The sequence below is a fragment of the Endozoicomonas sp. ALB115 genome (assembly GCF_049310245.1).
GTDB lineage: Bacteria > Pseudomonadota > Gammaproteobacteria > Pseudomonadales > Endozoicomonadaceae > Endozoicomonas.
On record NZ_JBLYZG010000047.1, the window covers coordinates 1 to 44,429 of the forward strand.

Sequence of the window (44,429 nt, forward strand, 5' to 3'; positions counted from 1 at the left end):
GCATCTTACCGCGCCAGTTTGATTTGTCAACCGGTTGTTTTTCATTCAATCCAAACAACCCATTTTCAAACCGCACTTCCCGGTCAGCGATGATGATTCATTCTGCCGATCCGTGAATGACCGTTTGGGTCAGTCCGTGGAAGTGGGGAGCATTATACGCAATTGAATGACTGTGCCAACCCTCGGTTAGCACGTATATGACATTTCACTATTATACAGGCGTTATCGGGGTCTCTTTAAAGCGACTGAGCGTCCAAGCACTGCCAGCGTTGTACCATTATGCAGTAACGCACTAACTGCCGGACTCAGCCAGCCCATAGCCGCCGCCAGCATGATGCCGCTATTAATATACTCAGCCAGTTTGATATTACTTTGAATGGTCGACATCGCCAGCTGAGCCAGTTGCCGGGTTTCAGCAACGCCATAAAGTTTATCTTTCAACAGAACGACATCAGCAGCCTGTCTTGCCAGTTCAGTACCTTCACACATGGCTATACCAACATCAGCCATCGTCAACGCCGGTGCGTCATTGACACCATCCCCTACAAACATCACTTTTCGACCAGCTGCTTTTAACTGCTCGACAATGGCTGATTTGCTGTCGGGTGTTACCTCTGCATATACCTGGTTCAGCTGTAATTCACCACCCAGCACACCCGGGCTTTGGCAACACGATCACCGGTAATCATGATCAGCTCATGAATACCGAGGTTACGCAGTTCATTCAGTGTCGCAACCGCATCTTCCCGAAGGTGATCCTTTAACCCGATCATGCCAATCAGCTTTTTATCATGAGAAATAAAGATCAGATGCCGCCCCATTTCCTCATACTTGATGATTTCATCTTCATAGGGCGTAAAATCTACGGACTCATGCTCTTCAAGAAAGTGGCGGCTGCCCATCATAAGACAGTAATCGTCCATAGTGCTTTTGAGACCATGAGCTATAACATACTCAACTTCACCATGTTCAATATGTGGTAGATCGTGATGCTTGGCAGCATTGACAATAGCCTTGGATAACGGGTGACTGCTGTGCTCCTCAACGGAAGCTGCAATAGCCAGCAGATCACGGCCTGTGTTGTTATTGCACAGAGGAACAACGTCCGTAACTTCCATATCGCTGTAAGTCAGTGTTCCTGTTTTATCAAATACACAGGTATCCACGGTCACCAGCTTTTCAATAGCACTTCCGCCCTTCAACAAAATGCCATTTTGAGCCGCACGGTACATGATGGATTTGAACGTTACCGGCGTGCTGAGCCTGAGAGCACAGGAATAATCCACCAGGAATACCGAGGCAACCCGATTAATATCCTGAGTGAGGGCAAACACGGCGGCTCCCATGGCCAGGGTAATGTTCACCCGGCGATCGGCCATATCCTGGGTAACCTGCTGAATTTCGCTTTTTTCACTGAGTGATTCATAAATCAGTTGGGCAATCCGGGCTGTGGTCGCCTCACTCCCTACCTTCTCAACCCGGACTGAAACCGTGCCATCGTGGACAGTGGTACCCGCATAAACCAGCGCACCTTCTTCGCGGCGGACAGGCACATTCTCTCCGGTCAACGTCGATTGATTAATAAACGCAGCACCGGATATCACAATACCATCAGCCGGTATTGCTGAGCCCGGCTGCAGTTCAATCAGGTCGCCAACCTGCAATGCGCCTGACTGAACCAACTCCCGGTGACCAGCACCATTGATCCGCCATACCTCACTTTCCTGCGGACGCATCAGATCTGCCAGCAGCTGATCACTGTTACGGCTGGTTTTCTGCTCCATATATTCGCCAAGGCTGATCAGGCTCTGGGTCATCATGGCGGTTTTATAATCACCCCGCCAGAAAGAGAGCCCAATAGCAATGGCATCAAGCACCTCAACGGAAACCCTGCGCTCTGCGAGGTCTGATAAACCTTCCATCAGGGCCGGTGCAATCAGCGCAGCCGTTGACAGCCCACCCCATTTATTGGGGAGTAATGCGGCCACCAGCGTTCCAAGGATATTCAGGGCGATATCACCACGGGTAAACTCATGCTTACTTTCTTCCTGCTCAGCTTCATCCAGATCAAGCTGAGATAAGCGGGCACTGATTATCTTTGCATCCAGCAGCTGTGTATCGTAGTGAACGACGATTGAACAGGCCGCTTCATTAATACGGATATCATGCAGTCCCTGAATACTCAACAACGCTTGCCTGATCCATGCGCCGGTATCCGGGTATTCCTGCAATACGGCGATTTTGAAGCGAATGCGTCCTGGCAAGTGATGCTTAACCTGCAAAACAGTCATTTGTCGCCTTTGTGGAGATTGCGGTAATACTCAAGTTCAGCCTGAGTATCTTCCAGACGCTCTTTCAACTCTTCAACTTCTCCACGAACAGCAGACCAGGCTTTTTCTCCCGTGGTCGCCATACCCTCTCTGAATTTTTTATTCGAGAGCAGATAGGCAACAGCAGCCCCAGCCGCCAGCCCCATAACAAAGTGGGTTTTACTGTTCTGCTGACGGTAAGCTGGCTCTCGACTTACGTCACCTGACTGAGAGTGGCCGTAGGCGTTATAGCCGTAGTAAGGGTTATGACCGGTCATGCTTTTTACTATCCAACAATTGATCCATTAAATAGAGGCCAGCGGTGCCTGCGGCAACCAGAGTCAGCATTGACAGGACCGGGCGGCCTGCCATCTTTTCCGCCGCATAAGTTGTCACGCCACTGACTGCGCCCGCCTGCAGGGCGGCTTTGACCGCCCCCCTGGCCAGCTCATGGGTATCCACGTCGCCCGCCTTATAGGTATTCCAGCGACTGATCACCGATGCTCCGCCACCCACCATGGCACCGGCAATCATGGCCCGGCTGGCGGTGCTGAGTTTCTTGTTTGCATTGCTCATCAGGATCACTCCGGTTGAGCGGGTTTCTCGTTGGCAGAAGCTTCTACCTCAACGATTTCAATCACCGGTTCAACATCTGGCTGCTCTTTTGGCGATTGATGTTTTTTTACCGATGCCTGAAAGCCCTGTTTACCCGCCGCATAGGTATCACGGAAAATTTCACCACCGGTGGTTACATTTTCCCGGACGGAATCAACCGTGTGACTGGCTTTTTCCTTAACAGCAGAACCGCTATTTTTGACCATATTGCCAGCGCCAGTCACCAAATCGACCAGCTTTCCACGCACCTTGTCATTGGTCAGCAAAAATGTGGCTGCGGCACCAATCAGGGCCCCCTGCCAGAAGCGTTTATCATTCATTATCGGACTTCCTCTGAGTTATTGTTTTCAGCTGACTTCGATGCTTCAGCTTCTGCCCCTTTGAGCATACTGCCGGCACTTGCCAGCATTTCCAGCAATTTCCCACGGACATTTTCATTACCCAGCAGCAACGCTGCAGCGGCACCGATCATCGCCCCTTTCCAGAATTCCCGATCATTAATGCCCAGAGTGCCCAGTAACTCTTTAAACATCCCGGCGTCTTCTCCCAGGGCATTCTCCACCATGGCCTGAGCCTGCTCAGCCAGTGGATGAGCGGGTTGAGGCGCATTTTGTGCTGGCATATCGGGCTGGTAGCCAGGCCAGTATGGTGGTGGAGGCATCATGGCCGGATGATGGTAACCCGGGTGTCCATAATAAGATGGAGGTGACGGATAAGGCATATGCCCCATGCACGCGGCATAAGGGTTATAGCCGGGGTGTCCTTAGGCACCGTTGGGCGGCATTCCGTTGGGCGGCATATTGTCATAGTGTCCGAAGGCTGGCTCTTCTGCAGCCTTCTTTGCATCGTTACTCATGGCGACTTTTATCCAGTTCCAAACACCTGGCTATCCGATAACAGGCTTGTTCAGCATCAGCTTCAGACTCACAAAACAGTGCATCAACCCATTGTGGGTTAATAGTCTCTGCATCGTAATCAATCACTACACTATCAGTGGCACTGTTAAGTTTGTAATTCTTGAAAGCGGGGATATCAGAAAGCACCGTTTCGATATCCGCCACCTTAAAACCGACCAGTTTTGTCAAGATACCCAGCTTGTACTTAAGACGAATTCTCCCGGGAAAATGATGGCCGATTGCCACCCAGCGCCTGAGCATCAGGGCTTGTTTGATGTGTTTATGCATGGGCCGGAATATAGCACTAATACAGGGAAAACAAGTCTGAGGTCATTGCACGACTGAAAATATCTATTCTTCTTTTGATTTACATCAACTGTGATGATAGTGTCGCAAATGATAATTATTATCAGTAGCGCTAAAGCACTTATGAATACTTACATTCATCAAACAAATAAAAGAGTTAGAATTCGATCTGATTATATTCGCCAGAATCCTGAAAAGGTCAGCAGGCTTATTACCAAACTTGGCAAGATCAACGCCATACAGCGTGTGACCCATAAACGACATGCAGGCTCAGTGGCCATTCAATTTGATAACAACGAACTGGATAGTAAAAGCCTGCTGGATATTCTGGACAGTAATGGCTGGCTGCAATCGGATGGACGCCCCTCTTTTATTGAAAATGCCGTTGTTTCCGGCACCAAGACCTTTGCCAGAGGTATGGTTGGCCTGGCCTTAACGCGTCTGGTGGGTCCCTCCGTCAGCCGAGTTATTATGAGCCTGTAGCCCCAAACTTTTTAGCGGCACATTTACAGATGCCGCTGGCTTTTGCCGGACATTGTTTACAGGGTGGGCTTTTCAGGGGAATGTGCAGTATGGACTGTTCACGCCGGGGTTTTTCCACTGCCGACTGTAGAGAATCAGAAGAGACGCCGACTGAAGCGAATGGTGCCTCGTTGCCTTCCTGAAACCAGGATATCAATGGATTGCATGGCGCAGCCAGTTCTCTGGCAGCGCTGACGACAGCATCCTGAACAATGGATTTTACCTCAGGTGAGAACACCTGAACCTTTTCTGCAACACCAACACTTTGTCTTCCAGCCAGTGCCTGCAGTTGCATCCATGATCTGGTTTGCAGTTTGGCTGACTTTTTACCGAGTTTTTTTAGTTTTTTTAATGCACTACTCGAACTCATGTTTCAGTCTCCCGATACAGCAGACCGAACACTACCACAATGCAAATAAAAATGAATCTTATTTACAATACATGAAAATATAGCTACCGCTTTCTGCCAAAAGAAAACACCCGGGTCCTCAGCAGCAGCAGGATCGCCAGTAAAGCGCCATAAATGACAGGTTCCGTATAGTCACTTTTAACCAGCCAGAGAAAATGAATAACCGCAAGAACAGCAGCAACGTAGACCAGCCGATGTAATTGGCTCCACTGCCTCCCCAGCCGCTTCATCATTTTTTTTGTTGAAGTCACACCCAGCGCAACCAGAATCGATAGTGAAAAAGCACCGACAATAATATAAGAACGCTTATAAAGGTCTTCTAACAGTGTCTGCCATTCCCAGGACAGCATAAATGCCAGGTAAGCCAATAGATGCAAAGCTGCATAGAATAAGGCGAATAAACCCAGCATCCGCCGGAACCGAATCAGTTTTCCTATACCCGTCAGCCGTCGTGTTGGTGAGATAGCCAGCGATAAGAGCAAAAATATTAATGCCCACTCTCCCAGCCCGTGGGTAAGAGCGCTGGCAGGGTCTGGCCCCAGATTGTTTTCCAGAGCCTTTATGATCAGATCGGCTAATGGAAAAAGGCTGAGAGGAAATACAGCAAGCTTGATGTTGGCAACCCGATCCATAGCCCTATCCTTTTTACAACTCAGTAAAAGCGTGTTAAATCCATGCCCTTGTATAAGTCAGCCACTTCTTCGCCGTAGCCATTAAAAGGCTGAGTCTCAATCCGGTTAGGTGCCAGCAGTGTACTTGGCAACCGTCGTTCATGTTTCTGGCTCCAGCGAGGGTGATCAACCGCAGGGTTTACATTGGCATAGAACCCGTACTCCTGAGGTGCTGAGGTTTCCCAGGTGGTTTTCGGCTGCTGTTCGGTCAGACGAATTTTCACTATGGATTTGATGCTTTTGAAACCATACTTCCAGGGCACCACCAGCCGGAACGGCGCACCATTCTGATTGGGTAAGATATCGCCATATAGCCCGGTCGCCATCAGGGTTAGCGGGTTCATGGCTTCATCGATTCTCAGCCCTTCAACATAAGGCCAGTCCAGGGAGCCAAAGGATGCCTTCTGCCCCGGCATCTGCTCAGGGTCATGCAGTGTGGTGAACTCGACAAAACGGGCTTTGGACGTCGGCTCAAACTGCTTAAGGATATTGGCCAGCGGGATACCAATCCAGGGGATCACCATGGACCAGGCTTCAACACATCGCAGCCGATAGATGCGTTCTTCCATCGTGTGAGGCTTGAGAATATCTTCCAGATGGTATCGACCGGGCCTGGCAACCTCACCTTCCACCACCACTGACCATGGATCGGTTTTCAGAGAATGAGCATTCCTGACCGGATCACCTTTCCCTGTGCCAAACTCGTAAAAGTTATTGTAGGAAGTAACCACTTGATGTGGTGTCAATGCTTCAGTTGTCGTGTAAACGTCAGGATTAAATGCAAGAACCTGCTTTTTTAGCCATTCGGGACCCGGCTGAGAAGGAAGAACATCGTCTTGCGCTTTTTTACTGATGGCTTTGGCTTCGCCTTCCTGGGAGCACCCTGCCAACATCAGCCCCAGCCCGGCCAGGGCAAAACGCCCGGACTGCTGCATAAAACGTCGTCGGTCATGATAGATATGCTCGGGTGTAATTTCACTACTGCCGATATCTGAACGTTTTTTTATTTTCAGTAGCATGATATCTCCTTACCAAACACTGCATTATATTACGGTCATTCTGGCGAGGCGATCACATGAAAGGCCGCATTTCCAAATAATGCCAAGGGATATTGCCGAGCTCAAGCATCCATCTCTCGCAGGTATAAAAAAAGCCAGCAATGCCGGCTTTAAAAAGAAGCTAAGAGAAACTAAACCGTTTGATCACTCTTGTTGTCACCAAGCCGCCAGATCGCAGTAATCGGGCCAGAGCAGGCATAAGCGAGAAAGATCATCAGCAGTGTACGGGGCGGGTCCATAAACACCACGGCAAAGGCCAGAACCATCGCCAGCAGGAACACAAAGTGTACCCGACCTCTCAGATCAATCTTCTTGAAGCTCTGATAACGAATATTGCTGACCATAAGGACACCAGCTCCACCGGTAATCAGCGCACCAAGTATGGCAATGAAGGTGGACTCACCATCCAGGCCAAAGTCACTTAGTGCCCATACCATGCCAATCACTACCGCTGCCGCCGCCGGACTGGCCAGGCCGGTAAAGTAGCGACTGTCGGTGACTTCAATCTGGGCATTAAACCGGGCCAGCCGCAGGGCTGCACAAGCCGCATAGACAAACGCAATCATCCAGCCAAACTTGCCAAGGTCCTGCAACGCCCAGCTGAAAACTACCATGGCCGGGGCAACACCAAAGGTGACCATATCTGCCAGGCTGTCATACTGCTCACCAAACTTGCTCATGGTGTTGGTCATCCTGGCGACACGACCATCCAGACCATCCAGAATCATGGCGACAAATACGGCAATACAGGCCAGGGAAAAATGCCCCGCCTGCGCAGCGATAACGGCGTAAAAACCACAAAACAGGTTGCCGGTGGTGAAAAGGTTGGGTAACAGGTAGATCCCTTTGCGACGAATCGCCTGCCCTTCTTCAATCACCTCTTCTTCGTGCTCGTCTACAGGAAAAAAACCGTCGACGGCATCTTTATTACTCTCCGGCTTTTCCATTTTCTCAGTCATTGGCGCATCTGCTCATCATTACAGAATCAGCGTGAGACTGTATCACGAATACGCTTTTTGAGGGACACCGTCAGATCAAACATTAGGTCAGCAACCACCCCTGCTGACATCGTTTACCAAGTGCCGACCAGAACCGCTCAGCGCCAGCGTGCAGACGAACATCATTTCGGTAAAGCTTGATTTCAATAGAGCCCCAATACTTCTCCCGCTGATCCAGACCGGCAAAGTCCACCAGCTGGCCACTGGCCAGCTCATCAACAATGGCATAACCCGGCAGCCAGGCAATGCCCCCACCTTTGAGAGCCATCACTTTGAGCAGGTTGGTCAGGGACGATTCCATCACCGGCTGGAAACGGGGCAGGTTGTCGATCTTTCTCAGCAGGCCGTTCACCTGACGCCCCATAAAGGCCCCGGGACTGTAACCCAGCAGCGGAATCGACCCGAGCTGACCACTCAGGCGAAAGAGTGGTTGTACGCCGTCGTCCATCTGGCGCAACAGATTGCGCGCCGTGGTATGAAACAGCCGACCTTCGGGGGTCAGTGCCAGGGGTGTTGTGGTGCGGTCGATGAGTTCCACCCCCAGGGCGTGCTCAAGGCTGCGAATGCGACGGCTGAAAGCGGGCTGAGTGACATTACGATGCTGCGCCGCACGGGAAAAATTCCGCAGCTCGGCCAAAGCCAGAAAATCTTCCAGCCATTTAGTTTCCAGATTCATCCTGTTTCAACTTGCTGAATGGTCGGCGGCAAGTCTGACACAAAACAGTGAGCAAGAAATACAGACAGAAGACAGCGACTTAGGGCCTGTTGACGTTTCGTTGCGTGCTCAGCGTATCAGGGCGCTCCTATGACGAGGCGCGGCATTGCAGGAAGGCTGGTTGCCTTTCAAAATGCCGCAACGAAGTCATAGGGGTGCCCTGATACGCCCGAAGGGTGGCTCAGAAAGGCGCCATCTGCTTTGTCAGACTTGCTTGACGTAGAATAACTACGCGCTGCACAAGTCTTTCGCGCATCTGACGCCTTTCTGAGCCACTGAGCACGCAACGAAACGTCAACAGGCCCTAATAAACGCTGCCTTTTTGCTCTGCGGGTTACGCCGCCTGTTTTTCGCCCAGGTAATGATTGTCGTGACCGGAGTAATACCAATCGACACAGGCTCTGGCTAACAGCTCGGTGGCGTCAATGCACCGCTCAGGTTGCTGTTGTGCGATGTTGGCCAGCCCAATGGGAATTTCTGTGCAACCGAGGATAACGGCTTCGGCACCACCAGCAAGCAGGCCATCAAACACCATTTGCATACCCCGTGAGCCTTGTTCCGGGCGACCGGCTTTAATGTCGTAAATCGCAGTCATTAGCTGTTGCTGGGCGAGATCGTCCGGCACTTGGTACTCTCCACCCAAAGCACCGATACGCTGTTTATAAATCTCCGCTGCCACGGTGGCGTTGGTTGCCATCAGGCCCACATTGGTGATGCCGCGCCGGACAAGCTCCTGACACACAACATCGATAATGCTGATCATTTTTACCGTGCTGTGCGCTTGCAGGGCACCAAACCAGTAATGCGCAGTATTGCAGGGAATCACGATGCACGTTGCACCAGCGTTTTCCAGCCGCTTTAAGCCCTGCAACAAGGATGGCAGAGGGTCTTTGCCGCCCTGCAAAATGCAGGCACTGCGATCAGGTATTTGCGGTACGTTATGTACCAGCATCGGCAAATGCTCCTGATCGCTGTTCGCCAGACTCAGGGCAATCACTTTCTGCATAAAATCCACGGTAGCCAGCGGCCCCATTCCCCCAAGGATACCCAGCATTGCTATGCTCCCAACCATAACGGGTTATTGAGCACAGTGTTTGCCAAACCACCATGGGTTGTGAAATGCTGAAAATGGCCGGTTTATGCCGAAAAAGCATTGTGATACAAAATCGGGCCATAGTTATATTAGTGAACAGGTTGACAGGTTATGCGCTATTTTCTGGCCATTATTTTACCGCCGCTGGCTGTACTACTCTGCGGTAAGCCATTTCAAGTGATCTTGAATATTATCCTTACCTTATGTGCCTGGTTGCCGGGTGTTATCCATGCGTTGTTTGTGGTGAATAGCCATTTGGCCGACAAACGCAACAAAGAACTGATCGACGCCATTGAGAAGAATCACCGATGAAAATTGCAACACTGAAGACAGCCATCCTGTTCGTAGCGACGCTCCTGCTGGCCGGTTGCCAGAGCACTTATTACAGCGCCATGGAAAAAGTAGGCATCCATAAGCGCGATATTATGGTGGATCGCATTGAAGATACCCAAACTGCACAGGAGCAGGCACAGGTGCAATTCCAAAGTGCACTGGAGCAATTCCAGAGTGTTATCAACTTTGAGGGTGGCGACCTGGAAGCCGCCTACAATGACCTGAACTCAGAATACCAGGACAGCCTGGCCGCTGCAGAGCGAGTAAGAGACCGCATTGCCAGTGTCCAGAATGTGTCTGATGTGCTGTTTGACGAATGGGAAGACGAACTCAATCTCTACAAGAGCGATAGTCTGCGCAGAGCCAGTGCCCAGAAGCTGAAAGACACCCGACGTCAGTATCAGCGTATGATGGTCAGTCTGGAAAAATCTGAACAACGGATGCAGCCGGTGCTGGATGCCTTTCAGGATCAGGTGCTTTATCTAAAGCATAACCTGAATGCCCGGGCCATCAGTGCATTGAAAGGGGAGTTCAACACCATCAAGGCGGATATTGATCGCCTGATCAGTGATATGCAGGTTTCCATTGACCAGTCACGGCAGTTTATTCAAGCGCTCAAGCAGCCCTGATTTTCGGCTCTTTATCTTCAACGAAAAACAGGATATTTCTTGCGAAATATCCTGTTTTTTCAAACGGCAACTCTAACTACCCAGTCTTAGTTTTTCTCTTTATCAACCAGCTTGTTCGCGGTGATCCAGGGCATCATTTCCCGCAGTTGGGCACCCACTTTCTCAATCGGGTGGGCCGCATTATTGCGACGATAGGCAGTCATTGATGGATAATTCAGAGCACCTTCAGAGATAAACTTCTTGGCATACTCACCGTTCTGAATATCTTTCAGCGCTTCACGCATTGCCTTGCGGGACTCGTCGTTGATCACCCGTGGGCCGGTCACATACTCACCGTACTCCGCATTGTTGGAGATGGAGTAGTTCATATTGGCGATACCGCCTTCGTACATCAGGTCAACAATCAGCTTGAGTTCGTGGAGACACTCAAAGTAAGCCATTTCCGGTGCGTAGCCCGCTTCCGTCAGGGTTTCAAAACCGGCCTTGACCAGCTCAACAGCACCACCACAAAGCACGGCCTGTTCACCAAAAAGGTCGGTTTCCGTTTCATCTTTAAACGTCGTTTCGATGATACCGGTACGACCACCGCCGACACCTGACGCGTAGGAGAGCGCAACGTCTTTGGCCTGGCCGGAAGCGTCCTGGAAAATAGCAATCAGGTCTGGGATGCCGCCGCCTTTAACGAACTCTGAGCGCACAGTATGGCCCGGTGCCTTGGGGGCAATCATGATGACATCAAGATCAGCACGAGGTACTACCTGGTTGTAGTGGATGGCGAAACCATGGGCAAAAGCCAGGGTCGCTCCCTGCTTCAGGTTCGGTTCAATCACCTCCCGGTAAAGCTGGGACTGGAACTCGTCCGGTGTCAGAATCATAACCACATCAGCCTGAGCGACAGCCTGAGGTACTTCTGCCACCAGGAGACCCGCTGCTTCCGCCTTGGCCCAGGAAGAAGAGCCCTTACGCAGGCCAACCGTTACTTCAACACCAGAGTCTTTCAGGTTATTAGCGTGGGCATGACCCTGGGAGCCATAGCCAATGATAGAGACTTTTTTGCCACGGATAATGGAGAGGTCACAGTCTTTATCGTAATAAACTTTCATCGAATAACTCCTGAAAGAAAACACCAGTCCGGTGGATTTAGGCTTGTTATTTACACAGCGGCTTCCCACAGTCACCGCTCTCCCAACGTGGGGTACACCATAACCGATAGGTGATTCTGCGTATAGTTGCATTTAGTGATATATTTGCAACTTAAAATTGCAAAATATGAAATAACCCTGATTTCCCTATGGCTATAGACCTTCGCCCTCTGAAACAGTTCCTCGCACTGGCAGAATCCCTGCATTTCAACAGGGCCAGCCTTATTTGCCATGTCAGCCCGTCAACCCTGAGTCGCAACATCAAGCAGCTGGAAGATCAGCTGGGGGTGACACTGTTTGAAAGGAACAATCGAAGTGTCTCGCTCACACCAAAAGGCAAACGATTTCAGGCTTATGCCCGTGAAGCGCTCTCGCAATGGGACATAATTCATCATGAACTGGTGGCTGGTGCCGGGGAACTTCACGGTTCATTGAGCGTGTATTGCTCAGTCACCGCCAGTTATAGCTTTCTCTATGAGATTCTCAGCCAGTTTCGACCAAGATACCCGGGCATTGAAATCAAACTGCACACCGGTGATCCTGAGCCAGCGATTCAACGGGTATTAACCGAACAGGAAGACCTGGCCATTGCCGCCAGGCCTGACAACCTTCCTGCCGGACTGGCATTTCAGCAAATAGCCGTTTCACCGCTACGGTTTATTGCCCCTGTTGAATCCCGGCTGGCAGAAACCCTTAACGCCAAATCCCTGCTGGTTGATGACTTTGAAGGCATTCCCATGATTTTGCAGGAACAGGGAATAGCAAGGCAAAGACTGGATGCCTGGTTTCAGGCTAATGGCAGACACCCACAAATCTATGCCCAGGTGGCTGGCAATGAGGCCATTGTCAGTATGGTCAGCCTTGGTTTTGGTGTTGGTGTGGTTCCTGAGATTGTCTTGAATAACAGCCCGCTGGCTGGAAAGGTTCAGGTATTAACAGTCAGTCCGGAACTTAGGCCTTATCAAGTGGGGCTGTGTGTACTGGAAAAAAAGTTAAAGAATCCACTGATTGCCGCATTCTGGCAGCAGCTATCCGAGTAAACGGGCTTGCACGTCACTGAATGAGTTGTTTTTTATAAAGGTAGAACGGCTGTATTTGGAAAATCCAAAAACAGGGGATGTTGCTGTGCAAGGGTGACTGGATTCTGGTTGTAGACGGAAGAGTTCTTCCATGCAGACCGTCTACGTTTGATGAACATTACGAACAGGCTGAGTCTTTGCGTAAGGCGCACTGATTCCCTTGATGCTGTTCGTTAGGTGACGTGTTACTTGCTGGCAAGGTGGTTAACGATTTGAATGAGCAACTCTTCGGTTTTGTCGAAACGGCGATCAATCGCATCCAAACGGTGATCAACCGCGTCGAAACGGCGATCAACCGCATCCAAACGGCGATCAACCTCTTTGAACTTCTCACGTTGTTCATTGAGGATCAGGGATACAACTCCATGAGTTGCTTCAAGGATTTTGTTGTTTTCCTGGAACGCATAGTCGAGAGCGTTTACCTTGGCTTCCAGTGACATAGGTACTGCCTGTTTTTATTGAATGAGCCATGAACATAGCAGACTTTGAGGGATGGCACAGAGACACCTGACAATGTACTTATACGAACTCGTTTCGCATCAGCAACATATCCATTTGTGAAGCCATATTTGATTGCTACTTCTATCCTTAATGATGCCGTTCCGATGCACCAGAGCCGGGTGAGGGATCCTCCAGTTTAATCGTTATATGCAGGGAGTCATTTTGCACAATTTCAGGATTGCTCAGATCATTCAGCGCCAGGAATTTAGAAAAACCCCATCCGCTATTTACCCGCTTTTGCGGTTTTTGGAAGCCTGGCTTCTCCTCAGAGGCAAACATTCCCCCTGCACGTTTGGCAGGGTCATTTTGATCAATCAGAGACACCGAGATCATCTTATTCATTGGCCAGCGAATCTGCTCATCGTATTGACCTTTCCACACAGCAATATAGACCCCGAGATAACCTCTTGCACTGGCTTGTTCATAAGAAGAAAGTTGTCCGGACACACAGTAGCGGTCTGTTGTATAGACTGCAGGACAATAATGACTCTGATCTTTCCTTGTTGCGGCATCTGCCAGCCATGACTGGACCCCATCTATTCGCCATAAAAAAACGTCAACACATCTACCTGTATTATCAGACGACTCCATGGGAGACAAACTTCCAGCCGTTACGTAAGATCGCTGCAGGTTAGTCAGGTATCTTTGCTCGGCGGCTAAACTCTCGACAGCTGATTGCCGGGCACTTCGGAAAACAAAACTATTGAACTGTCGCTCCATGTTACCAGTGCGTTCCTCCAATCGATCAAGCCGCGTTCGCAATCTGTCGATGTTCCGATTCGCATTGCCTAAGCAGAGAACGGCTCTCGTCAATAATGGCAGCAGGTTCTCTGCATCTCGTTTCAATACCTGAAGCGTTCCTTGATCCAGTGCTTCATATTTCTGAGTCAGAGATTGTATCCTCGCACTTTGTTTTTTCTCTGAATTCATGAGTTGTGCTTGCAGCTCTTTTAGCTGCTTACCCTGCATCATTAATTTGGTGCTGTCGGGAATTCCATCACATTCATCCAGGTGAGATTTGACCTCCCGGTAAGGGCCTTTCCAGGTGCAGGCCGATTCATGGCAAGGTTCAAATGTGGTAGCAGAAGGGCATGGTATCTCTGTGTGCCCGAAACTGCGGGTTTCGGCAATGTCATCCACGACATCGGAGCCGTCAAGTGGACATTTGGGCATTTGAGTCAGGGTTCCAGGGCTGGAGGTCAACTGACAATCCCGGCACAAAAGATGCCCTTCTCCCAGACACTGCGCTATTGATGTTATCAAATGGTTTTCACCGCTGCATTGTATTTTTTTCGAAGGAAGACCCATTGAAAAACAAACGTTTCGATGAGAAAAAGTGGCCGTTTGGGATTTTTTCGGAACATCGGCAGGATCACTGGTATTAGCAGTGGCAATTGAAGCCTGGGCTGAAATCGGTGTCATTATGATTTCCTCTTTAACTGCCCTGGAATGTTTGACGACTGTTTTCAATATCACCCGATGACTTACAGCATGGGCAGTCTAGATCTTATCTGAGGTAGATCAAGTGTCTATTCAACATCCTGGCATAGCCCGATGATTGAGCTCACATATCTATTTTCAATCCTTGCAGTGGAATAATTCTTAACCTCCTATAGTATAAATTCTCGTGGTACCTATTGGGACATTCAGTTATGCAGTTATAACTATTTCAAGACTTCAAGATCTTCTTAATGCTATTCCGTTAAATAATTATCAACACAAAAGTAGTGAAATACTCGTATTAACGCTTTTTCAGCCAGTAACGGAAATTGCGTTGGAGATACATTTATGATTAGTAATAATTCTACATTTCAACCTCAATTCACCAATGAACGGCTAAAACAAGAAGAAATAATTTAACGAGAAAAAGGTACCCGGAATATTGCTGATGGCCATGCCAGCCTGGAAACCCACAATATAAAAAAATCTTTCAGAATGATATTTGTGTAAGTAGCTAACCAGGTAAATAAACCTGAAAACACCCTGGAAAAATGATTATCCTTTTCTACAGAGAAACTGAACTAATAGCTTATAGACCAATCTAACCACTCAGGCAGTTTTAAATCTGATTAATTAATTTGTCAATCATCTGTAACGTATTGAGGCTTTAGTATTTTAGTAATGAATAATGTCTATCACTGTAACCCGATACCAACTACTGCTGCCCCGTTGGTCTCTCAACCAGAAGATGTGGAAACTGAAAAATGCGCTATCTGCCTTGAAAACCCGGGTAACAGTGGTATTGTTGCGACGTTTCCCTGTACCCATATCTATCACAGTTGGTGCATTGATCAGTGGCTTACAGACTCAAAACATGCCGATTTCGGCTGTCCACTCTGTAAACGGAAAATTGCCCATTGTTTGTACTCTGAGAAGACGCCACTCCACGTGGCAGCTGCCAGAGGCCGGTCTGATTTTGTCGAGGGCTTGCTTGAACAGGGTGCAAACGCCACTGCCATCACCAAAGGCGGGATAACTGCCCTGCACTGCGCGGCTAGCAAAGGTGATGTAGCGACGATCAAGTGTCTTGTTAACCACGGTGCCGACATCAATGCCCTCACTCCCCCCAGGCACGGTGATACTCCCCTCCACCTTGCGATGTTAAATAGTCATGAAGCGGCCATAATTGCCCTTATTGACAGTGGCGCTGGCATTAATCACCTCGTCCCGGATGAAAGATGCCCACTTCACTTTGCAGCTGCAAAAGGTTTCCTTAATGTCATTAAGATTTTGCTTGACAAAGGCGCTGATATCACTGCCGGTAGCAGGACCCCCCTCCATTTTGCGGTAGAACATGGGCAACATGATTCCATTCGGCTATTGCTTGACAGGGGCGCTAATATTGATGCCCAAGCCTCATGGTTGCCAAAAGTGTTTAGGGTTGAAACGACAATACACCATTTTTTTAACATAGGAAGAATGAGGGAGAGAACCGATAAATCCACAGTAAGATACGGTGAAAGGGAATTCCACCGGAAACAGTACAAAAAAACACCACTTCACATTGCTATTGAGACCGGTCAGGTTGAGACCGTTGATCTTCTGCTGACCGCTGGCGCAGCCACCAATGTACTTATTGGCCGTGGCGAGACGCTATGGAGCTGGATAAACAGAGTAAACAAACTGACTACACCCATCATCAGGTCGTTAGCCAGTGCCCTGTGCCGCTCTGAGGCACCTTGTGACGATATGCGTGCCGGGTTGCTCAGTGAACTGATTAAAATCAATGACTGGAATTTATTCGACCAATTGCTAGCCAGAACTCCGGGGGCTGACATTAACACGCTTCATTATCCAGGCTCTTGTAAATCAGCCTTTCACGAGGTGATTATGGAGGGACAAAAAGACAAAATCCAGGCCATGATAACCCGGAGTGCTGACGTTAATACCCTTTACCATTCTGGATGGACGCCCCTGCACTGTGCAGTCTTCAGTCACCACGCACATGACGCCATTGAGGTACTGATTGCCTGTAAAGTTGACGTCAATGCCAAAAACAGCCGGGGACAAACACCTCTGCATCTTGCGGCTAAATCTGGTAAGTCAAAGGTTATTGATCAACTGATTGGCCATGGTGCTTTCGTCAATGCTACCACCAGCAGAGTGGATGTCACACCAGATGCGCTGGCAAAGGATGTTGGCATGATGACCCCCCTCCATTATGCGGCCATTGAAGGTCATTCAAATGCAGTTCAGCGCCTGATTGACCAAGGTGCCTCCACCAAAGACAGAGCCCAGAACGGAAAGACCGCCCTTGAACTTTCAGAAACTGTTCTAACGATAGCTCGAGAGAGCTTAGCGGTAGGCCGCACCCTTCATGCTATGTTCCCCTTTGGCAATCCGGGACCAGTCTTGAATAACAAAATAGCAGAAATCAAAACCTACTCAGGCATCGTCAATCTTCTGAAGGTTCAGACATCAGTAAATCTATCTGAGGACCTTTGATGTTGTTATTCAATCGGGGGCAAAATAATACCAATTCCACCTTCTAAATATGATAACGAGCAAGTCATTTTGGACCGCTGGGCAAGGCGGAATGACGAGTAATAGCAGGGCTATTGCGAGGAATTCCAACGAAGATCCAGCGGTTCAAAATGGCTGCGCAGTTCATATTTAGAAGGTGGAGTTGGTATAAGCAGCAGCAAGAGGAATAAAAGGCATGGCATCCTGACAACAACATGATGCTGGAAGTATTAGAAAGCAATCTTCCAAATAACTGAAATCCGGCTAAGCCAAAACTCCCCCATCAAGGGGCTTTGAATAATTTACCCCGAAGTCGGACTCCGGGGTAAAAGATTAACAGTCAGCGCTTAAAGAGATAACACTTTTTCCCCACGGGAAATACCGGTCACCCCACTTCGCACAACTTCCAGCACCTGTGCCTGACCAATGGCTTCAATAAAGGCATCCAGCTTTTCACCGGTTCCGGTCAGCTGGATGGTGTAGACAGAGCTGGTCACATCGACGATCTGACCACGGAAAATATCCGCTGTCCGTTTTACCTCAGCACGCAGTGGCCCACCGGCACGCACCTTGATCAGCATCATCTCCCGCTCAATATGAGCACCTTCGGTCAGGTCCACCAGTTTTACCACATCCACCAGCTTGTTCAGCTGTTTGGTAATCTGCTCAACGACCTGGGGATTGCCCTCCGTGGTCAGCGTCAGGCGGGACAGTGTCTTGTCCTCCGTTGGTGCAACATTCAATGTTTCAATGTTGTAATTACGCTGGGAGAAAAGCCCGACAATACGCGACAGTGCACCGGGTTCGTTCTCAACCAGGACAGAGATAATCCGTTTCATCAGGTCCTCTCCGTTTTGCTGAGCCACATATCGGCCATATTGCCGTCCTTGATCTGCATGGGGTAAACATGCTCACTGGTATCCACCTGGATATCCATAAAGACCAGTCGGTCTTTCAGCGAGAACGCTTCCTCCATGGCCGACGTCAGCCTGGCCGGATCGGTAATTCTCATGCCCACATGCCCGTAGGACTCCGCCAGTTTGACAAAGTCTGGCAGTGAATCCATGTAAGAATGGGAATAACGACTGTCATACTGCATATCTTGCCACTGTCGTACCATGCCCAGTGCCTGATTGTTCAGGTTGATGATTTTCACATTCAAATCATATTGCAGACAGGTAGAGAGCTCCTGAATATTCATCTGAATACTGCCCTCACCGGTGACACAGGCCACATGGCTGTCCGGGAATGACAGTTTTATTCCCATCGCGGCAGGCAGACCAAAGCCCATGGTTCCCAGGCCTCCGGAGTTAATCCAGCGGTTGGGCTTATCAAATGGATAATACTGGGCAGCAAACATCTGGTGCTGACCAACATCGGACGTGATGTAGGTGTCTTCACCCCGGGTTACTTCATACAGTGTTTCTATAACCTGCTGAGGCTTGAGAATAGTGCCGTCACCCTTGTCGTAAGGGAACAGGCCACCACGACCTTCACGCCATTCATTGATCTGACGCCACCAGCTATCGAGCGCTTCCTGACCAATACGGGTATCGGTCTCTTTTATCTGACGGATCATGGTGTCCAGTACCGCATCCACTGGCCCGACAATCGGCACATCCGCCGGTATATTCTTGGAGATACTGGCCGGATCAATATCAATATGAATGATCCTGGCATCCGGGCAGAACTTTGATGTGTTATTGGTCACCCGGTCATCAAAACGGACGCCCACTGCCAGAATCAGGTCCGCATTGTGCATCGCCTGGTTCGCGCAGTAACTGCCATGCATACCGAGCATACCGACAAACTGATGGTCCGAACCAGGGTAGGCACCCAGGCCCATCAGAGTATTCGTCACCGGTACATTCAATGTTTTCGCCAGCGCTGTGAGTTGTTCAGACGCCTTGCCCAAAATAACACCGCCACCGGCATAGATAATGGTTTTTTTAGCCTCTGCCAGCAGTTCAACCGCTTTGCGAATCTGGCCATTGTGACCTTTAACCGGTGGGTTATAGGAACGCAGCCGTACCTTTTGCGGGTAACTGTATTGGTACTTTTTGCCCGGGTCAGTAATATCCTTGGGGATATCAACCACAACAGGCCCCGGGCGACCGGTCTGTGCCAGATGGAAGGCTTTCTTGATGACCTCTGGAATATCTTCAGCCCGCTTGACCAGGAAGCTGTGTTTTACGATGGGTCTGGAAATACCCACCATATCCACTTCCTGAAACATATCACTGCCAATAAAGGCAGACGGCACCTGACCGGAAAGCACCACCATGGGGATCGAGTCCATGTAGGCAGTGGCAATACCGGTAATGGTATTCGTTGCCCCCGGACCAGAGGTTACCAGGGCCACACCCGGCTTGCCGGTTGCTCTTGCGTAACCGTCTGCCATATGGGTGGCAGCCTGTTCATGACGTACCAGGATATGGGTAATCGCCTTCTGCCGGAAAATAGCGTCATAGACGTGCAGCAGAGCCCCCCCCGGGTACCCGTATATATACTCGACTCCCTCATCTGCCAGTGATCGGACCACCATGTCCGCGCCGGATAATAGCTCCACTTGCTAACCCTCGGCTTTATTTGGAATGAATTTTTATATCGCCCCGAATTGCTGGCGCTATTAACATCTTCTGCCGCTGAATATCCCGACTCAATGCCAACAGTCCCTGAAACAGAGCGTGTTAGAAATTGGCGAACACGAAAAGGCATCTCTTAACGATCAGCCTTCACCAACAAGTGCAGCTCCGGGCTGCATGAGACTCACAATTCTGGCTTGCAGAAATGCTACATTCCTGTGCGGGTAGGAGCAGTGCACCAACAAATGATCTCAGCACAAGATCGAGAAGTCGGTACACTAAGGAACACTCTTATCTGAGCCGCAGATTAAGCGGCATCAAATTGTCGCATAATTCCCAACGCAGCTTCTTGGGCGGCTTCAGGAGGTGCCATTTTTGACTTTCAGCAGCCATCCGTCAATACAAATACGGATTTTGCCTCGATGAACACGAATTTTTTTGTCACAGAAAGACGATAAATGACTAATGCAATAATGGAGAGTACGAGGTTATCGACGATTCCCGTCGTCGGGAGGAGCTCCTGTATCCATAGTCGTGCAGGTTTTTACCTTGTTTCTGAGTCACCAGGGTTTGACCGGTAAGGCTTTAGAAAATCGCTTAATATTGATAATTTTTCATCGTTGTCACTGCTGCTGCATTCTACGATTTCAGATAGCCTGCTGAGGGTATCGCAGTGATGCCTGGCAATCCTGTCAGATATATATTTCTGAACATTGACACTTAAGTCAGCTGGCTCAAAAGGTGACCCGTGTTGTTTGGATATCAGAACATACCTGTCATCCACCAGAGTCTGTGGAACGGTGGCACCGAAGAAACCCGAAGGATGCCAGCGGTTGCCATCCGAATACTCGAATATCATGTCATCAACATCGCGATCAAGGTCAGAACTGGACATCAAGTGGTTAAGTATCCACTCATTCACTTTTGGATTTGCAACAAAATAGATCTGCCTCTGGAGCTCGCAATCGTCGTCGCGCTTGTGACAAGTATCTGAGGAATCAACCATACTGCACATCTTCACAGCACTGGACAACTCTTCTTCAGAAAACCCATCCTGACGCATAAGGTTTTGTGCATATTCAGTGAATTGAACGCTTTTTACCCCATCAGCAGCGCTTCTGCTGGCATGGTAAACAATACACTTTGCATCGTCTGATAACTGCCGTTTAACTTGCTGGCTTATGTCATCGCTCAGTTTTATGTGTGCAGGTAATGAAGCCTCCCTGGGCCATAAAGTACTGGTTGTCGGAACCGTATCTCTGATGTGATTTTGCTCACGTAATTGAGACTGCACTGCTGCAACTGGCACTTGATAGACAGCTCTTGGTCCAACGGTAGCCGGGGAAACAGGGTGAGAATTACCGTCATTAGCAGGGAAACTGACGTCCGGTGTAAAAGGCCCAGTCAGATCAGCGAGATTCATAGACGTTAAACTCTCGGGGTTGCACGGGAATTACTGACTCAGACAGCCATTTTTGATGAACGTTCCTGCCCCGGGGAAAGAGAACTGCCGATACCTGTAGTGTAAAGGTGCATCACAACGATTTGTCCATGTACGTCACAGGCTGGCCAATCAAAACAGGCCAATATATCTGCTCACCCACTGCCAAATCCTGCCGATTTTAAACAGTTAATGTGTTGGCTCACGAACATTGGTCATGGAAAAGGCTACAGGGAAATGATGGCTCATCTTCAACGGTCAGGATTGATTCGCCGTAAAACCAGGTACCTCAAAGCAATCATGGCTGGCTGGAGAGCAGCAAGAGCAGGTTGGCAGGCAGCCCGGGAAAAGTACTCGCAGCATTATCCTGAGCATGGCAGATCGACCACCGCTCGCAAGGCATCAGGAGGGACATTTTCCCGGTATCTGAAACGTCGTGATGGCCAGTCACTTATCAGGCCTCTGAACTCAACGACGATGCCACATGAGCAATTCGAAAAGTATGAGAGGGAGCTACTGGCTGCCCTCAATGTAGAAGAGCAGCCTGAAACCCGAAATATTGCCATTTCCGGAGCCATTGGTGTCGGCAAAAGCGCGTTTATTCATGCATTCACCGAGCGTAATCCACAATTCAAGTACACCCGGATTTTTTTGCCACCGCTATCCGAAATCAATCCCCCCATTACTGGGGATAGCAATGAAAATGAGAAAGAATTATTAGAGCAACTTCTGTGCAGCATCACAGGCAAATTACCCGATGACATTAAGGCGCTGCAGCATAAACCCAAAGGCTGGAAAAAAGTCATTGGCGCGCTTCTGGCCTTATCGACCAGCTATTCCATTGCAACACTGGGCTATCTCAGCGGTAGTCTGGGCATTGATCAAAGTACAACGGTCAAAGCACTCCATCTGTATTTACCTGACCCGATGCTGGCCTTTGCCAAAAAGTATGCCCCATTATTAGCTGAACTCTCCTTGTTCCTGGTGGCAACACTGGTCGTACTGTATCTATTTACGGGGTTACTGAAAACAGGCCAGAGAAAGAGGCGAACCCGGCTGGAGAACCGTGCAGACCGATCAGATGTCAGTCATTATCTCCATCAAATCAATCATGCCTTTAACCACGGCAGGTATGATGTGGTCATTGTTGAGAACCTGACAAGCCCTTCCCAGCAGACAGCATTGGAAACACTGTATTGTGTCAATGGCTACCTGAATGGCTCAGGCCATATTAAACAACCCGTCTATTTTATCTATCTCCTGGCGGACGAAATACTGACGGCTAGCGAACGTACCCGGTTTTTTGACCTGGTGGTTCCCATTATTCCCGCTCCCAATGCTGAACATACCGGCCCGGAACTGTATAAGCGGCTGAAAACCATCAATAGCCGTGGGATGGATAAAGCATTAATTTACAATGTTGCAAGCGCCATTGGCGACATGAAACTGATGACCAATATCGTTAATGAGTTTCATATTTACCTGGATCAGTTATCCACGGATTTTAAAGCGCCGAATAACAACAAGCTGTTTGCCATGGTCGTTATTAAGAATCTTTATCCCAAAGAGCATGCAGAATTAACCGATGGTATGGGGCTCTTTTGGACGGTGTTCCATGACAATAAACTACCTGGTAAAACGGTGGCCGAAACGCTACGGCAAGGCTTTATGGCGGATTCAGTGTTAAGAGCGCTGACTGAAGAACGCTTTGGCCCTTTACTTTACTTACTTATGAATGGGTATTTTGCTGAAGATTACCGGGACTATCTGTTTTATTTCTATCCAGATACTCCTTTCAATGGATATCCCATAGCTTCATGGCAACCGGCCACGCCCCTCCCACAATCCCTTGAGCATCAGGCGAGTAATTTCAGCCAGAAAAGCACTAACCAGAACAGCGGAGAGTATCTCAACGGCTACCTGCCCAATGACTTTCAAGTGGCCACACAGTGGCAAGTAAGCGAAGCTCTGGAAGTCTGGCAACATCGGGAGCTTGAGGCGAAAGAATACAGTTTACCAGACAGCAACGAAATCCACGATGCAACGTTGAACCAGCTACTCTCTGCATTCACTGACTTTTACCTTGAGCAACTGAACCTCACACATTTATCCCCAAGCCGGATTGAGATCATTATTCAGCACCCCAAGTGTCGGTTCTCATTGAAAAGCCTTGAGTGGCTGGCAAAAAGTGACAACCAGTTTAAGACAGACACCACCTATTACTACCTGCTACGTTTCTGGAACGAATATAAAGCCAATGCCGTGAGTACCGCTCAATTAACGGTTAATACCATTGTAAAATTATTATCCGGCAGCGAAATCAATATTGATGATAAGTTATGGCTCTGCAACCTGTTAAACCATGAAAATGAAATTGATAGCCGTATATTGGCTGCAATGCTTGCACCCATCACCTCACAGCCTGCCGAAAGCTTTACCATGAAAATCAGATTTGGCCGACTTGAAATGCTTATGGCAACCGCCAGAACACTACCGGAAAAGATTCGTTTACTGTCACAGCAGGTAAAATACCTATCCAGACAAGAGGTGTTAACACTGCTTTCACAGTTGGATATTGATGGTACCGGTCAACTTATGAAAGAAAATAACCACTTCTCACTATCCGGTACACAGGAGAATATTGAATTAATAAACGCGTTTAAGTGAGATTATCCTGTAGAGGCAGTTTTGGATAAAAAGATAAAAAATCTCGGGCATATATAAGATAGGGTATAAATAACCTGAAATTTAGATGAATTACCTTATCTTCCTGAATTTACATCAACAAGGAGAAACTACCGGTGAAAATATTGGTCTAAATAATGCTTTAATGACCTTTTAGAGGTAGCTATGGATTCTTCTGTTACTGGTTCAGTCCCCATCTTATATACACAACAAAGTCAATCAGTTGGTATTTCTTCTGCCGCAAGCTCAGAGCCAGAAGTTTCAAGATCACGGGAAACATTACTACCACCTCCTGATGCATTTAATTCAGAGCAGGTGCCAGATGACAAAAAAGCAGCTGACCGCACGATTCATCCACAACCGGAAGGGGAAGCCAGACCTCAACTGGCCGGTGCTGATAGTATGTCCTCCGTATTAGATTCATTTTCTAATATTGCAACAACATTACCAGCGGCAATATCAGCTCATGACCCGAATATCAGTGATTCTCAGCCAGAGGACAAACCACAAGCCCTGCAAACCTCACAGGCAGAACCTTCAACGGAAGCGTCAGAAATGGTTCCACAAGAGCATCAACCAGTCAGAGGCCGTACAGCTGCTATAGCCGACTTTTTTCGCAGCTGTTGTGGTATTCGGGATCGACATGCCAGTCATCCGCCACCAAGATCCGGCACCTGAATAACCAGCACTTGCCTGCAGATTCCATAAGCCATTGACCTGCGACAGGCAGGTCAACTCATTAATCGATCAAACTGCTCAATAATCAGCAGCAGCTTTTCACTTTCCAGCCGTTCAAGGGGCAACGCCTCCTCTGCATAGGACTTGATATTTGAACCCTTTGGCAGAGTGCCGCCCCCATCCATGATAGCCCTGACGCGGGGAACAAATATCCACTGCAACCACTGGCTGAATGCCATGGTATCCATACAAAAAGGTGTGGTGCTGTTCATGGCTTCAACCGACGGAGGCATGGGAAGCCAGACATCCTGCCTGCGCAGCTCTGACTCCATAGCGTCCAGCAAAACAATAACTTCTTCAGACATATCAGCTATTCAACGCACTTAACAAATGAGTGATTTTTCGTTCCAGCATAAAGCCCGGTCCCAGACTTAATGCCCTCTCAGCCAGTTGCCGGGACTGGGCAACATGCCCCTGATCCTGACGCAGCAGGGCCAGCTGGTAATAAACGTCCGGAGCCGTTGGGCCAATGCGCATCGCCCGTCCAAGTGCACTCTCGGCCTCATCAAACCTGCCAGCTTCCCGGGCATTCCAGGCCTGGTGCAATAATGTGCCCAGTGCATCCTGACGCTGTTCATAGGGTGATGATGCCACTCCAGGCTGTTCTTTCTGTATCAATACTGGCGTAGAGCAACCCGTCAGAACTGCGGCCAACAACAGCGCAACGAAAAGCCAGGGTGGAAAAGATACCACTTTGCCACACCACTCACAGATGGTGTCATACTTCATTCAAACCACCCTTTGATTTTGTCAAACAGAGAATCCTTCACATCAGCCTTGCAACCGGCATAGGCCTTTGGCTCAGAACCCTTGATATAGGGCAATGGTTTAGCGCCCTGACAATAGCGATGACTGCGACCATTTGCCGATGGATTTACCCAGACGCTGGTCACATTGCTGGCTCCCAGGGATTTTACCGATTGCATCGGCACATTCGACATAAAGTTACCCCAGATTTTCAAAGCACCACTGCTGCCAGTGAGTTTTGTCGGGCTGTTGTCGTCGTGGCCAATCCAGGTCACTGCCACCAGATCACCGGAGTAACCGGCAAACCAGCTATCCCGGAGATCATTGGTGGTGCCTGTTTTACCGCCCAGGGCAATACCCGGCTCAACATACTGATATACGCCGCGTCCCGTACCGTCAGCCATTACCATACCCAAAGCGGTACGCAGCAGTTCCATTGGCCCCGGCTGAAAAGCCCGCTCGACAGAAATACTGTACCGGCTGAGTGGCTTGCCCTGGCTGTCTACCACCGCATCGATCGCCCGCAACGGCATACGAAAGCCACCACTGGCGATGGTTTGGTACATCTTGGCAACCTCAATCGGTGCCATGGATGGAGAGCCAAGCAAGACCGAAGGATAAGGTGGTAACTCCTGCCCGATACCCAGCCTCTTAAGCGTATCCAGGACCGATGACAAACCAACCGCCATCCCGGTATTGGCTGCCGCCTGATTATAGGATTTCGCCAGCGCCAGATAGAGTGGCACCTGACCATGGGATTCACGGCTGTAATTCTGAGGTTCCCAGTAACCGCCACGACCATCACTGATTTTCACTGGTGTATCATGGACAGGCGTCGTTAATGTGTACTGACCGGGCCGTTCAAGCGCGGTTAGATAGATTGCCGGCTTCAACAGGGAGCCAACCGGTCTGCGTGCCTCAAGGGCACGGTTAAATCCGGCATACCCGGGGTTTCGATCGCCCACAACGGCAAGAAGATCCCCGGTCTGGGCAGAGCTAACCACCATGGCACCCTGAAGCTGATTGTCCTTACCCAGAGTCGTTAACGTGCTGGTAACACTGTTCTGGGCCTCCCGCTGAATCACCGGGTCCAGGTTGGTGAAAATTCTCAGCCCCTCAGAGGTCAAGTCCTTCTCATCATAATCCTTGCGCAGCTGCTCTTTCACCATATCGATATAGGCAGGAAAATCGTTGGTACTGACCAGTTCCCGACTGACAACGCCCAATGGCAACTTTTTAGAGCGTTCAACTTCGGCAACAGGCACGATGGATCGCTCAGCCAGGACATCCAGCACAAGGTTTCGTCTCGCCAGAGCGCGTTCAGGGTATCGCCTTGGATCGTACCAGGAGGGCCCTTTGACCATAGCCACCAGCAAGGCCGTGCGGGCCAGATTCAATTCCTTGAGAGGCTGGGCAAAGTAAAACTGGCTGGCCAGGCCAAAACCATGAATGGCCCGACGCCCGTGCTGCCCCAGGTAAACCTCATTTAAATAGGTTTCAAGAATCTCCTCTTTGCCGTAATGCAGCTCAAGCAGCAGTGCCATAATGGCTTCTTTACCTTTACGAACCAGAGTGCGCTCATTGGTCAGAAAGAAGTTTTTCACCAACTGCTGGGTAATGGTACTCCCCCCCTGAACAACCCCTCCGGCTTTCAGGTTGGCCACCATGGCCCGGGCAATGGAGGTGGGTGAGATCCCGACATGGTCGTAATAGTCCCGGTCTTCAATGGCCAGCAGGGCAGGAATCAGATACCGGGGAGTCTGGGCGGTCCGAATCAGCAGGCGGTCCTCATAACTGGCCGGATAAATACCACCAATGGGCTGTGGATCAAGCCTTAACAGTGGCAGGTTTTGACCATCCCGGTCCGCGAGGCGAATCACCTCATTGCCTTGAAAGTCAACCTGCACATAGCGCGGTGGTTCAGCACCATCGGGAAAGTGAAACCCCCGGCTATAAATAACGAACTGACTGCCATTGCGGGCAAACGTACCTGGTCGTGCCACATCACGCACCGCCTGATAGCCCTGACGCCTGAGCTGGGACTGGAGATCACCGGGGGTTATCAGCTTGCCTTTATACAATTCAACAGGACGGGCAAATACCTTGGCCGGTATCGCCCACTTTTTCCCTTCAAACTGTTTAGTGACTACGGCATCCAGATAGACAGCGTAAGCACAAACCAGAACCACCAGCGTCAAGCCCAGCTTGAGCAGGATAGATTTCCACGGTACCGGATTGTCCTGCCTTTGCTTAGAGGATGACCGGGTCTTTTTGGCGGGCCTGCCTTTTTTAGTCGTCGATTTTTTTACCATGATGGCGATTATACGCTGGAGCCTGTTGTTGATCTTGTTCGGAAAACGAAAGTGATCGGGAAATGTCTATATTGTTTCCCTTCAGGAGGTATTTTGGTATCGAAAATGACGATTGATTAGCAAAGGCGGAACCCACGTCGCTTACCGTGAATAAAAAGTTGCTTTATCAGCCATCTGGTTGCCAGTACATGGTTTCAATTTGATGGGTTCCTTCTTCCAATGACTCCCAAGCTCCGTTCGTCCTGAGCGGAGATTGTACACATCACACTCATCGAAATGATGCACTGGAAAGTCCCAACAAGGCGTCAAAACACCATTGCGTCAGTAATAACTGATAACTCTATGGGAGGACTTCAAAAGTCTGGTCTATTCTTAAGGGAAAATGACTTCTGAGTTTTTAATAATCATGCTGTCTCTGGTACGGACGCTAGAGTTGAGTTAGGGATCCAGTACATGGCAACTGATCTGATCGAATTAAAAAACCTTGGCAAAACATCCGTACAATGGTTAAACGCTGTAGGCATCAGAACGCTCGAACAACTCCATGACGTAGGCTCTGTTGCAGCCTACTGCAAGGTTCGTGACCGTGGCTTTAAAGTTTCCAAGGTATTGCTTTACGCACTTGAAGGAGCCCTTATTGGTGCGCACTGGAATGACCTGGACCCGGATTACAAGGCCCGTCTGTTAGAGGCAGTAGAAGACAGTCCTCCACCACCCTGACACCTCCCTCGCAAAAGTTTGACGCTATTCACACCCGGCTGCAGACAGGACACTCCGGATCTGCCTGCAGCCCCACGGTCTGCCATTCCATGGTCATCGCGTCAAAAATCATCAAACGACCGTTCAATGTTTTGCCAAATCCGGCAATCAGTTTGATGGCTTCCAATGCCTGCATTGTGCCTATCATTCCGACCACTGGCCCAAGAATTCCCGATTCAGAACAGCTGAGATTTTCATTGCTCTGCTCATCGTATAGACACCGGTAACAGGGTGCACCTGGCTGACGACGATCATAAACTGTCAGCTGGCCGTTAAGCCTGATGGCGGCACCACTGACCAGGGGAACAGAGGCCCTGACACAGGCAGCATTGATGGCAAACCGACTGGTAAAGTTATCGGTACAATCCAGAACCACAGTCGCTTTTCTCACCTGCTCTGACAGGCCTTCACCTGCCAGACATCCATGGATGGTCTCAATCTGAATACTGTCATTGACTGCCAACAGCCGGGCCTGTGCAGCGGAGACTTTTGCAGCCCCCAGATCATCGGCACAATAAAGGGACTGCCGCTGAAGGTTGCTGGTATCCACCGTATCCGGGTCAACCAGCATAATGTGTCCCACGCCTGCTGCGGCCAGATACTGAGCTGCCGGACAGCCCAGCCCACCCAGGCCAAGAATTAAAACGCTTGATGACAGCAACCGTTCCTGCCCTTCGATATCAACCTGGGGAAGCATAATTTGTCGGCTATAGCGGAGTAACTGCTCATCATTCATGGGTGGTTGCTGTCCTTATAAAAAATAGCTTGAAAGATAGGCTGCCTGTAACCATCAGGAAATCCGGCACTTAAGTGAAGTATAAGGAGAGCATCAATCCGATAACACACCCACTGCTGTCTCTTGGCAGCAGGTGGTTGGTAACAGGTAATGACTTCAGATGCGGGGATCAGCTTGCCCGGAAGCAATCAGGACTCTGACTCAATAAACTCACCATAGGCTTCTGCATCCATCAGATCACCGAGTTCACCATCATCATCAAGTTTCATCTTGAAGAACCAGCCATCATTATAAGGATCACTGTTGACAGTTTCCGGAGCGTCTTCAAGAATGCCATTAACGTCAATCACTTCACCCGTCAATGGCACATAGATCTCTGAGGCAGCTTTTACAGACTCTACAGCGCCGGCCTCATCACCTGCAGCGAGCAAAGCACCCTGCTCAGGCAGTTCAACAAAAACCACGTCCCCCAGGGCTTCCTGGGCATGATCTGTAATACCAATAGTGACGGTACCATCTTCCTCCAACCTGACCCATTCATGGGAACGCAGATACCGTAACTCAGAAGGTATATTGCTCATCTATTTTTCCTCGGTTGACTCTCAGTAAAGCTAACGCTGTTTATTGGCTCATGACTGTCAAAGAGCTCAGGGCTGTCTAAGAGCTCAGGGCTGTCTAAGAGCTCATCGCTGACTGGCACGAGCATTCTAACTAGTTTAGTGGGAAGTTTACATAGCACCATCCCGGTTAACGACCTGAATAGAACATACCTCTGAATTTTTTGAGCTGACTACCCTGTATACAAAACTCAACAGCCTGTGCAACACTGAAAAGTTATAAGACATGGCTAAGAAGCCCGAAGTGTGCCGTGGGCCTGATGTTGCGCCAACATGGCACGGATTAATAGTAAATCAAGTGATAAGGTTCAGAGTCCAATGTCACTATCCAATGCCTGCCGATGTAATGAACAGTTGCTGTCTGATTTGATTCAGGTTATTGAAAGACTTCCTGCAAATACTTGTCAGAAAGCTGTCGCTCCTGACAGTGCTCAAACCATAGGCGCTCATGTACGTCATATCATTGAGTTTTATCAGTGTTTTTTATCCGGTCTGGATAGTAGATACATTAACTACGACAACAGGGACAGAGACCCGGAATGTGAGAGGAATGTCGCTTCTGCAGTAGGCGCTTTGCTGAGTATCAAGAAGCGGCTGGTAAAGTTGACAAAGAATGCATCGGGTGAGATCCATCTCACACTCAATGCCTGCATTGATACCAATGGAACTGTCGTTAAGACGGAAACATCGGTCATTCGTGAGCTGTTATTTTTGCAATGTCACACCACGCACCATTTGGCCATCATCAACTTGCTGCTGCAACTGTCAGGCCACCCCCCCCAAAAAAATTTCGGCGTTGCCACCTCAACACTGATTTATCAAAAACAGCAGGAAACATCCTCTGAAAACTAAACTGCCGTTCTACGATACTTCAGACAACCGCAGCAACACTCAGTTCATTTCTGGCCAATTCTTATCCGCAGCTGTAATAAAGCCAAGAATATCCACCAGCCATTTTTCCTGCACACTGTTGTCGTAATTCAAATACAGTTTGTCAGCAAAGGCGTTGAGGCTCAATGCCATCAGCAGGACCGTAGCTATCCTTAATAATGTATTCATGAAGCATCATCCTCTTCAGTTGTTGATTTTATTTTGTTCAGGGGCTGACCAGGTTTCCCCTATTTCCATGCCTTAATAAATTCTACAGTAAATGACCCAAAAAAAGTGCCAGAAAAGCCAGCTAAGATGGGATAAAACCATCAATACTGACCAGTGCTGCCGAAATAATGGCAGCGTTTTCCAGAAGACAAATCGACAGTAACATCAAACCTGCCAATACCATTAGGTGCTTTGTGACGTCCAATATCTGATCAGCCGTCAACTATCCAAAATACTTTGAAGCCTCTATTTCCATCCACCATACTTTTTCCTTAGGTGGATTCCAAATTCCTATAAGTAACCAAATAGAATTGAATATTGCATTTGGTGAACTATTTACCCCTGAGGCAAGCATCAATGAACTCACTGCTGACAAGGATTGTTTTAGCAGCAACACTGTTGACACCAACATTTATTTCACAGGCTGAAGTAGATAATTACCGACTTTTATTACAACGCACAGATAGAGTCATTGTTCACTTTAAAGAAAAGCCTACCGAAGCCAGAGCATTGGCTTTTATTAAACAGGGTGTAACCCATGGCGGTTATGGGGTTGCGGCCGGAAAAAGGCAGGAAGTGCTGTCAATAGGAGCCACCGTTAATCTTGACGATGCAAAGACGCTGGCAGCCGGATTAGAAGACGATCCCCAGGTAAAGTTTGCTGAGCCAGACCTGGTAATGCAGGCCATGAGAGTCCCCAACGACCCCCTTTATAATCAGCAATGGCACTACTTTGAAACCGGAGCGGGTATTAATCTCCCTGCTGCCTGGGAAATATCCATTGGCAGTACTGACAATGTGATCGGTGTTATTGATACCGGGATTACTGATCACCAGGAGATTAATGGCAGACTGGTAGCAGGTTATGATTTTGTTTCTGATCCCTGGATGGCGAATGATGGTGATGGCTGGGATAGTAACCCCCGGGATCCGGGAGACGCTCTGCAGCCAGGAGCCTGCGGCTCCTCATTCGGTGACCCGGTTCCGGCTAATGCCCGAAAGAGCAGCTGGCACGGTACTCATGTTACGGGCACGATTGCGGCGAAAACCAATGACAGCGTCGGTGTTTCAGGGGTTACCTGGCTCTCCGGGGTGCAAACGCTCAGGGCGCTTGGGCGATGTGGTGGTTATACCTCCGATATCGTATCAGCCATGCGTTGGGGAGCAGGCCTGAAAGTCTATGGACTCCCGATAAACCCCAATCCGGTCAACGTACTGAATCTAAGCCTTGGTGGTGAAGCGCTCTGGTGTCCGCAAACCTATCAGGACGCCATTGATGAAGTGGTTGCTGCGGGTGTCACGGTGGTGGTTGCAGCAGGCAATGAGCAACAAAATGTGGCGATGAGCACGCCGGCAAACTGCAAAAATGTCATTGTTGTTGGTGCTATCAATCGCACAGGAAACCTCAGCTGGTACTCAAATTATGGTACCGATATCGACATTATGGCTCCCGGTGGTGAGACTCTTTTCCAGGGCAATGGCATCCTGTCATTGTACAATTCCGGGCTGAACGGTCCGACAAACGGCTCCTACGCTGAGCTGCAGGGCACCAGCATGGCAGCACCACATATCGCAGGTTTAATTGACCTTAGTTACGCTGTCAATCCAACGCTGTCACCTTCTGAGCGCGAGCGCCTGTTGAAAGAAGCAGCCAGACCCTTTGCCTCAGATAGCGATTGCTCAACCTTCAGGTGCGGTGCCGGGATTGCCGATGCCGCAGCCTTCCTGAGAGCCATCCAGAAGGCTAAGTGAGAAATAGTCAGACGAGCCCTGAAATCAGGGCTAAATTTTTAATAAGAGCTAATAAGATAAACAGGTATTGCAACGCTTCAAAGATCAAGCAATGGAGCAGTCATACCCGGGATGAACAGAGAATGATTCAGCAGCACTTCTCTCTTCAATAAATCCAATGGAGTGGAACCTTGAAACCATCAAATCATGCGCTGCTGCTGGCTGGAATTTTTTCTTCTCTCATCGCTCCCATGAGTCTTCAGGCTGATTCCGATCCGGAAATAACCGATGATGGGCTGTTGGATCTCAGCCTGGAAGAGCTGATCGCACTGGATGTCCCCGACGTCACATCGGTATCCAAAAGAAAACAGCGCCTGATGGACTCCCCTGCCGCTGTGTTTGTTATCACCAATGAGGATATTCAGCGTTCAGGTGTAACATCCATTCCAGAGGCACTGAGAATGGTCCCTGGCATGCAGGTAGCCCGGTTGAATAGCAATACCTGGTCCATCAGTACCCGGGGTTTTAATTACATTTTTGCCAATAAATTGCTGGTACTGATCGATGGTCGCACCGTTTACTCGCCTCTGTTCTCCGGTGTTAACTGGGATGTCCAGGATACCATGCTGGAAGATATTGCCCGTATTGAGGTGATTCGCGGCCCGGGGGCGGCGCTGTGGGGTGCCAATGCTGTAAATGGTGTGATCAATATTATTACCAAACATGCGGCAGATACCCAGGGTGGTCTGCTGTCTACCGGGTTTGGTTCGGAAGAGAAAGCCTTTGGGGCCTATCGCTACGGTGGGGAATTAGGGGATTCTGGCTACTACCGGGCGTTTTTCAAAACCTTCAACCGCGATGGATTAGCGAACAAAGACGGTACCGATGCCAATGACGACTGGACATTAAAACGAACAGGATTTAAAGCGAATTGGCGAACATCAAACGGGGCTGAAGCGTCACTTCAGAGTGAACTTTATGACGGCACAACCCGCCCCGACTTAAAAATCTTCAATGAAACCACACTGAGCCCGGATCGCATTAACAATCAAAGCAGAGATCAAAAGGGTGGGCATCTGATCGGCAGCTATAAACAGTACCAGGCTGACGGCAGCCACTTTGCCCTCAAAGGCTACTATGACCGCTATGAAAATTATGATTACCGGTTCACGGAAAAGCGAGATACTGCCGACCTTGAGTTTCAGCACCAGATACTGCCCGGCAACGATCATGACATCATCTGGGGCCTGGGTTATCGACTGACCCAATATAACCTCAACAGCGCCACGAACAACATCACCATGGCACCTGCCAGGCGAACGGACCGGCTATACAGCGCATTTGTTCAGGATCACATTACTCTTTCACCGCAATGGGCTCTGACGCTTAGCTCCCGCTTTGAGCATAACGACTTTACCGGTTATGAGATTCAGCCCAATGCCAGTCTGACCTGGAAGATATCGGACCAGCAAACCCTGTGGATGAAAGCGGCCAGTGCGTTAAAGACACCATCAATCAGTGAAACATCGGTAACCTCCCGTGGCATTGCATTCCTGCGAGAAGAGGACGCTCCTGTACCGGGAACCGCTACTCCAGACTTATTAGCTATCAGTGGCAATGATCAACTGGATTCGGAAAAATTGTTTGCTTTGGAGGTGGGCTATAGAGAGCAGTTTAATAACCGGCTACTGTTTGATATCACTGCCTTTTTCAATCAGTACAGAGATCTTTTGGCCTACGTTGATCAACCCGGTTGCCTGGATAGAACCACTTTTGACAGTTCAGTCATGCTTTGCTCCTATGGCGACAATGGAAGCAAACCCGCCGTAGAATATTCAACCACATTTGCCAACGGGCTAACGGCTAACACTTATGGTCTGGAGGTAACAACAGACTGGCAGGCAACCCCCTGGTGGAAACTGCAATTTAACTACAGTTTTCTGGGTGTTGATGCATTCAGCAAGGATTCCGGTTCAGCTATAACCAACAGCTACCTTAGGGGAAATGAACACTTACTGGAAACCCTCAGTGCCAACAATACCGCCAATATCCGTTCTTACATGAACTTACCCCACCAGTGGTATCTGGATTTCTGGGTACGCTATATGGATAACCTCAGAGATGCAGAAGTTAGTGCCAACACGGCCCTGGACTTCAGGGTAGCCAAAAAATTCGGCAAAGACCTTGAACTGTCCCTGACCGGCAAGAACCTGTTCGACAAACAACGGCTGGAATTCGATGAAATATTCAGCGGGCTCGGCGAAACTGAGGTACAGGAATCCTGGTACCTGCAGTTACGCTGGCAACATTAATCGGATGGGGGAGATCACTTCATGCCGATCATAATCAACAAAACCTGCGCAATCATTGCAATAGCTCTGCTCTGCTGCTTAAACGTAACTCAATCAGCAGCCAGTGAAGTTACCAAAGCTGATAAGGTTAAGGCCGCCATTGTCTATAAACTGTCCAAGTTTGTTGCCTGGCCCGGAAAAAAGCAGACCCTGGCACTGTGCATTATTGGTAGCGGAGCCATTAACAGTGAACTGCAAAAAATCAATCATAAATTCAGCAGGGGGCGGCGTATATCAGTCACTCATAAAATACACAGCGCCCCATTGGAAAAGCTGTGCGACATTGTCTACATCCATAACTCAACGCCACATGTCGTATCCGAAATCTTACAGAAATTAAAAAATGAATCGGTACTGACCATCAGTGATAGCGAGAACTTCGCTTATCAAGGTGGCGTGATAGGACTGATCCGTACCGGCAGCCGGATCCAGTTTGCCATCAGTCAGAGTGCGACCAGAAACGCGAGCCTGACAATTAATGCCCAATTAATGAGGTTAGCCAAGGTTGTTAAATAGTCATTATGATCACATTTAAGAACCTGCCCATTAAAAAGAAGTTACGATACGCCATGCTGATAACGGCGTATTCCGTTCTGCTGGTGACCCTGAGTGTGCAAACCGTGAGTGAATATATGCACTCACGGTCTTTGCTGGTCAGTAAACTGGAAACCCTGGTTGAAGTGATTGGTGCCAATGCCCAGGCAGCTTTAATGTTTGAGGATACCATAGCAGCTGAACAACTATTGAACGGTTTCTCCAGCACCAATGAAATAGAAGCAGCCTACTTATTAAATCCGTCCGGTGAGCGCGTCGCCGACTATCATCGGGAAAAGAAGCAACCCTGGGCCTTTACCCTGCAGGAACTCAACCAGCCCGTTACCTTATTCAGCAAAGCCAAGCTGCATTTATATCGTCCTATCAATTTGGATGGTCAGTTTATTGGTGCCATTTATATCCAGTCAAACCTGAGTGAGCTCTACCTGCACCTCACTCATATCTTGTTTTTGGTCATGATTGCGGCATTAATTTCTATCGTACTGGCGGCAATGCTGAGTGCCAGGCTGCAAAAACTGCTGGCACGGCCCATTACAGAACTGGCTGATACCATCAGCGAAATCACCAAATACCAGCAGTATGATCGCCAGGTGCAAAAATACGACAACGATGAGATTGGGCAACTGTATGACTGCTTCAATAACATGCTCATGCAGATCAAAGAACGAGATGACCGACTGCAACAACATCGTGAAAACCTGGAAGCCACCGTTACCAGTAGAACCAATGAACTGAAAATGGCCAATCGGGGGCTGAAAGAAAATCTGACGGAGCTTAATGAAGCCAAAGAAGCCGCATTGGATGCGGTCAAAGCCAAAAGTTCTTTCCTGGCCAATATGAGCCATGAAATCCGTACGCCGATGAATGGTGTTCTTGGCATGCTGGACCTGATGAAAGACACCCCACTCACAAAAACACAAAATGATTTTTTGAATACCGCTTATTCCTCTGCTGATTCGCTACTTTCCATCATTAACGACATTCTCGACTTTTCAAAAATTGAAGCTGGCAAGATGACCATTGAGGCAGTGGATATTTCAGTCCGGGATGTTGTTGAAGATGTCTGCACATTACTGGCAGGCACCGCCCGAGAGAAGGGCCTGGAGCTTAGCTGCTATACCGATGTTGACCTGCCAGCCACACTGAAAGGAGACTCGGTAAGACTTAGGCAGGTGCTAACCAACCTGATTGGCAATGCCATAAAGTTCACCATCAAGGGAGAGGTCAGCGTTAAAGTAAACCTGATCAAACGGTCACAGGCGTCGGCACAAATTGAATTTTCTGTGGAGGATACCGGCATTGGTATTGCTGAACATATCCTGCCAACCCTGTTCAATGAGTTTACCCAGGCCGACGGCAGTACTACCCGGAAGTTTGGAGGCACCGGTCTGGGTTTGACGATCTCCCGACAGTTGGTTGAGCTAATGGGAGGCAACATCCGTGTTATCAGTGCTGAAGGTCTCGGCTCCACATTCACCTTCACTCTGGAGATGGCCATATCCCAAAACCAATGCAGGCAAAAGTCTCAGACACTTCATGCACTGGACGGTATAAAAGCCTTGGTCGTTGATGATAATCACACCAACCGGGAGATTCTTCGCCACTATCTAACAGCCTGGGGCCTGGATCACAACGAGGCATCAACCGCAAAAGACGCTCTGCAGCTATTGAGAAAAGCTCATAACAATAACCAGCCCTATGAGCTTGTCTTTCTGGATATGAATATGCCCGACATGGATGGGCTGGAATTGTCTAAAGTGATCGAAGACGATCCCGACTTACAGTCCATTCGCAGAATCATGCTTAGCTCGACCGGTTTTATCCCTCAAGAACAACAGCAAGCGGCCGGGCTGTCCGCTTGCCTGAGCAAACCATTCCGACAGTCCAGATTGCTGGATACCGCCATGCAGGTGATGCATTACGCCAGCCAACAACCGGATGGTCTGACAGACCAACATGAACCAGAAACGGCAGTATTCTCCGAAAGCATCCAGATACTTCTGGTAGAAGACAATATGGTCAACCAGAAAGTCGCTACCAGCATGCTGAAAAAAATTGGCTTGAGTCATATTCATATAGCAGAAGATGGTCGTGAAGCGGTCAACATGAGCCGACACCAAACCTACGACCTGGTGCTGATGGACTGCCAAATGCCGGAGATGAGCGGATATGAAGCCACAGGTCTGATCAGACAAAGAGAGCGTGAGCAACAGTTACCCAGAATACCGATCATCGCGATGACCGCCAATGCAATGGCTGAAGACCGGGAAAAGTGCCTGGCTGCCGGCATGGATGACTATCTGAGCAAACCGGTCAAAATTGACCACCTCAGGGAGAGGCTGGCGCACTGGCTGATTCACGACACACCGCCACAAACAGGAACACCGAAAGCTGCAGAAAAAAACCGGACGATTGCCAGCAAACCGGATCTATCAAAACAGCATCCATTGATTGATCAGTCCGTCTTCAATGCACTTCAGGAGTTGATGGAAGAAGAGTTCCCGGTACTGATTAACAGCTATCTGGAAGACGCCCCTAAATTAATGGCCGACATCAAATTCTCTTCCAAAGATGCAGACCGGGAGGTGCTGGTAAGAGCAGCCCATACCCTGAAATCAAGCAGTAACAATCTTGGTGCCACACAGCTGGCAATGATTGCCGCCGACATCGAGAAGGAAGGGAAAGCCAGCCAGCTGGCAGAGGCATCAGCGTTAATCGCTTCACTGGAATCAACGCTTGATGAAACCCTTCAATCTCTAATAATAAAAACAAAACAATCAAAAAATTGACTGATCAAAATGACCGATGATTCATCTGAATACGAATCTGTCTTTTTAAATATGTTGACTGATTATACCCCACATCAAACAACTACAATTACTGAATAAGTTCATGAACCGCATGTAAGCCGGACAACACCTTAGCGGAAGAGGTAAACTAATGAATTCTGACAAAAATATCCCCGTCATAGGATATGTAACCGATGCCACTTCGGCCATTGAAGTCACTGATTCAAATGGAAACGTTGTCACCAAAAAGGTTGGTGACCCCATTTTTCTTGATGAAGTCATTAATAATGAGTCCGGTTCAGAAGTTGTCGTCAAATTATTAAATGGTCAATCTCTAACGGTTCCGGTGGCGCAACAAGTAGTGATGGGGGCAGAGATCGTTAATAGTCTTGATCCAACGGCTGCCGGCGAAGAAGGCGATCAAGATAAAGAAAGCGAAGAAAGTGATCAAAGCGATGAAGCTGATGAAAGTGATCAAGTTAAAGAAAGCGAACAGGTTAATGACTCACCAACAGAGCAATCAGATAATTCAGATTCAACACAAAGCACTTCAGATCAATCAGATACAGGCATTACCCAATCACGGTTACCTACTACGGTCGTCATTGAGCAGGAAAACAGTCAAAATACAGACCGCCAATCAACGGAAGATCAATCAAAAGGTAACGAACTCAGTCAACTGGAGTTCAACTCAATTAGTCAGCTGAGCGACAATCAACCTTCTGCCCCTGAAAGCATTGCTCCAGTCATCGAAAGTCAAAACTTTAACGTTAATGAAAACGTCCCTGAAGACGGCTCTGCGGTCGTAGGTCAGGTTATTGCCAGCCAATCTGACAATATGACGTTTGCCATTATCGGAGGTAATGAAGACAACGCCTTTGCCATCAGGCCCACAACCGGTGAACTGCTCGTTACCGGCCCCCTGAATCATGAAATAAGAGATAGCTACAACTTAACCGTCGAAGTAACTAGCCAGAATGGTATCAGCAGAAATGCCTCCGTCAGTGTTTCAATTAATGATCTCAATGAAGTGCCTGAAGCTTATGACGATGTTGATGACAGCCATGAAAATCATGTACTGATCATCGATGTACTGGCAAATGATGTTGATGAGGATCTGGCTGATGGACCAGACAACTTCAACCTCCTCAGCGCTGAGATTGTCGATAACCTGGGCAATGTCATGGCTGGTCAGGGCTCTGTCAGCATTGTCGATAACCGGCTGCAGTTTACCCCAGGGGCAGATTTTGATTATCTGGCAACCGGTGAGTCAGCTGTCATCACCATTCACTACATCATGAGTGACGATGGTGGTATGACCTCAAATGCCATCACCACCATTACCGTCACCGGAGCCAACGACGGGCCAGTAGCCACCGCCGATATTGACACAACCGGGGAAAACAACAGCGTTTTCGTCGATGTCATTGCCAACGACAGTGACCTGGATGGCAACAATATGCTTAGTGTCAGTGCTGCCAGCATTGCCACCATGACCAACAACAGCAACAGCCAGGCCATTGTGCCCGGCACCGCCAGTGTCAGCTTCAGTGGCAACAACGTAATCTTTTCCCCTGGCAACGACTTTGATTATCTGGCCACCGGTGAAACCGCCACCGTCGTGGTGAACTATACCGTTACTGATGATGATGGTACGCCACTGACGGACAGCAGCACCCTGACCATCACGGTTACCGGCACCAACGATGCACCGGTAGCCACCGCAGATATCGGTGATACCGGGGAAAACAGCAGCGTTACTGTGGATGTGATCGCCAATGACAGTGACCTGGACACCAGCAATGGGCTCAGTGTCAATGCCGCCGGTATTGCCAGCATGACCAATGATGGCGACAGCCAGACCATTCTCCACAATACCGCCAGTGTCAGCTTCAGTGGCAATAATGTTACCTTCAATCCCGGCACCGACTTTGATTACCTGGCCAGTAGCGAAACGGCCACGGTGAAGGTGAACTACACCGTCACCGATGATGATGGAACACCACTGACGGATAACAGCACCCTGACCATCACAGTAACCGGCACTAATGATGCCCCGGTAGCCACCGCCGATACTGACGCAACTCAGGAAAACAACAGTATCAGCGTGGATGTTATTGCCAATGACTCTGACCCGGATGCCAACAACGGGTTCAGTCTCAGCGCAGCCAGCATTGCCACCGTAACCAACAACAGCGACAGTCAGGCTATTGCGCTGAGCACCGCCAGTCTCAGCGTCAGTGGCAATAACATCACCTTCAATCCCGGCAGTGACTTTGATTATCTGGCCACCGGCGAAACCGCTACCGTTCTGGTGAACTACACCGTTACCGATGATAACGGCACACCACTGACTGATAGCAGCACCCTGACCATCACCGTTACCGGCACCAACGATGCACCGGTGGCCACCGCAGATACCGATAACACCTGGGAAAAAAACGCCATCACCGTCGATGTAATCGCCAATGATAGTGACCCGGACACCAGCAATACGCTCAGTGTCAGTGCCGCCAGCATTGCCACCATGACCAATGATGGTGATCAACAGCCCGTCACTCTCAGCACGGCCAGTGTCAGTTTCAGCGGTAACAATGTTATCTTCGATCCCGGTACCGATTTCGAATATCTGGCCAATGGCGAAACGGCCACGGTAATACTCAACTACACAGTCACCGATGATGATGGCACGCCACTGACTGATAGCAGCACCCTGACCATCACCGTCACCGGCACCAACAGCATTGCTCCCACCATCACGGCGGTGACAGATGTGACCGGAGCCATAACCGAAATTGCCGATGATGCCAATGGTGAGAGCATCAATACACTGTCTGACAACGGCAGCTTCACCATTGCTGATGTGGATCTGACTGATGTCCAAACCGTCAGCGTCACTTCGGACACCACCGGATATCTCGGATCTTTCACCCCCACTGTCAGCAATAACACCACCGGCGATGGCACCGGCCAGGTAGACTGGACCTTCAGCGTGCCCGATGCGGATATTGATTACCTGGCAGCAGGCCAGGTGCTGACCCAGTCTTACACCGTCACCGTGGACGATGGCCGGGGTGGCACCGTGGATCAGCAGGTGACCGTCACGATCACCGGCACCAACGATGCACCCGTGGCTGTCGTCGATACCGGCACCACTCAGGAAGACAACAGTGTTACCGTCGATGTCCTTGCCAACGACAGTAATACCGATAGCAGTGATGTGCTCAGTGTGAGCGCTGCCAGCATTGCCACCATGACCAACAACAGCAACAGCCAGGCCATTGTGCCCGGCACCGCCAGTGTCAGCTTCAGTGGCAACAACGTAATCTTTTCCCCTGGCAACGACTTTGATTATCTGGCCACCGGTGAAACCGCCACTGTCGTGGTGAACTACACCGTTACCGATGATGATGGCACGCCACTGACGGACAGCAGCACCCTCACCATCACGGTCACCGGCACCAACGATGCACCGGTAGCCATCGCAGATATCAGTAATACCGGGGAAAACAGCAGCGTTACTGTGGATGTGATCGCCAATGACAGTGACCTGGACACCAGCAATGGGCTCAGTGTCAATGCCGTCGGTATTGCCAGCATGACCAATGATGGCGACAACCAGACCATTCTCCACAATACCGCCAGTGTCACCTTCAGCGGCAATAATGTTACCTTCAATCCCGGCACCGACTTTGATTACCTGGCCAGTGGCGAAACCGCCACGGTGAAGGTGAACTACACCATCACCGATGATGATGGAACACCACTGACGGATAACAGCATCCTGACCATCACGGTAACCGGCACTAATGATGCCCCGGTAGCCACCGCCGATACTGACGCGACTCAGGAAAACAACAGTATCAGCGTGGATGTTATTGCCAATGACTCTGACCCGGATGCCAGCAACGGGCTCAGTCTCAGCACAGCCAGCATTGCCACCATGACCAACAACAGTGACAGTCAGGCTATTCCAATGAGCACCGCCAGTCTCAGCGTCAGTGGCAATAACATCACCTTCAATCCCGGTACTGACTTTGATTATCTGGCCACCGGCGAAACCGCTACCGTTCTGGTGAACTACACCGTTACCGATGATAACGGCACACCACAGACTGATAGCAGCACCCTGACCATCACCGTTACCGGCACCAACGATGCACCGGTGGCCACCGCAGATACCGATAACACCTGGGAAAACAGCGACGTCACCGTCGATGTAATCGCCAATGATAGTGACCCGGACACCAGCAATACGCTCAGTGTCAGTGCCGCCAGCATTGCCACCATGACCAATGATGGTGATCAACAGCCCGTCACTCTCAACACGGCCAGTGTCAGCTTCAACGGCAACGATGTTACCTTCAATCCCGGTACCGATTTCGACTATCTGAACAAGGACGAAACGGCTACGGTGGTGCTCAACTACACAATCACCGATGATGATGGTACGCCACTGACTGATAACAGCACACTGACCATCACCGTCACCGGCACAGACAACAAGCTTCCCACCGTTACGGCTGCGACAGATGTCACCGGAGCCATCACCGAAATTGCCGATGGTGCCAATGGTGAGAGCATCAATACACTGTCTGACAACGGCAGCTTCACCATTGCTGATGCGGATCTGACCGATGTTCAGACCGTCAGCGTCACTTCGGACACCACCGGATATCTCGGATCCTTTACCCCCACGGTCAGCAATAACACTACCGGCGATGGCACCGGCCAGGTGGACTGGACCTTCAGCGTGCCCGATGCGGATATTGATTACCTGGCAGCAGGCCAGGTGCTGACCCAGTCTTACACCGTCACCGTGGACGATGGCCGGGGTGGCACCGTGGATCAGCAGGTGACCATCACGATCACCGGCACCAACGATGCGCCCGTGGCCGTCGTCGATACCGGCACCACTCAGGAAAACAACAGTGTTACCGTCGATGTCCTTGCCAACGACAGTAATACCGATAGCAGTGATGTGCTCAGTGTGAGCGCTGCCAGCATTGCTGCCATGACCAACGACAGTGACAGCCAGGCTATTGTGCCTGGCACCGCCAGCGTCAGCTTCAGTGGCAATGACATCACCTTCAATCCCGGTACAGACTTTGATTATCTGGCCACCGGTGAAACCGCCACCGTCGTGGTGAACTACACCGTTTCAGATGATGATGGCACGCCACTGACGGATAGCAGCACCCTGACCATCACTGTCACCGGCAACAACGACGGACCAGTGCTGAACGCAGCGCTGGCAGACCAGAGTGCCGATCAGGACGACGCCTTCAGCTACCAGCTGCCAGCAGACAGCTTCACTGACCTGGATGGTGACACCCTGAGCTACAGCGCCACCCTGGCCGATGGCAGTGCCCTGCCCGCCTGGCTCAGCTTTGATGCCGCCAGCACCACCTTCTCCGGCACGCCTGCCAGTCGCGATGTGGGCTCATTGTCGGTAACGGTCACCGCCAGCGATGGCGTGGCCAGCACCTCGGATAACTTTACCCTGGATATCACCGGCGATGCCCCGGCCGTGATTGCCGGCGATGACAGCGCCACGGTGACCGAAGACAGTAGCGATGTTCTGAGTACCAGCGGCACCCTGACCATCAGTGACAGCGATGCTGGGGAAGCCCAGTTTATCGCCACCACCATCACCGGCAGCTACGGTGACCTGACCCTTAACGCCAATGGTCAGTGGAACTACAGCGCTGATAACAGCCAGTCGGCTATTCAGCAACTCAGGGAGGGTGAAACCCTCACCGAAACCCTGACCGTCACGTCAGCGGATGGCACCACCCACACCCTGACCATCACCCTCAACGGCAGCAACGACGGACCAGTACTGGATGTTGCCCTGGCCGACCAGAGCGCCGATCAGGACAACCCCTTCAGCTACCAGCTGCCAGCAAACAGCTTCAGCGACCTGGAGGGTGACGCCTTGAGCTACAGCGCCACTCTGGCCGATGGCAGTGCCCTGCCCGCCTGGCTGAGCTTCGATGCCGCCAGCAGCACCTTCTCGGGCACGCCCGGCATTGGCGATGTAGGC

40 protein-coding genes are annotated in these 44,429 nt (G+C 49.7%); 15 read left to right on the top strand and 25 right to left on the bottom strand.

Going from position 1 to position 44,429, the window contains the following annotated elements:
* Nucleotides 1–222: 222 nt before the first annotated feature.
* The 7 genes from ACO6VE_RS17830 to ACO6VE_RS17860 all read right to left on the bottom strand — a co-directional run bounded on the left by ACO6VE_RS17830 (nt 223) and on the right by ACO6VE_RS17860 (nt 4,108).
* Entirely contained in the window at nt 223–654 is a 432-nt protein-coding gene (locus ACO6VE_RS17830; protein ID WP_422462646.1) for an HAD-IC family P-type ATPase, read from the bottom strand.
* Nucleotides 630–2,291, bottom strand: coding sequence for a heavy metal translocating P-type ATPase (locus ACO6VE_RS17835; RefSeq protein WP_422462648.1), 1,662 nt, complete (start codon nt 2,289–2,291; stop codon nt 630–632). Before ACO6VE_RS17835 ends, ACO6VE_RS17830 begins: the two co-directional genes overlap by 25 nt.
* On the bottom strand, nt 2,288–2,587 hold the full coding sequence (locus tag ACO6VE_RS17840; RefSeq protein ID WP_269672297.1) for a YtxH domain-containing protein: 300 nt from the start codon (nt 2,585–2,587) through the stop codon (nt 2,288–2,290). The genes ACO6VE_RS17835 and ACO6VE_RS17840 overlap by 4 nt, the downstream gene beginning before the upstream one ends.
* Nucleotides 2,574–2,885, bottom strand: a complete 312-nt coding sequence (locus ACO6VE_RS17845) for a hypothetical protein (protein ID WP_269672296.1) — start codon at nt 2,883–2,885, stop codon at nt 2,574–2,576. The genes ACO6VE_RS17840 and ACO6VE_RS17845 overlap by 14 nt, the downstream gene beginning before the upstream one ends.
* Nucleotides 2,886–2,890: 5 nt before the next feature.
* Nucleotides 2,891–3,244, bottom strand: coding sequence for a hypothetical protein (locus tag ACO6VE_RS17850; protein ID WP_422462650.1), 354 nt, complete (start codon nt 3,242–3,244; stop codon nt 2,891–2,893).
* The gene (locus ACO6VE_RS17855; RefSeq protein ID WP_422462652.1) at nt 3,244–3,645 is read right to left on the bottom strand and encodes a hypothetical protein; all 402 of its coding nucleotides are present in this window, start codon (nt 3,643–3,645) and stop codon (nt 3,244–3,246) included. Before ACO6VE_RS17855 ends, ACO6VE_RS17850 begins: the two co-directional genes overlap by 1 nt.
* Before the next feature lie 127 nt (nt 3,646–3,772).
* On the bottom strand, nt 3,773–4,108 hold the full coding sequence (locus ACO6VE_RS17860) for a hypothetical protein (protein WP_422462654.1): 336 nt from the start codon (nt 4,106–4,108) through the stop codon (nt 3,773–3,775).
* Between the two features lie 141 nt (nt 4,109–4,249).
* Between ACO6VE_RS17860 and ACO6VE_RS17865 the strand changes: the two genes are divergently transcribed.
* Nucleotides 4,250–4,609, top strand: coding sequence for an HMA2 domain-containing protein (locus ACO6VE_RS17865; protein WP_422462656.1), 360 nt, complete (start codon nt 4,250–4,252; stop codon nt 4,607–4,609).
* Here the strand turns inward: ACO6VE_RS17865 and ACO6VE_RS17870 are convergent.
* The 6 genes from ACO6VE_RS17870 to ACO6VE_RS17895 form a co-directional block, all read right to left on the bottom strand.
* Entirely contained in the window at nt 4,596–5,018 is a 423-nt protein-coding gene (locus ACO6VE_RS17870; protein ID WP_422462658.1) for a hypothetical protein, read from the bottom strand. The genes ACO6VE_RS17865 and ACO6VE_RS17870 overlap by 14 nt on opposite strands.
* 83 nt (nt 5,019–5,101) lie before the next feature.
* The gene (locus tag ACO6VE_RS17875; RefSeq protein ID WP_422462660.1) at nt 5,102–5,689 is read right to left on the bottom strand and encodes a sulfite oxidase heme-binding subunit YedZ; all 588 of its coding nucleotides are present in this window, start codon (nt 5,687–5,689) and stop codon (nt 5,102–5,104) included.
* 20 nt (nt 5,690–5,709) lie between these two features.
* Nucleotides 5,710–6,747 carry a protein-methionine-sulfoxide reductase catalytic subunit MsrP gene (gene msrP, locus ACO6VE_RS17880; protein WP_422462662.1) on the bottom strand — a complete coding sequence of 346 codons (1,038 nt, stop codon included), beginning with the start codon at nt 6,745–6,747 and terminating at the stop codon, nt 5,710–5,712.
* Between the two features lie 170 nt (nt 6,748–6,917).
* Entirely contained in the window at nt 6,918–7,745 is an 828-nt protein-coding gene (gene pssA / locus ACO6VE_RS17885) for a CDP-diacylglycerol--serine O-phosphatidyltransferase (protein WP_269676741.1), read from the bottom strand.
* Nucleotides 7,746–7,827: 82 nt separating this feature from the next.
* Nucleotides 7,828–8,460, bottom strand: a complete 633-nt coding sequence (locus ACO6VE_RS17890; RefSeq protein WP_422462664.1) for a LysR family transcriptional regulator — start codon at nt 8,458–8,460, stop codon at nt 7,828–7,830.
* 373 nt (nt 8,461–8,833) lie between these two features.
* Nucleotides 8,834–9,553, bottom strand: a complete 720-nt coding sequence (locus ACO6VE_RS17895) for an aspartate/glutamate racemase family protein (protein ID WP_422450593.1) — start codon at nt 9,551–9,553, stop codon at nt 8,834–8,836.
* A 150-nt stretch (nt 9,554–9,703) separates the two neighbouring features.
* Here ACO6VE_RS17895 and ACO6VE_RS17900 point away from each other — a divergent pair, with 150 nt between their 5' ends.
* Both ACO6VE_RS17900 and ACO6VE_RS17905 read left to right on the top strand, forming a co-directional pair.
* Nucleotides 9,704–9,904 carry a YqaE/Pmp3 family membrane protein gene (locus ACO6VE_RS17900; protein ID WP_101749129.1) on the top strand — a complete coding sequence of 67 codons (201 nt, stop codon included), beginning with the start codon at nt 9,704–9,706 and terminating at the stop codon, nt 9,902–9,904.
* On the top strand, nt 9,901–10,554 hold the full coding sequence (locus tag ACO6VE_RS17905) for a DUF2959 domain-containing protein (protein ID WP_422462666.1): 654 nt from the start codon (nt 9,901–9,903) through the stop codon (nt 10,552–10,554). Before ACO6VE_RS17900 ends, ACO6VE_RS17905 begins: the two co-directional genes overlap by 4 nt.
* 86 nt (nt 10,555–10,640) lie before the next feature.
* Here the strand turns inward: ACO6VE_RS17905 and ilvC are convergent, their stop codons facing one another.
* Entirely contained in the window at nt 10,641–11,657 is a 1,017-nt protein-coding gene (gene ilvC, locus ACO6VE_RS17910; RefSeq protein ID WP_101749131.1) for a ketol-acid reductoisomerase, read from the bottom strand.
* A gap of 194 nt (nt 11,658–11,851) precedes the next feature.
* Here ilvC and ilvY point away from each other — a divergent pair, with 194 nt between their 5' ends.
* Nucleotides 11,852–12,736 carry an HTH-type transcriptional activator IlvY gene (ilvY, locus tag ACO6VE_RS17915; protein ID WP_422450704.1) on the top strand — a complete coding sequence of 295 codons (885 nt, stop codon included), beginning with the start codon at nt 11,852–11,854 and terminating at the stop codon, nt 12,734–12,736.
* Between the two features lie 224 nt (nt 12,737–12,960).
* On the opposite strand, the gene ACO6VE_RS17920 is transcribed toward ilvY, so the two are convergent.
* Together ACO6VE_RS17920 and ACO6VE_RS17925 are read right to left on the bottom strand one after the other, a co-directional pair.
* Nucleotides 12,961–13,215, bottom strand: a complete 255-nt coding sequence (locus ACO6VE_RS17920) for a hypothetical protein (protein ID WP_422462668.1) — start codon at nt 13,213–13,215, stop codon at nt 12,961–12,963.
* Nucleotides 13,216–13,363: 148 nt separating this feature from the next.
* A complete protein-coding gene (locus ACO6VE_RS17925; RefSeq protein ID WP_422450590.1) occupies nt 13,364–14,248 on the bottom strand; it encodes a hypothetical protein in 885 nt (294 codons plus the stop codon).
* 87 nt (nt 14,249–14,335) lie between these two features.
* On the opposite strand from ACO6VE_RS17925, the gene ACO6VE_RS17930 reads away from it, so the two are divergent.
* Nucleotides 14,336–14,530 (top strand): hypothetical protein, encoded by a 195-nt coding sequence (locus ACO6VE_RS17930; RefSeq protein ID WP_422450589.1) that lies wholly within the window; start codon nt 14,336–14,338, stop codon nt 14,528–14,530.
* Nucleotides 14,531–15,397: 867 nt separating this feature from the next.
* Nucleotides 15,398–17,221 (top strand): ankyrin repeat domain-containing protein, encoded by a 1,824-nt coding sequence (locus ACO6VE_RS17935; RefSeq protein ID WP_422450588.1) that lies wholly within the window; start codon nt 15,398–15,400, stop codon nt 17,219–17,221.
* Between the two features lie 365 nt (nt 17,222–17,586).
* Here the strand turns inward: ACO6VE_RS17935 and ilvN are convergent, their stop codons facing one another.
* The 3 genes from ilvN to ACO6VE_RS17950 form a co-directional block, all read right to left on the bottom strand.
* Nucleotides 17,587–18,078, bottom strand: coding sequence for an acetolactate synthase small subunit (gene ilvN, locus ACO6VE_RS17940; RefSeq protein ID WP_101748023.1), 492 nt, complete (start codon nt 18,076–18,078; stop codon nt 17,587–17,589).
* Nucleotides 18,078–19,808 (bottom strand): acetolactate synthase 3 large subunit, encoded by a 1,731-nt coding sequence (locus tag ACO6VE_RS17945; protein WP_422450587.1) that lies wholly within the window; start codon nt 19,806–19,808, stop codon nt 18,078–18,080. The genes ilvN and ACO6VE_RS17945 overlap by 1 nt, the downstream gene beginning before the upstream one ends.
* 560 nt (nt 19,809–20,368) lie before the next feature.
* Entirely contained in the window at nt 20,369–21,118 is a 750-nt protein-coding gene (locus tag ACO6VE_RS17950; RefSeq protein WP_422462669.1) for a hypothetical protein, read from the bottom strand.
* 384 nt (nt 21,119–21,502) lie between these two features.
* On the opposite strand from ACO6VE_RS17950, the gene ACO6VE_RS17955 reads away from it, so the two are divergent.
* Complete coding sequence (locus tag ACO6VE_RS17955) at nt 21,503–23,932, top strand: hypothetical protein (protein ID WP_422462671.1); 2,430 nt, start codon at nt 21,503–21,505, stop codon at nt 23,930–23,932.
* Between the two features lie 183 nt (nt 23,933–24,115).
* Nucleotides 24,116–24,628, top strand: a complete 513-nt coding sequence (locus ACO6VE_RS17960; RefSeq protein ID WP_422450584.1) for a hypothetical protein — start codon at nt 24,116–24,118, stop codon at nt 24,626–24,628.
* 53 nt (nt 24,629–24,681) lie between these two features.
* On the opposite strand, the gene ACO6VE_RS17965 is transcribed toward ACO6VE_RS17960, so the two are convergent.
* Genes ACO6VE_RS17965 through mrcB form a run of 3 tightly spaced genes read right to left on the bottom strand, consistent with a single transcriptional unit; the run spans nt 24,682 to nt 27,747 of the window.
* A complete protein-coding gene (locus tag ACO6VE_RS17965) occupies nt 24,682–24,993 on the bottom strand; it encodes a YqcC family protein (RefSeq protein ID WP_101748028.1) in 312 nt (103 codons plus the stop codon).
* Between the two features lies 1 nt (nt 24,994).
* Nucleotides 24,995–25,417, bottom strand: coding sequence for a tetratricopeptide repeat protein (locus tag ACO6VE_RS17970; RefSeq protein ID WP_422450582.1), 423 nt, complete (start codon nt 25,415–25,417; stop codon nt 24,995–24,997).
* A complete protein-coding gene (gene mrcB / locus ACO6VE_RS17975; protein ID WP_422462673.1) occupies nt 25,414–27,747 on the bottom strand; it encodes a penicillin-binding protein 1B in 2,334 nt (777 codons plus the stop codon). Before mrcB ends, ACO6VE_RS17970 begins: the two co-directional genes overlap by 4 nt.
* 453 nt (nt 27,748–28,200) lie before the next feature.
* Between mrcB and ACO6VE_RS17980 the strand changes: the two genes are divergently transcribed.
* Nucleotides 28,201–28,467 carry a TfoX/Sxy family protein gene (locus tag ACO6VE_RS17980; RefSeq protein ID WP_066014644.1) on the top strand — a complete coding sequence of 89 codons (267 nt, stop codon included), beginning with the start codon at nt 28,201–28,203 and terminating at the stop codon, nt 28,465–28,467.
* A gap of 28 nt (nt 28,468–28,495) precedes the next feature.
* Here the strand turns inward: ACO6VE_RS17980 and ACO6VE_RS17985 are convergent, their stop codons facing one another.
* Together ACO6VE_RS17985 and gcvH are read right to left on the bottom strand one after the other, a co-directional pair.
* Complete coding sequence (locus ACO6VE_RS17985) at nt 28,496–29,242, bottom strand: HesA/MoeB/ThiF family protein (protein WP_422462675.1); 747 nt, start codon at nt 29,240–29,242, stop codon at nt 28,496–28,498.
* A gap of 188 nt (nt 29,243–29,430) precedes the next feature.
* Nucleotides 29,431–29,823 carry a glycine cleavage system protein GcvH gene (gene gcvH / locus ACO6VE_RS17990; RefSeq protein ID WP_101748033.1) on the bottom strand — a complete coding sequence of 131 codons (393 nt, stop codon included), beginning with the start codon at nt 29,821–29,823 and terminating at the stop codon, nt 29,431–29,433.
* A gap of 354 nt (nt 29,824–30,177) precedes the next feature.
* Here gcvH and ACO6VE_RS17995 point away from each other — a divergent pair, with 354 nt between their 5' ends.
* A complete protein-coding gene (locus tag ACO6VE_RS17995; RefSeq protein ID WP_422462677.1) occupies nt 30,178–30,711 on the top strand; it encodes a hypothetical protein in 534 nt (177 codons plus the stop codon).
* A gap of 39 nt (nt 30,712–30,750) precedes the next feature.
* Here the strand turns inward: ACO6VE_RS17995 and ACO6VE_RS18000 are convergent, their stop codons facing one another.
* Complete coding sequence (locus ACO6VE_RS18000) at nt 30,751–30,918, bottom strand: hypothetical protein (protein ID WP_422450578.1); 168 nt, start codon at nt 30,916–30,918, stop codon at nt 30,751–30,753.
* 396 nt (nt 30,919–31,314) lie between these two features.
* Here ACO6VE_RS18000 and ACO6VE_RS18005 point away from each other — a divergent pair, with 396 nt between their 5' ends.
* The 5 genes from ACO6VE_RS18005 to ACO6VE_RS18025 all read left to right on the top strand — a co-directional run.
* Complete coding sequence (locus ACO6VE_RS18005) at nt 31,315–32,709, top strand: S8 family peptidase (RefSeq protein WP_422462679.1); 1,395 nt, start codon at nt 31,315–31,317, stop codon at nt 32,707–32,709.
* A gap of 170 nt (nt 32,710–32,879) precedes the next feature.
* Nucleotides 32,880–35,000, top strand: coding sequence for a TonB-dependent receptor plug domain-containing protein (locus ACO6VE_RS18010; protein ID WP_422462681.1), 2,121 nt, complete (start codon nt 32,880–32,882; stop codon nt 34,998–35,000).
* 21 nt (nt 35,001–35,021) lie between these two features.
* Nucleotides 35,022–35,555: a YfiR family protein gene (locus ACO6VE_RS18015; RefSeq protein ID WP_422462683.1), complete on the top strand. Its 534-nt coding sequence runs from the start codon at nt 35,022–35,024 to the stop codon at nt 35,553–35,555.
* 5 nt (nt 35,556–35,560) lie between these two features.
* A complete protein-coding gene (locus tag ACO6VE_RS18020; protein WP_422462685.1) occupies nt 35,561–38,383 on the top strand; it encodes a response regulator in 2,823 nt (940 codons plus the stop codon).
* A gap of 151 nt (nt 38,384–38,534) precedes the next feature.
* Nucleotides 38,535–44,429, top strand: a 5,895-nt coding sequence (locus ACO6VE_RS18025) for a VCBS domain-containing protein (RefSeq protein WP_422462687.1), incomplete at its 3' end; no start/stop codon positions are given.

Excerpts from the sequence above, each read along its gene's own strand:
- ACO6VE_RS17835 (WP_422462648.1), bottom strand. The coding sequence starts at position 2,291 with ATGACTGTTTTGCAGGTTAAGCATCACTTGCCAGGACGCATTCGCTTC.
- ACO6VE_RS17840 (WP_269672297.1), bottom strand. The coding sequence starts at position 2,587 with ATGACCGGTCATAACCCTTACTACGGCTATAACGCCTACGGCCACTCT.
- ACO6VE_RS17845 (WP_269672296.1), bottom strand. The coding sequence starts at position 2,885 with ATGAGCAATGCAAACAAGAAACTCAGCACCGCCAGCCGGGCCATGATT.
- ACO6VE_RS17850 (WP_422462650.1), bottom strand. The coding sequence starts at position 3,244 with ATGAATGATAAACGCTTCTGGCAGGGGGCCCTGATTGGTGCCGCAGCC.
- ACO6VE_RS17855 (WP_422462652.1), bottom strand. The coding sequence starts at position 3,645 with ATGCCTTATCCGTCACCTCCATCTTATTATGGACACCCGGGTTACCAT.
- ACO6VE_RS17860 (WP_422462654.1), bottom strand. The coding sequence starts at position 4,108 with ATGCATAAACACATCAAACAAGCCCTGATGCTCAGGCGCTGGGTGGCA.
- ACO6VE_RS17865 (WP_422462656.1), top strand. The coding sequence starts at position 4,250 with ATGAATACTTACATTCATCAAACAAATAAAAGAGTTAGAATTCGATCT.
- ACO6VE_RS17870 (WP_422462658.1), bottom strand. The coding sequence starts at position 5,018 with ATGAGTTCGAGTAGTGCATTAAAAAAACTAAAAAAACTCGGTAAAAAG.
- ACO6VE_RS17875 (WP_422462660.1), bottom strand. The coding sequence starts at position 5,689 with ATGGATCGGGTTGCCAACATCAAGCTTGCTGTATTTCCTCTCAGCCTT.
- msrP (WP_422462662.1), bottom strand. The coding sequence starts at position 6,747 with ATGCTACTGAAAATAAAAAAACGTTCAGATATCGGCAGTAGTGAAATT.
- pssA (WP_269676741.1), bottom strand. The coding sequence starts at position 7,745 with ATGACTGAGAAAATGGAAAAGCCGGAGAGTAATAAAGATGCCGTCGAC.
- ACO6VE_RS17890 (WP_422462664.1), bottom strand. The coding sequence starts at position 8,460 with ATGAATCTGGAAACTAAATGGCTGGAAGATTTTCTGGCTTTGGCCGAG.
- ACO6VE_RS17895 (WP_422450593.1), bottom strand. The coding sequence starts at position 9,553 with ATGCTGGGTATCCTTGGGGGAATGGGGCCGCTGGCTACCGTGGATTTT.
- ACO6VE_RS17900 (WP_101749129.1), top strand. The coding sequence starts at position 9,704 with ATGCGCTATTTTCTGGCCATTATTTTACCGCCGCTGGCTGTACTACTC.
- ACO6VE_RS17905 (WP_422462666.1), top strand. The coding sequence starts at position 9,901 with ATGAAAATTGCAACACTGAAGACAGCCATCCTGTTCGTAGCGACGCTC.
- ilvC (WP_101749131.1), bottom strand. The coding sequence starts at position 11,657 with ATGAAAGTTTATTACGATAAAGACTGTGACCTCTCCATTATCCGTGGC.
- ACO6VE_RS17920 (WP_422462668.1), bottom strand. The coding sequence starts at position 13,215 with ATGTCACTGGAAGCCAAGGTAAACGCTCTCGACTATGCGTTCCAGGAA.
- ACO6VE_RS17925 (WP_422450590.1), bottom strand. The coding sequence starts at position 14,248 with ATGATGCAGGGTAAGCAGCTAAAAGAGCTGCAAGCACAACTCATGAAT.
- ACO6VE_RS17930 (WP_422450589.1), top strand. The coding sequence starts at position 14,336 with ATGGCAAGGTTCAAATGTGGTAGCAGAAGGGCATGGTATCTCTGTGTG.
- ACO6VE_RS17935 (WP_422450588.1), top strand. The coding sequence starts at position 15,398 with ATGAATAATGTCTATCACTGTAACCCGATACCAACTACTGCTGCCCCG.
- ilvN (WP_101748023.1), bottom strand. The coding sequence starts at position 18,078 with ATGAAACGGATTATCTCTGTCCTGGTTGAGAACGAACCCGGTGCACTG.
- ACO6VE_RS17955 (WP_422462671.1), top strand. The coding sequence starts at position 21,503 with ATGATGGCTCATCTTCAACGGTCAGGATTGATTCGCCGTAAAACCAGG.
- ACO6VE_RS17960 (WP_422450584.1), top strand. The coding sequence starts at position 24,116 with ATGGATTCTTCTGTTACTGGTTCAGTCCCCATCTTATATACACAACAA.
- ACO6VE_RS17965 (WP_101748028.1), bottom strand. The coding sequence starts at position 24,993 with ATGTCTGAAGAAGTTATTGTTTTGCTGGACGCTATGGAGTCAGAGCTG.
- ACO6VE_RS17970 (WP_422450582.1), bottom strand. The coding sequence starts at position 25,417 with ATGAAGTATGACACCATCTGTGAGTGGTGTGGCAAAGTGGTATCTTTT.
- mrcB (WP_422462673.1), bottom strand. The coding sequence starts at position 27,747 with ATGGTAAAAAAATCGACGACTAAAAAAGGCAGGCCCGCCAAAAAGACC.
- ACO6VE_RS17980 (WP_066014644.1), top strand. The coding sequence starts at position 28,201 with ATGGCAACTGATCTGATCGAATTAAAAAACCTTGGCAAAACATCCGTA.
- ACO6VE_RS17985 (WP_422462675.1), bottom strand. The coding sequence starts at position 29,242 with ATGAATGATGAGCAGTTACTCCGCTATAGCCGACAAATTATGCTTCCC.
- gcvH (WP_101748033.1), bottom strand. The coding sequence starts at position 29,823 with ATGAGCAATATACCTTCTGAGTTACGGTATCTGCGTTCCCATGAATGG.
- ACO6VE_RS17995 (WP_422462677.1), top strand. The coding sequence starts at position 30,178 with ATGTCACTATCCAATGCCTGCCGATGTAATGAACAGTTGCTGTCTGAT.
- ACO6VE_RS18000 (WP_422450578.1), bottom strand. The coding sequence starts at position 30,918 with ATGAATACATTATTAAGGATAGCTACGGTCCTGCTGATGGCATTGAGC.
- ACO6VE_RS18005 (WP_422462679.1), top strand. The coding sequence starts at position 31,315 with ATGAACTCACTGCTGACAAGGATTGTTTTAGCAGCAACACTGTTGACA.
- ACO6VE_RS18015 (WP_422462683.1), top strand. The coding sequence starts at position 35,022 with ATGCCGATCATAATCAACAAAACCTGCGCAATCATTGCAATAGCTCTG.
- ACO6VE_RS18020 (WP_422462685.1), top strand. The coding sequence starts at position 35,561 with ATGATCACATTTAAGAACCTGCCCATTAAAAAGAAGTTACGATACGCC.